The sequence below is a fragment of the Kocuria salina genome (assembly GCF_013368965.1).
GTDB classification, from domain to species: domain Bacteria; phylum Actinomycetota; class Actinomycetes; order Actinomycetales; family Micrococcaceae; genus Kocuria; species Kocuria rosea.
Genome location: NZ_SSSF01000004.1, coordinates 169,507 through 226,923, shown reverse-complemented (window position 1 = coordinate 226,923; position 57,417 = coordinate 169,507). Strand labels below are relative to the sequence as shown.

The 57,417-nt window shown below is 71.7% G+C and carries 50 protein-coding genes and 1 tRNA gene (2 of these 51 cut by a window edge); 17 read left to right on the top strand and 34 right to left on the bottom strand.

Features of this window, described 5'->3' with window-relative positions; translation table 11 throughout:
* On the bottom strand, positions 1–339 hold the 5' end (the start) of the coding sequence (uvrB, locus tag E7Z53_RS10175) for an excinuclease ABC subunit UvrB (protein WP_035923984.1). The gene continues 1,782 nt to the left of window position 1, outside the view; 339 of the gene's 2,121 nt are visible here — the first part of the coding sequence; the start codon lies at positions 337–339; the stop codon falls past the left edge of the window.
* Positions 340–529: 190 nt separating this feature from the next.
* Here uvrB and E7Z53_RS10170 point away from each other — a divergent pair, with 190 nt between their 5' ends.
* Complete coding sequence (locus E7Z53_RS10170; protein ID WP_109243966.1) at positions 530–1,384, top strand: SDR family oxidoreductase; 855 nt, start codon at positions 530–532, stop codon at positions 1,382–1,384.
* A 25-nt stretch (positions 1,385–1,409) separates the two neighbouring features.
* Here the strand turns inward: E7Z53_RS10170 and E7Z53_RS10165 are convergent, their stop codons facing one another.
* The 9 genes from E7Z53_RS10165 to E7Z53_RS10125 form a co-directional block, all read right to left on the bottom strand.
* Positions 1,410–1,682 (bottom strand): hypothetical protein, encoded by a 273-nt coding sequence (locus tag E7Z53_RS10165; RefSeq protein ID WP_017832827.1) that lies wholly within the window; start codon positions 1,680–1,682, stop codon positions 1,410–1,412.
* A 130-nt stretch (positions 1,683–1,812) separates the two neighbouring features.
* Positions 1,813–2,640, bottom strand: coding sequence for a DUF1206 domain-containing protein (locus tag E7Z53_RS10160; protein WP_035923986.1), 828 nt, complete (start codon positions 2,638–2,640; stop codon positions 1,813–1,815).
* Positions 2,641–2,762: 122 nt separating this feature from the next.
* Positions 2,763–3,764 (bottom strand): sugar phosphate isomerase/epimerase family protein, encoded by a 1,002-nt coding sequence (locus tag E7Z53_RS10155; RefSeq protein ID WP_035923987.1) that lies wholly within the window; start codon positions 3,762–3,764, stop codon positions 2,763–2,765.
* 46 nt (positions 3,765–3,810) lie between these two features.
* Entirely contained in the window at positions 3,811–4,980 is a 1,170-nt protein-coding gene (locus E7Z53_RS10150; RefSeq protein ID WP_035923988.1) for a Gfo/Idh/MocA family protein, read from the bottom strand.
* Positions 4,977–5,846, bottom strand: coding sequence for a sugar phosphate isomerase/epimerase family protein (locus tag E7Z53_RS10145; RefSeq protein ID WP_017832831.1), 870 nt, complete (start codon positions 5,844–5,846; stop codon positions 4,977–4,979). The genes E7Z53_RS10150 and E7Z53_RS10145 overlap by 4 nt, the downstream gene beginning before the upstream one ends.
* A 101-nt stretch (positions 5,847–5,947) precedes the next feature.
* Entirely contained in the window at positions 5,948–7,180 is a 1,233-nt protein-coding gene (locus tag E7Z53_RS10140) for a substrate-binding domain-containing protein (protein WP_035924109.1), read from the bottom strand.
* Positions 7,180–8,277, bottom strand: coding sequence for an ABC transporter permease (locus tag E7Z53_RS10135; RefSeq protein ID WP_017832833.1), 1,098 nt, complete (start codon positions 8,275–8,277; stop codon positions 7,180–7,182). The genes E7Z53_RS10140 and E7Z53_RS10135 overlap by 1 nt, the downstream gene beginning before the upstream one ends.
* Positions 8,274–9,281, bottom strand: a complete 1,008-nt coding sequence (locus tag E7Z53_RS10130) for an ABC transporter permease (RefSeq protein WP_017832834.1) — start codon at positions 9,279–9,281, stop codon at positions 8,274–8,276. Before E7Z53_RS10130 ends, E7Z53_RS10135 begins: the two co-directional genes overlap by 4 nt.
* A complete protein-coding gene (locus E7Z53_RS10125; protein WP_176337695.1) occupies positions 9,278–10,786 on the bottom strand; it encodes a sugar ABC transporter ATP-binding protein in 1,509 nt (502 codons plus the stop codon). The genes E7Z53_RS10130 and E7Z53_RS10125 overlap by 4 nt, the downstream gene beginning before the upstream one ends.
* A 115-nt stretch (positions 10,787–10,901) precedes the next feature.
* On the opposite strand from E7Z53_RS10125, the gene E7Z53_RS10120 reads away from it, so the two are divergent.
* On the top strand, positions 10,902–12,122 hold the full coding sequence (locus tag E7Z53_RS10120; RefSeq protein WP_176337694.1) for an ROK family transcriptional regulator: 1,221 nt from the start codon (positions 10,902–10,904) through the stop codon (positions 12,120–12,122).
* 84 nt (positions 12,123–12,206) lie between these two features.
* Here the strand turns inward: E7Z53_RS10120 and E7Z53_RS10115 are convergent, their stop codons facing one another.
* Positions 12,207–13,553, bottom strand: coding sequence for a vWA domain-containing protein (locus E7Z53_RS10115; protein ID WP_176337693.1), 1,347 nt, complete (start codon positions 13,551–13,553; stop codon positions 12,207–12,209).
* A 346-nt stretch (positions 13,554–13,899) separates the two neighbouring features.
* A complete protein-coding gene (locus E7Z53_RS10110; protein WP_141246804.1) occupies positions 13,900–14,394 on the bottom strand; it encodes a hypothetical protein in 495 nt (164 codons plus the stop codon).
* A 212-nt stretch (positions 14,395–14,606) separates the two neighbouring features.
* Here E7Z53_RS10110 and E7Z53_RS10105 point away from each other — a divergent pair, with 212 nt between their 5' ends.
* The 4 genes from E7Z53_RS10105 to E7Z53_RS10090 all read left to right on the top strand — a co-directional run bounded on the left by E7Z53_RS10105 (position 14,607) and on the right by E7Z53_RS10090 (position 16,013).
* A complete protein-coding gene (locus tag E7Z53_RS10105) occupies positions 14,607–14,888 on the top strand; it encodes a hypothetical protein (RefSeq protein WP_017832839.1) in 282 nt (93 codons plus the stop codon).
* A 49-nt stretch (positions 14,889–14,937) separates the two neighbouring features.
* Entirely contained in the window at positions 14,938–15,144 is a 207-nt protein-coding gene (locus tag E7Z53_RS10100; RefSeq protein ID WP_035923991.1) for a hypothetical protein, read from the top strand.
* Between the two features lie 135 nt (positions 15,145–15,279).
* Positions 15,280–15,702 (top strand): CBS domain-containing protein, encoded by a 423-nt coding sequence (locus tag E7Z53_RS10095; RefSeq protein WP_035923992.1) that lies wholly within the window; start codon positions 15,280–15,282, stop codon positions 15,700–15,702.
* A gap of 122 nt (positions 15,703–15,824) precedes the next feature.
* Positions 15,825–16,013: a CsbD family protein gene (locus tag E7Z53_RS10090; protein ID WP_035923993.1), complete on the top strand. Its 189-nt coding sequence runs from the start codon at positions 15,825–15,827 to the stop codon at positions 16,011–16,013.
* Positions 16,014–16,099: 86 nt separating this feature from the next.
* Here E7Z53_RS10090 and E7Z53_RS10085 read toward each other — a convergent pair whose 3' ends face one another.
* Positions 16,100–16,939, bottom strand: coding sequence for an SDR family oxidoreductase (locus tag E7Z53_RS10085; RefSeq protein WP_035923994.1), 840 nt, complete (start codon positions 16,937–16,939; stop codon positions 16,100–16,102).
* A 276-nt stretch (positions 16,940–17,215) separates the two neighbouring features.
* On the opposite strand from E7Z53_RS10085, the gene E7Z53_RS10080 reads away from it, so the two are divergent.
* Entirely contained in the window at positions 17,216–17,581 is a 366-nt protein-coding gene (locus E7Z53_RS10080) for a hypothetical protein (RefSeq protein WP_052132724.1), read from the top strand.
* 130 nt (positions 17,582–17,711) lie between these two features.
* The gene (locus tag E7Z53_RS10075) at positions 17,712–18,593 is read left to right on the top strand and encodes a manganese catalase family protein (RefSeq protein WP_035924112.1); all 882 of its coding nucleotides are present in this window, start codon (positions 17,712–17,714) and stop codon (positions 18,591–18,593) included.
* A gap of 151 nt (positions 18,594–18,744) precedes the next feature.
* Here E7Z53_RS10075 and E7Z53_RS10070 read toward each other — a convergent pair whose 3' ends face one another.
* The 3 genes from E7Z53_RS10070 to E7Z53_RS10060 form a co-directional block, all read right to left on the bottom strand.
* The gene (locus E7Z53_RS10070; RefSeq protein ID WP_369597968.1) at positions 18,745–19,659 is read right to left on the bottom strand and encodes an FRG domain-containing protein; all 915 of its coding nucleotides are present in this window, start codon (positions 19,657–19,659) and stop codon (positions 18,745–18,747) included.
* Positions 19,656–20,675: a glycosyltransferase gene (locus tag E7Z53_RS10065; RefSeq protein ID WP_255219518.1), complete on the bottom strand. Its 1,020-nt coding sequence runs from the start codon at positions 20,673–20,675 to the stop codon at positions 19,656–19,658. Before E7Z53_RS10065 ends, E7Z53_RS10070 begins: the two co-directional genes overlap by 4 nt.
* A gap of 230 nt (positions 20,676–20,905) precedes the next feature.
* Positions 20,906–21,613: a GntR family transcriptional regulator gene (locus E7Z53_RS10060; RefSeq protein ID WP_035923995.1), complete on the bottom strand. Its 708-nt coding sequence runs from the start codon at positions 21,611–21,613 to the stop codon at positions 20,906–20,908.
* A gap of 116 nt (positions 21,614–21,729) precedes the next feature.
* Between E7Z53_RS10060 and E7Z53_RS10055 the strand changes: the two genes are divergently transcribed.
* The 4 genes from E7Z53_RS10055 to E7Z53_RS10040 all read left to right on the top strand — a co-directional run bounded on the left by E7Z53_RS10055 (position 21,730) and on the right by E7Z53_RS10040 (position 27,210).
* On the top strand, positions 21,730–22,896 hold the full coding sequence (locus tag E7Z53_RS10055) for a mandelate racemase/muconate lactonizing enzyme family protein (RefSeq protein WP_136341068.1): 1,167 nt from the start codon (positions 21,730–21,732) through the stop codon (positions 22,894–22,896).
* A 273-nt stretch (positions 22,897–23,169) separates the two neighbouring features.
* Positions 23,170–24,918 (top strand): SLC13 family permease, encoded by a 1,749-nt coding sequence (locus E7Z53_RS10050; protein ID WP_217905640.1) that lies wholly within the window; start codon positions 23,170–23,172, stop codon positions 24,916–24,918.
* 214 nt (positions 24,919–25,132) lie between these two features.
* Positions 25,133–26,077, top strand: a complete 945-nt coding sequence (locus E7Z53_RS10045) for a phosphoglycerate dehydrogenase (RefSeq protein ID WP_176337692.1) — start codon at positions 25,133–25,135, stop codon at positions 26,075–26,077.
* A 53-nt stretch (positions 26,078–26,130) separates the two neighbouring features.
* Positions 26,131–27,210, top strand: a complete 1,080-nt coding sequence (locus tag E7Z53_RS10040; protein WP_017832850.1) for a tartrate dehydrogenase — start codon at positions 26,131–26,133, stop codon at positions 27,208–27,210.
* A gap of 42 nt (positions 27,211–27,252) precedes the next feature.
* Here the strand turns inward: E7Z53_RS10040 and E7Z53_RS10035 are convergent, their stop codons facing one another.
* The gene (locus E7Z53_RS10035) at positions 27,253–28,749 is read right to left on the bottom strand and encodes a sugar porter family MFS transporter (RefSeq protein ID WP_176337691.1); all 1,497 of its coding nucleotides are present in this window, start codon (positions 28,747–28,749) and stop codon (positions 27,253–27,255) included.
* Between the two features lie 224 nt (positions 28,750–28,973).
* On the bottom strand, positions 28,974–29,273 hold the full coding sequence (locus tag E7Z53_RS10030; protein ID WP_017832852.1) for a GntR family transcriptional regulator: 300 nt from the start codon (positions 29,271–29,273) through the stop codon (positions 28,974–28,976).
* A 186-nt stretch (positions 29,274–29,459) separates the two neighbouring features.
* Between E7Z53_RS10030 and E7Z53_RS10025 the strand changes: the two genes are divergently transcribed.
* The 3 genes from E7Z53_RS10025 to E7Z53_RS10015 are packed head-to-tail and all read left to right on the top strand — an operon-like array spanning position 29,460 to position 32,328.
* Positions 29,460–30,488: a Gfo/Idh/MocA family oxidoreductase gene (locus E7Z53_RS10025; protein WP_017832853.1), complete on the top strand. Its 1,029-nt coding sequence runs from the start codon at positions 29,460–29,462 to the stop codon at positions 30,486–30,488.
* Positions 30,485–31,273 carry a TIM barrel protein gene (locus E7Z53_RS10020; RefSeq protein ID WP_176337690.1) on the top strand — a complete coding sequence of 263 codons (789 nt, stop codon included), beginning with the start codon at positions 30,485–30,487 and terminating at the stop codon, positions 31,271–31,273. The genes E7Z53_RS10025 and E7Z53_RS10020 overlap by 4 nt, the downstream gene beginning before the upstream one ends.
* A complete protein-coding gene (locus E7Z53_RS10015) occupies positions 31,270–32,328 on the top strand; it encodes a LacI family DNA-binding transcriptional regulator (RefSeq protein ID WP_217905639.1) in 1,059 nt (352 codons plus the stop codon). The genes E7Z53_RS10020 and E7Z53_RS10015 overlap by 4 nt, the downstream gene beginning before the upstream one ends.
* A gap of 103 nt (positions 32,329–32,431) precedes the next feature.
* Here E7Z53_RS10015 and E7Z53_RS10010 read toward each other — a convergent pair whose 3' ends face one another.
* The 5 genes from E7Z53_RS10010 to E7Z53_RS09990 form a co-directional block, all read right to left on the bottom strand.
* Entirely contained in the window at positions 32,432–33,601 is a 1,170-nt protein-coding gene (locus E7Z53_RS10010; protein ID WP_152609221.1) for a hypothetical protein, read from the bottom strand.
* 228 nt (positions 33,602–33,829) lie between these two features.
* Positions 33,830–34,099 carry a hypothetical protein gene (locus E7Z53_RS10005; protein WP_017832857.1) on the bottom strand — a complete coding sequence of 90 codons (270 nt, stop codon included), beginning with the start codon at positions 34,097–34,099 and terminating at the stop codon, positions 33,830–33,832.
* A gap of 121 nt (positions 34,100–34,220) precedes the next feature.
* On the bottom strand, positions 34,221–35,978 hold the full coding sequence (locus E7Z53_RS10000; RefSeq protein WP_017832858.1) for a BCCT family transporter: 1,758 nt from the start codon (positions 35,976–35,978) through the stop codon (positions 34,221–34,223).
* Positions 35,979–36,115: 137 nt separating this feature from the next.
* Entirely contained in the window at positions 36,116–36,733 is a 618-nt protein-coding gene (coaE, locus tag E7Z53_RS09995) for a dephospho-CoA kinase (RefSeq protein ID WP_176337689.1), read from the bottom strand.
* Between the two features lie 44 nt (positions 36,734–36,777).
* Positions 36,778–38,499, bottom strand: coding sequence for an alpha-amylase family protein (locus E7Z53_RS09990; RefSeq protein ID WP_017832860.1), 1,722 nt, complete (start codon positions 38,497–38,499; stop codon positions 36,778–36,780).
* A gap of 90 nt (positions 38,500–38,589) precedes the next feature.
* Between E7Z53_RS09990 and E7Z53_RS09985 the strand changes: the two genes are divergently transcribed.
* Positions 38,590–39,309: an IMPACT family protein gene (locus tag E7Z53_RS09985; RefSeq protein WP_035924004.1), complete on the top strand. Its 720-nt coding sequence runs from the start codon at positions 38,590–38,592 to the stop codon at positions 39,307–39,309.
* A gap of 114 nt (positions 39,310–39,423) precedes the next feature.
* Here the strand turns inward: E7Z53_RS09985 and rpsA are convergent, their stop codons facing one another.
* The 4 genes from rpsA to E7Z53_RS09965 all read right to left on the bottom strand — a co-directional run bounded on the left by rpsA (position 39,424) and on the right by E7Z53_RS09965 (position 46,137).
* Positions 39,424–40,914, bottom strand: a complete 1,491-nt coding sequence (gene rpsA / locus E7Z53_RS09980) for a 30S ribosomal protein S1 (protein WP_035924005.1) — start codon at positions 40,912–40,914, stop codon at positions 39,424–39,426.
* Positions 40,915–41,086: 172 nt separating this feature from the next.
* Positions 41,087–42,499, bottom strand: coding sequence for a GNAT family N-acetyltransferase (locus tag E7Z53_RS09975; protein ID WP_095650999.1), 1,413 nt, complete (start codon positions 42,497–42,499; stop codon positions 41,087–41,089).
* Between the two features lie 62 nt (positions 42,500–42,561).
* Positions 42,562–45,450, bottom strand: coding sequence for a DNA polymerase I (gene polA, locus E7Z53_RS09970; protein WP_176337688.1), 2,889 nt, complete (start codon positions 45,448–45,450; stop codon positions 42,562–42,564).
* An 84-nt stretch (positions 45,451–45,534) separates the two neighbouring features.
* Positions 45,535–46,137, bottom strand: coding sequence for an ANTAR domain-containing response regulator (locus tag E7Z53_RS09965; RefSeq protein WP_031282683.1), 603 nt, complete (start codon positions 46,135–46,137; stop codon positions 45,535–45,537).
* Positions 46,138–46,364: 227 nt separating this feature from the next.
* Here E7Z53_RS09965 and E7Z53_RS09960 point away from each other — a divergent pair.
* A tRNA-Leu gene (locus tag E7Z53_RS09960) sits at positions 46,365–46,448 on the top strand.
* Positions 46,449–46,497: 49 nt separating this feature from the next.
* Here E7Z53_RS09960 and E7Z53_RS09955 read toward each other — a convergent pair.
* The 7 genes from E7Z53_RS09955 to trpB form a co-directional block, all read right to left on the bottom strand.
* Positions 46,498–46,974 carry a PaaI family thioesterase gene (locus E7Z53_RS09955; protein WP_017832866.1) on the bottom strand — a complete coding sequence of 159 codons (477 nt, stop codon included), beginning with the start codon at positions 46,972–46,974 and terminating at the stop codon, positions 46,498–46,500.
* Positions 46,971–48,449, bottom strand: coding sequence for a pyruvate kinase (pyk, locus tag E7Z53_RS09950; protein ID WP_035924007.1), 1,479 nt, complete (start codon positions 48,447–48,449; stop codon positions 46,971–46,973). Before pyk ends, E7Z53_RS09955 begins: the two co-directional genes overlap by 4 nt.
* Before the next feature lie 271 nt (positions 48,450–48,720).
* On the bottom strand, positions 48,721–50,184 hold the full coding sequence (locus tag E7Z53_RS09945) for a glutamate synthase subunit beta (RefSeq protein ID WP_031283259.1): 1,464 nt from the start codon (positions 50,182–50,184) through the stop codon (positions 48,721–48,723).
* Complete coding sequence (gene gltB, locus E7Z53_RS09940) at positions 50,177–54,847, bottom strand: glutamate synthase large subunit (RefSeq protein ID WP_176337687.1); 4,671 nt, start codon at positions 54,845–54,847, stop codon at positions 50,177–50,179. Before gltB ends, E7Z53_RS09945 begins: the two co-directional genes overlap by 8 nt.
* A 303-nt stretch (positions 54,848–55,150) precedes the next feature.
* Complete coding sequence (gene lgt / locus E7Z53_RS09935) at positions 55,151–56,041, bottom strand: prolipoprotein diacylglyceryl transferase (protein ID WP_176337686.1); 891 nt, start codon at positions 56,039–56,041, stop codon at positions 55,151–55,153.
* A 77-nt stretch (positions 56,042–56,118) separates the two neighbouring features.
* Positions 56,119–56,922 (bottom strand): tryptophan synthase subunit alpha, encoded by an 804-nt coding sequence (gene trpA, locus E7Z53_RS09930; protein WP_052132747.1) that lies wholly within the window; start codon positions 56,920–56,922, stop codon positions 56,119–56,121.
* A 47-nt stretch (positions 56,923–56,969) separates the two neighbouring features.
* Positions 56,970–57,417, bottom strand: the end of a protein-coding gene (gene trpB, locus E7Z53_RS09925; protein WP_176337685.1) for a tryptophan synthase subunit beta. The gene runs 1,679 nt beyond the window's last position; the window shows 448 of its 2,127 coding nt (coding positions 1,680–2,127); the start codon falls outside the window, past its right edge; it ends in the stop codon at positions 56,970–56,972.

The following is a 57,417-nucleotide window of genomic DNA, read 5'->3' as shown; positions in this document are numbered from 1 at the left end:
CTGCGGCACGTAGGCCTCGGGCTGGTAGTAGTCGTAGTAGGACACGAAGTACTCGACGGCGTTGTTGGGCAGCAGCTCCCGCAGCTCGTTGGCGAGCTGCGCGGCGAGCGTCTTGTTCTGCACCATGACGAGGGTGGGCCGCTGGACGCGCTCGATGAGCCACGCGGCGGTCGCGGACTTGCCGGTGCCGGTGGCTCCGAGCAGCACGACGTCCTTCTCCCCCGCCTCGATCCTCGCGGCGAGCTCCTCGATGGCCCGGGGCTGGTCGCCGGCGGGCACGTAGTCGGAGATGACCTCGAAGGGGGCGACGACACGGTTGATCTTCTGGGCGAGGCTCATGGCACCAGGCTACGCGCCGCCCCGGACACGGAGGCCGGGTTCCTCCGGAGGCGATCGGCCCCGCGGCCGCCGGGGCCGCACGCCGGAAATACGCCGCGGGCGCCGCCCGTTGCACAGGACACACCGCCGCGCCGGGCGGGTGCCGGCGGGCCCCGCCGGCAGCGGCCGGGCCACCACCGGGAGGAACACCGTGTCCATCGTCATCACCGGCGCGACCGGCCGGCTGGGCCGTCACGTCATCAGCTCCCTGCTGCGCCTGGACGTGCAGCTGCCGGACCTCGTGGCCGCCGGCCGCGACGAGGAGAAGCTCGGCGCCCTCCGGGAGCTGGGCCTGGCCACCGTCCGGGCCGACTACACCGAGCCCGCGACCCTCGACGAGGCGTTCGCGGGGGCGGACACGGTCCTGCTGATCTCCAGCAGCGAGGTGGGGATCCGCGTTCCCCAGCACCGGAACGCGGTCGACGCCGCCGTCCGGGCCGGGGTCTCCCGCCTCGTCTACACCAGCGCCCTCGGCGCCGACCGCGGGAAGCTGCTGCTCGCCGACGAGCACCTGGCCACGGAGGAGGCGATCGCCGCGTCCGGGCTCCCGTTCACGATCCTGCGCAACGGCTGGTACACCGAGAACTTCGAGCCGGCCCTGCGGCACGCGGAGACCACCGGCGTGGTCCTGGCCAGTGCCGGGGACGGCCGGGTGGCCAGCGCCACCCGCGGGGACTACGCGGAGGCGATCGCCTCGGTCCTCGCCCAGGACGGCCACGCGGGGCAGACCTACGAGCTCTCGGGGGACGTGGCGTGGAGCTTCGACGAGCTGGCCGCCGCGCTGACCGAGGTCCTGGACCGGGAGGTGACCTACCGGCGACTCACGCCCGAGCAGCACCTGGCGGAGCTGGAGCGGACCGGCGTGGACGAGAGCACCGCGCGGTTCCTGGTCGCACTGGACGCCAACATCGAGGACGGCGCCCTGGACCTCGTCACCGGGGACCTGTCGCGGCTGCTCGGCCGGCGCACCACGGGGCTCGTGGACGCGCTGCGCATGATGCGCTGACGCGCGGGGCCGCGGGCGGGAGTCGTCAGTTGCGGGACGTCCCGGCCCGGGGACCGCCGCGGGAGTCGTCGCGGTGGTAGAGGTACTCGTTGCCGTGCTCGTCCCGCTCGATCACGAAGTGCTTCTGGCACTCCTCGTACCAGGCGTGGGCCCGTTCGCTCTCCCCGGCGCCGTGGGTCTCCGGCGCCACGCGATCGGCCGCGCCGTAGATCTTGAGCGCGATCTGGTTCAACCGGTCCAGGAGGCGGTAGCCCGACGACGGCGCGTCCTCGTTGACGGTGTGCTGCTCTTCAGACATGACGTCCCCCAGGTGACCGCGGTGCGGATGGGACCATTCTATTCCTCGTGCCGCGCCCCGCGAAGGCCGGTCGGTCGGCAGCTCCGGACGCCCGGGCGGCGCGCCAGGAGGGCCCGCCGGGAGGGCGCGGTCACATCCGCTGGTACCTGGCCCGGACCACCATGAAGGCCCCGTAGCAGATGAGGCCCAGGGCCACGGCCCCGAGGATCCACGCCCCGAAGGGCTGCTCCTGGAGCGCCTTGAGCGCACCGTCCAGCCCCGAGGACTGCTCCGGGTCGCTGCGCACCGTGGCGACGACGACGAGCACCCCGAGCACGGCCAGGGCCACGCCCTTGGCCGCGTAGCCGGCCGTGCCCAGCCACATGACCGCCCTGCCGGCCGTGCCCGGCGGCAGGCGCTTCAGGTTCTCCCGGAAGGACCTCGTCACGCCCCGGTGGACGAAGAAGGCGCCGGCGACGACGAGGCCCAGCCCCACGACGATCAGCAGGACCGTGCCGGCCGGGTGCGCCATGAGCCGGGCGCTGAGCGACTGGGTGGACCCGCTGCTGTCGCTCGTGCCGCCGAGGGCGTAGGTCCCGAACACGGCGCCGATGGCGCCGTAGACGACCGCCTGGCCGCCCATCTTGACGCGGTGCTTGAGCCGGTCCCGGTCCGAGCGCTGCGTCGCGCCGAAGAAGATCTCGCTGAACAGGAAGACGGCGAGCGCCGCGCAGCCGAGGAAGCACGCCCACAGCAGGACGGTGCCGCCCGGGCTGCCGGCGAGCGCGGCGACCGCCCCCGACTGGTCCGCCGAGCCCGAGCCGCCGGTGGCCACGCGCAGCGCGATGACCCCGATCATGACGTGCAGCAGACCCGCCGCCACGTACCCGGCGCGGGCCGCGAGGACGAACCCGCGGGAGTCCGTCGCGTCGTCCGCGGCGTCGGCCGCCCTCGTGGCCTGCCGGCCGACCTCGCCCATGGTTCCTCCTGCGGTGTGGGTCTCCATCGTGCGCCTGCGGACCGCCGGTGTCCACGACGCCGTTCAGCTGACACCGGGGTACGCCCCGGACCGGGGCCCGCCGGGGTGCCGCCCCGGGCCGGCTACTGCCGGAAGGCGGCGTCGAACGAGGCGCCGGAGGGGGCGAAGTCGAAGCGCTTCAGGAAGGCCAGGGCCTCGGGGGCGCCCCGGAGGCGGTCCATGCCGGCGTCCTCCCACTCCACGGAGATCGGTCCGTCGTAGCCGATGGCGGTGAGGGCCCGGAAGCTGTCCTCCCACGGCACGTCCCCCCGTCCGGTCGAGACGAAGTCCCAGCCGCGGCGGGGGTCGCCCCAGGGCAGGTGCGAGGACAGGACGCCGTTGCGCCCACCGCCGGTCCGCATCTTCGTGTCCTTGCAGTCCACGTGGTAGATCCGGTCCGCGAAGTCGGAGATGAACGCCACCGGGTCGATCTGCTGCCACAGGAAGTGGCTGGGGTCCCAGTTCAGCCCGAAGGCCGGGCGGTGGCCGATGGCCTCCAGCGCCCGGTGCGTGGACCAGTAGTCGTAGGCGATCTCGGAGGGGTGGACCTCGTGGGCGAAGCGCACCCCGCACTCGTCGAAGACGTCCAGGATGGGGTTCCACCGGTCCGCGAAGTCCTGGTACCCGGCGTCGATCACGTCCTGGGAGACGGGCGGGAACATCGCCACGTACTGCCAGACGGAGGACCCGGTGAAGCCGACCACGGTGTCCACGCCCAGTCTCCGCGCGAGCCGTGCGGTGTGCTGCAGCTCCTCGGCGGCGCGGGTGCGCACTCCCTCGGGCGTGCCGTCGCCCCAGACCCGGGGTCCCACGATGGACTCGTGCCGGAAGTCGATCGGGTCGTCGCAGACCGCCTGGCCCTTGAGGTGGTTGGAGATGGCCCAGACCCCGAGGCCGTGGCGCTCGAGGATGTCGAGCCGGTCCTGGACGTAGGCGTCGTCGTCCCACCGCCAGGCGTCGAGGTGCTCGCCGGAGACGGCGATCTCCAGGCCGTCGTAGCCCCAGCCGGCCGCCAGCTCGGCGACCTCCTCGAGCGGGAGGTCGGCCCACTGGCCGGTGAACAGCGTGTAGGGGTGGTGTCCCATCGTCGGTCCTTCGGGTCGGGGAGAGCGGTGCTCCGCTCGTCCGGGGTCAGAGGTGGACGGTGGCGCCGGAGCGCGCCGCGCTGTCCGTCACGGCGGCGAGCACCCGCTGGACCTCCAGGCCGTCCTCGAACCCGGGGGCGGCCGGGGTCCCCGTGTCGATGGACCGCAGGAGCTCGGCGGCCTGGCTGGTGAACGTGTGGTCCCAGCCCAGGACGTGCCCGGCCGGCCACCACGCCCCCACGTAGGGGTGGGTGGCCTCGGTGACGAGGATCCGGCTGCTGCCCTGGGTGTCCGGCGGCGCGGTGGCGTCGAACAGGTGCAGCTCGTTGAGCCGCTCGAGGTCGAAGCGCAGCCCGCCCAGCGATCCGTAGACCTCGATCCCGAGGGCGTTCTTGCGGCCGGTGGCGCAGCGGGAGACCTCCAGGCCGACCACCGCCCCGGAGGCGGTGCGCAGGGTGGCCCAGGCGGCGTCGTCGACGGTCACCGGCTCGGGGCCGTCCTCCCCCGTCCGGGTGGGGACGAACGTGGTGAGCGTCCCGGAGACGGACGTGACCGGCGAGTCCAGGAGGAAGCGCACCTGGTCGACGGCGTGGGAGGCGAGGTCGCCCAGCGCCCCGGACCCGGCGGTCTCCCGGCGCAGGCGCCAGGTCATGGGCGCGTGCTCGTCGGCGAGCCAGTCCTGCAGGTAGCTGACCCGGACCTGGCGGACCCGGCCCACGCGGCCGTCCGCGATCAGCTGCCGGGCCAGCGCCAGGGCCGGCACCCGGCGGTAGTTGAAGCCCACCATGGAGTGGACGCCGCGGGTCCGGGCGGCCGCCGCGGCGGTCGCCATCCGCTCGGCCTCGGCCACCGTGTTGGCCAGCGGCTTCTCCACGAGCACGTGCTTGCCGGCCTCGAGGGCGGCCACGGCCATGTCGGCGTGCAGGTGGCCGGGCGTGCAGATGTCGACGACGTGGACGTCGTCCCGTTCCAGCACCGACCGCCAGTCGGTGCCGCTCTCCTCCCAGCCGTACCGCCGGGCGGCCTCGGCCACGTGCCCGGCGTCCCGGCCCACCAGCACCTTCTGCGCCACGCGGGGCGTGGGGTAGAAGGCGTTGACGTTGCGCCAGGCGTTGGAGTGGGCCTTGCCCATGAAGGAGTGGCCGAGCACGGCGACGCCCAGGGCGGCGCTCCCGTGGGCGGGGGGAACGGCGGGGTCGGGCACGGTGGTGGTCATGGGTGTCCTCCTGGGGACCGGGCGGCGCACGAGCGCAGGAACGCCAGTCCGTCCTCGGCGAGCTGGTCCTGGCTCTCGGCCAGGGGCCGCCAGATCGAGGCGGCGGTGGCGATGCTGGCGTTGCGGGCGGTGAAGCTCTCGATGCTGAGGGCGCCGGTGTAGCCGACGGCGTCCAGGGCGTCGAAGATGCCCGTCCAGTCCGTCTGGTCCCCGCCGGGGGCTCCCCGGTCGTTGCCGCAGACCTGGACGTGGACGAGGTGCCGGCCGGCCGCCCGGACGGCGTCGGCGGAGGAGCGCTCCTCGATGTTCAGGTGGTAGGTGTCCAGGGCCAGTCCCACGCCGTGGCCCAGCAGCGGCCCGAGGGCCTCGAGCGCCTGGGCGGTGGTGTTGAGCAGGGACGTCTCGTAGCGGTTGAGCGGTTCGATGCCGAGGACCACCCCGGCGGCCTCGGCCTCGGCGGCCAGCGGGGCGAGACGGCGCCGCAGCTGCGCGTAGGCGTCCGCGCGCTCCGCCGCGTCCATCCGCCACACCCGGCCCGTGCGGGCGTAGAAGGGCCCGCACACGGCCGGGGCGCCGATGTCGTGGGCCAGCCGGATGCAGGCGCTGAGATAGTGCTGGGTGCGGGTGATCACGGCGTCGTCCGCCAGGACGAGCTCGCGCCCGGGCGCCATGGCGCCGACGAGCAGCGGGCTGAGCCCGCCGAGGGCGTCCCGCACCGCCCCGGCCGAGAGGTCGCCGACGTTCTCCAGCGGGAGCTCGACGGCGTCGAAGCCCATGTCCGCGATCCTCGCCAGGAGCGGGGGCAGGTTCGCGTCGGTGAGGGGGGACTCCCACACCCAGGTGTTGACGGCGATCGGGCGCTGCACGGGTCTGCCTCCTCTCGGTGCGGTGGGCTGGATGGCGCCCCGCCCGCCGCCGGGGTCTCCCGGGGCCGGGCCGGTGGCGGGGCAGGGCGCGGTCGGGCGGGTCAGGGGATGACGCGGTCCCGCCAGACGTCGGGGTAGCCGGGCAGGTCCTCGCCGCCGAACTTGGCGTAGTGGCCGTCGGGCATCCCCTCGTTGTCGGCGAGGAAGTCCGCCCGCTGCTCCTCGGTGATCGGCTCCTGCGGCAGGACCCACTCGGCGGGGACGTCCTCGCCGGCGAAGATCTGCTCGAGCGCCAGCAGCGGGGTGCGCCACTGGAAGTTCGAGTACACCGGGGCGAGGCCGGTCAGGCCGGTGTCCTCCCACTTGCGCAGGTAGCTCATCTCGTCCTCGCCGGTCATCACCGGGTAGTCCGCGCCGGCGTCCTCGAACGCCTCGATGGCGGCGACGGCGCCGTCGCCGGCGTCCATCCACACGCCCTGCACGTCCCCGGTGGCGAGCTCGTCGGAGATGATCTTCTTGATCTCGGTGGGGTCGGCGCCGGTGAAGTAGTCGGTCGCCTCGATCCCGTTCTCCTCGAAGATCCGCTCGGCCGCGGCCCAGCGCTGCTCCAGGACGTCGACGCCCGGGAGGATGCGCAGGGCCACCACCTTGTCGCCCTCCTGCAGGTTGTCCACCAGGAAGTTCGCCGAGTCGATGCCCCAGGCGAAGCCGCCGATGGGGTGGATGAACGTCGTCGCGCAGTCGGTCTCCACCCCGCGGTCGAAGACCACCACCGGTTTGCCGGTCTCGCACGCGCGCTCCACGGCGGGCGTCAGGGCGGCGGTCGAGTTCGGCGAGATGATGAACCCGTCGCACTCGCCCTCGGCGATGAAGTAGTCGATGTCGGCGATCTGCGTGTTGTCGTCGTCCTGGGCGTCGCGGGTCTCCATCTCGGAGATCACCCCGGAGTCCTGGAGCACCTTCAGCTGCTCGTTCATGGTGATCCACCCGGTCTGGCGCCAGGGGTTGGAGATGGAGGCGTTGGAGAAGCACACCTTCTGCGGGCCGTCGGCGGCGAACTCCCCGGTGGCGGTCGTCTCCCCGTCGATGTACTGCGTCCAGGGCTGCTCCGGGTCCCCCTCGAAGGAGGCGGAGCGCTGGTCGAGCTGCCGGTCGTACTCCGCCTGGTCGAACCACTCGTCACCGCCCTCCGGGGCCGGCGTGGCGGCGGCCTCCGCGCCCCCCGTCTCGGCGGGCGGCGGCTCCTCCATCGACTGGTCGGTGGTGCAGGCGGTCAGTCCCAGCAGCGCTGCCGCTGCCACCACGGTGATCCTTGACTGGATGCTTCGGCGCATCATGTTCCTTCCTCGTCGGTGCCCGGGGTGGGCGGTGCTGCGATGGCACGTCTCGGCTCCTGCGCCGCCGCGGTCCGGCCGCGCCGGCGGCGCTTCCAGGTCTGGGTGCCGGCGGCGACGGCGAGGATGATGATCGCGCCCTGGACGGTGTCCCGCCAGGTCGACTGGACCCCCAGGAAGTTCAGGAGCGCGAAGAGGGTCTCGAGGGCGAAGGCGCCGGCGGCCGCGGAGAGCACCCAGCCGCGCCCGCCGCCCAGCACGACCCCGCCGAGGACCACGGCGGTGATGGCCGTGAACTCGTAGCCGCGCCCCACGGACGGGTGCACGCCGGCGTAGCCGACGAGGATGATCCCCGCCACGGTGGCGGCCAGGGAGGAGAGCATGAACGCCCGGGTGCGCACCCACCAGACCCGGGCCCCGGTCAGCGCGGCGGCCCGGGGGTTGTCGCCCACGGCGACGAGCGTGCGGCCGTAGGGCCGGCGCATGAGCCAGAGGGCGGCGAGCGCGACGACCGTCACCAGGACCACCGGGTAGGGCAGGATCCCCAGGACCGGGACGTCCTGGATGCCGCCGCGGCCGATCTGCCGGAAGCTGTCCGCGGGGTTCCCCGTCGCGGCGCCGCCCGTCCAGTAGAGCACCAGCCCGAGCAGGGCGAGCATGGTGCCGAGGGTGACGATGAAGCTCGGCACCTTCAGGAGCGTGGTGACCAGTCCGTTGACCAGGCCCACGAGCGCGCCGAGGACGAGCATCAGGACCAGGACGGGCACCGTCCGGCTGTCGTCCTGGCCGATGAGGTTGCCGGCCACGAACACCTGGGCGGTGACCACCGAACCCATGGACAGGTCGAACTCCCCGGAGACGATCACGAAGTACTGCCCGATGGCCGCGATGGCGATCGGCGCCGTGCGGCCGACGAACCGGATCAGCGAGCCCGGTTCGCCGAAGGACGGGTTGACGGCGACGGCCGCGACCAGCAGCACCAGGAGGAGCACGAAGACGGCCCCGCCGGGCGTCCGCAGCCCGCGCAGCACGCGCTCGTGCCACGGTGACCGGTTCTGCTGCAGGACCGCGGTCCGGTCCGTGACGGTGGCGCTCATGCCGTGACCTCCTGCGCGGTCCGCCCGCTCCGGTCGTCGAAGCGCGCGGGCCGGCTGACCACCCGGCGCCGGGCGTAGACGGCCACGGCTACGACGATGACGATGCCGCGGACCACGTCCTTCAGGAACGGGTTGATCTGCATCACGCTCATGATGTTGTCGATCATCGCGAAGATGAGGACCCCGCCCAGCGTCCCCACCAGCGATCCCTTGCCGCCCGCCAGGAGCGTCCCGCCCAGGACCACGGCGGCGATGGAGAGCAGGTCGTACCCGCCCTGGGACCCGATCGTGGGGCTGCCCACCCCGAGCCGCGCCGCGAGCAGCAGCCCCGCGAGACCGGCCATGACGGAGCAGATGACGTGGGCGGCCACGATCGGGGTGCCGGTCCGGATCCCGGACATCCGGGCCACCCGGATGTCCCCGCCGACCGCGTACATGTGGTGGCCCAGGCGACTGCGGGTCAGCATGAGCAGCACCGCGCCCGCGCAGGCCAGCATGATCAGCGTGGAGATGGGGACCGGGCCGATGCCCGTGGCCCCGATGAGGCGGAAGGCCACCGGGGTCTGCCCCGAGCTGCCCTTGTAGTTGGTGGCGAGGTAGCCGCTGACGACGAGCCCGGTGCCCAGCGTGGCGATGAACCCGTGGACCTTCAGCCCGGACACCACCAGGCCGTTGACCAGGCCGATGCCCGCGGAGACGACCAGGGCCAGCGCCACGCCGGGCAGGACGTTCCCGGGCTGGTTCGCCATGAGGCCGGCCGAGAGCAGGCTCGCGAGGCTGATGACGTACGGCACGGACAGGTCGAGGCTCCCCACCAGGATCACGAGCGTCTGGCCGATCGCGATGAAGCCGAGGACGCTGGTCCCGGTGAGGATCGCAGAGATGTTGCCGGCGCTGACGAAGCTGCGCCCGGTGGCGCCCACGAGCACCGTGCCGACCACGACGGTGAGCAGCACCACGAGGTAGACGATGTGGGTGGACGTGAGCCTCGAGAACGCGTTCACGGTCTCGCCCCTTCCGTGCGGGCGCCGGTGGCCAGCCGCAGCACCTGCTCCTCGGTGCTGTCCGGCGGGAGCTCACCGGCGATCCGGCCGTCGCGCAGGACCACGATCCGGCTGGACATGCCGAGGACCTCCGGCAGTTCGCTGGAGACCATGAGGATGGCCCTGCCCTCCGCGGCGAGCATGCGCATGAGGTTGTAGACGGCGATCTTGGCGCCCACGTCGATCCCTCGGGTGGGCTCGTCGAGCAGCACGACCCGCGGGTCCACGGCCAGCCACTTGGCGAGGACGACCTTCTGCTGGTTCCCGCCCGAGAGGTACTGGACCTCCTGGTCCAGGTCCCGGGCCACGACCTCCAGCGAGGAGAGGACCCCGGGGACGTCCTTGCGGGCCGCGGCGGTCCGCCGCGGGAAGACGGAGCGGATCACGCCCAGGGCGTTGTCCAGGATGGACTGGTCGAGGCTCAGCCCCTGGGACTTGCGGTCCTCCGTGATCAGGGCCACGCCCTGCCGGACGGCCTGCCGGGGCGAGGTGGCCGTGTACGGCCTGCCGTCCAGCGCCATGGACCCGCGGGTGAAGGGGTGGACGCCGAAGACGGCCTCCACCAGCTCCGTCCGCCCCGAGCCCTGGAGCCCGGCGACCCCCACGATCTCCCCGGCGCGCAGGGTCAGGTCGATGCCGTCGAGCTGGTCGTTGCCGCCGCCGTCGATCCTCAGGAGCTCCCGCCCCACCCCGGTGCCGGGCACCGCCTCCGGGAAGTAGGCGGAGATCGGGCGGCCCACCATCATCCGCACCAGGGCGGCGTCGTCCATGGCGGAGGCGGGCTCGGTGCCCACCACGCGGCCGTCCTTGAGGACGGTGATGGTGTCGCACAGGTCGAAGATCTCCTTCAGCCGGTGGGACACGTACAGGATGGCGGTGCCGCGCGCCCGGAGCCGGCGGACGATCGCGTACAGCAGGTCCACCTCAGGGCCCGCGAGGGCCGCGGTCGGCTCGTCCATGGAGATGATGCGGGCGTCGTAGCTGATGGCCTTGGCGATCTCCACGATCTGCTGCTGGGCCACGGACAGCGAGCTCACGGTCGTGGTCGGCTGGATGCTGGTGATGCCCAGGTCCTCGAGCAGCTCGCTCGTCCTCGCGTTCATGGCCCGCCGGTCCACGAGCAGGCCCCGGCGCGGCTCGCGGCCGAGGAACACGTTCTCGGCCACGGTGCGGTCGGGCAGCAGGTTGAACTCCTGGAACACCGTCGACAGCCCGGCCACGTGCGCCTGGGTGGGGTGGTGGAACTCGACGGGGGTGCCGCCGATCTGCACGGTGCCCGCGTCCCGCTCGTGCACCCCGGCGAGCACCTTCATCAGGGTGGACTTGCCGGCGCCGTTCTCGCCGACGAGCCCGTGCACCTCGCCGGCGTGCAGCCGCAGGTCCACGTCCTCGAGCACCGGCACCCCGAAGAAGGACTTCGACAGGCCGGTGACGTCCAGCACCGGGGAGCTCGTGCGCTCGTTCATGCGGTCACTGTGACACGCACCACAGACTTCTGTCGACAGTCCTGCAAAAGTTGTTCCATCACTGTGCGTTTGTGACGTGCTTGACCCCCCTAAGGGGGCGTGCTCTACTGAAAAAGTGCTGCAGAGTCCTCCGTCGGCGCCGTCGCCGCGCTCCTCGGACTCGCCCGCCCCGGGGGCGAGCGAAGTCTTCCAGCTGCTGCGCGACGGCCGCCCGAGGACCCGGGCGGAGCTCGCCCAGCTGACCGGGCTGGCCCGCTCCACCGTGGCGTCCCGCGTGGACACGCTCATGACCCTGGGACTCGTCGCACCCTACGGCGGGGCCGCCTCCACCGGGGGGCGTCCGCCCTCGCTCTTCGCCCTGAACCCGGGCGCCCGGGTGGTGGTCGGCGCGGACGTCGGGGCGACGCACGCCCGGGCCATCCTGGCGGACCTCTCCGGCCGGGAGCTCGCCGAGGAGCGCCAGGCGCTCGCGATCGGCGAGGGCCCCGAGGCGTTCCTGGGCTGGCTCGTGCGCACGGTCGCCGCGCTGCTCGAGCGCGCGGACCGCCCCGCCGCGGACCTCGCCGCCATCGGCATCGGGCTGCCCGGTCCCGTGGAGCACGAGACGGGCCGGCCGATCAACCCGCCCATCATGCCGGGGTGGGACCGCGTCGACGTCCCCGCCCTCGTGCAGGTCCACTACGACGTGCCCGTGCTGGTGGACAACGACGTCAACATCATGGCCCTGGGCGAGCGCAGCCTCTTCTGGCCCGCAACCACCGAGCTGATGTTCGTCAAGGTGGCCACGGGCATCGGCGCGGGGATCATCTCCGGCGGCGCGCTCCAGCGCGGCGCCCAGGGCACAGCGGGGGACCTCGGCCACGTCCGGGTGCCGCGCGGCGACGAGCTGCTCTGCCGCTGCGGCAACACCGGATGCCTCGAGGCGCTCGCCGGCGCTCCCGCCCTCGTGCGGACGCTCAACGAGCAGACCGCCGGCACGCTGTCCACCAGCCAGGACGTGATCGACCTCGTCCGCTCCGGGGACCCGCTGGCCGTGCAGGTGATCCGCCAGGCGGGGCGGGACATCGGGGACGTCCTGGCCACCTGCGTGAACCTCATCAACCCGTCCGTGATCGTGATCGGCGGCAGCCTCGCCCAGGCCGGGGAGCACCTGCTGGCCGGCATCCGGGAGGTCGTCTACCGGCGGTCCCTGCCCCTGGCCACGGAGCACCTGAGTGTGGCGCCCTCGGTCGCCGGCGAGCGCGCCGGCGTCATGGGGGCGGCGGTGCTGGCCATCGACCACGTCCTGTCCCCGGAGTCCATCGAGGCCGCGTGTGCGGCCCTCGGCGCAAGCTGAGCCCGTCGCCGCTCCGGGCCGCCTCCGGCGCTCTCGCCCCACGCCGTCGCGGCCGGCTCCGGCCGGACCCGTCCGCGCGGCGGGTCAGTCCTTCTGCAGGCGCTCGTAGTACTCGCTCCACTTGGCCTCACCGCGGTCGTAGACGGCCCGCCAGTCCTGCTGGTGCCGGTCGTCGGCGGCGCCCCAGTTGGCCTGGTGGGTCCGGTCGCCCCAGTCCCAGACCGTCGCGCCCCGCTCGTCGAAGAAGTCCCAGACGTCGCGGCGCACCTGTTCGTCCACGTCGGCGCCGAGCAGGTTGGCCACGCGCTTGCCTTGGTTGGCCTCCTCGTTGGCGGTCCGCTTGATGCGGTTGCCGACCTCATTGGCGAGCCGCTTGTTGGCGTTGCCCGCCTCGTTGATCTCCCGCAGCTCGGTGTTGCGCCACTCGTTCCAGGCCCGGGCCATCGCCGTGTTCTGCTCCCGCCAGTAGGTCTCGAGCTCCGCCCGGGAGCCGACGCGGGTATACTCGCCGCCCCCGGCGGCGGCGATGTCGGCCAGTGCCCGCTGGTCGGTGTCACCGGCCTGGAAGCCGATGACGTTGATCACCGGCTCGACACCGGACCCGCTCAGCCGCTCGGCAGCCGCCACGGGGTCGCCGCCGCAGGTCTCCACGCCGTCGGTCACCACGTAGACGATGCCGTCGGTCGCGTCGTCGGGAAAGTCGGCGGCGGCCTCCTCGATGGCCCGGGCCAGTGGGGTGTAGCCGGTGGGCCGCACTCCGGCGAGGACGTCCGCGAGCTCCGCGGCGTCGGCGTCACCTGAGTAGGCGACCTCGGTGGTCGTGCACGACTCCTTCTTCCCCGGCGCAGAAGTATCCCCCGCGTTCCCGTAGAGCCGCAGGCTCACCGTGCTGCCCTCCGGCAGCTCCTCGACGAACCCGGTCAGCGCCGTGCGCGCCGCGTCCATCCGCGAGCCGTCGCCGGAGTCCCCGGCCATCGAGTCACTGGCGTCCAGGACGAGCGCGAAGTGGTTCGTGCCCACGCTCCGGTCGCCCACCGGTCCGGTCACGGCGTCGGTGGGCTCCGCGCCGCGCTCCCCGGTGCCCGGGTCGAAGCGCACCACCGTCTTGACGTCCTCGGCGTAGTCGCCGTGGATCTGCGCGAGGATCGCCGCGCTCCACTCCCCGGCGGTGCGCGGATCACGCTCGCGGGCGGCGGCCAGCACCTCATCGTCGGTCCCGTCCTCGGCGTGCGGTCCGGGTTCGACGAGCAGGGACCGCTCCAGGGCGGTGAGTTCCCGCGGGGCGTCCTCGAAGGACACCGCGGCCAGCCCGTGCTCCACAGACCCCGACCCGGTCTCCGCCCTGCCGGCCGAGGACGCGGTGGTGGACGGCGTGGCGGTCTCCCCCGGTTTCCCCGCGTCCCCGACGGCGCACCCTGCCAGAAGCACCACGACGCAGACGGCTGTCAGGGATGAGCACACACTGTTCCGCACGGGGACCCTTCCACGGTCATCCAAAGTTTTCCATTGCACACTATAGGCCTCACCGGTCGGGATGCCGCGGACGAGGGACACCGTCGAACGGACGCACCCGCAGAACCGTCGAGGACGGTGGTGTCCCGCTGCGGGAGCGGGTGACCGACGGGCCGCTGCCTTCGCGTGCGGCCCCGGCATGGCCGATGGACGACGAACGCGCCGCGGGCCGGGACGGGAATCGGGGCGCTGTCCGTGCACCCGCTGCGGCGGCGGACCGGCTGCGCCCTGGCCGCATCGGAGCGGCTCGGGGTCGGTGAGCCGGTCAGCGGGTGAACTCACCGCAGGCGTGCAGCAGTGCCAGGGCTGAGGCGGTGGTGGTGTCCGTGATCCGCCCGGAGCACAGGTGCTGGAGCAGCTGCTGATCATCGGCCCACTCCACCCCGGGGATGCCGGCCGGCTCCAGTGCCTCGCCGTACTCGGCATCGGTCCGGCGCGCCACTGCGAGCAGCACGTCGATCCGCTCCTCCTTGCGCGGATCGGCGTAGAGGATCCCCAGCGGAGCGATCACCGCCGCGGACATGCCCTGCCCGAACTCCTCCTCCAGCAGCACCGCCGCCCCGGCGCGCAGTTCGTCGGGGTCGACCACCGGGCCCTGCGGGAAGATCAGCATCTGCCCGCCCGGGTCCAGTTCGGCCTGCACCAGCCCGTAGCGGGTCCGGGCGCCGGAGCCGTCGTGCACCCTCGGAATCACGACGATCGAACGCTGGGCTGGTACGGGGTGCAGCATCGCCGGTCGGTCCGGAGCGACGTCAGTCATCAAGCAGTCCTCATGTCGGGGAACGCATCGGCGCCTGCGGCCTCGGAACACGCAGGCGATGCGCACGAACAGCCTACGATCGACTGCTCAACGCAGCCCGGGAGGAGCACGTGCGGGACCTCCACAGGCTCCTCTCCCAGGTCCCAGGGTGGTTCCGCTCCGTGAGTCAGGTCACTAGGGTGGGAGGCACGGCTCGGCACAGGAGGTTCTCCATGACCACCCCGCACAACGACGACGCCCCGGACCTCGACGACGTCATCGAGCCCGAGGGCGACGCCCTGCCCGACCCCATTCACCAGGGCCACGCCGGGATGCCCGAGCATCTCGACGACGAGGCACTGGCCGCAGCCACCGAACAGGAGCGGGTGGCCGCCGGGCTGACCGACTACGCGCCCGGGCAGGTCCCACCGGCCACCGACCCGCTGCCGGAAGACGCCTCCGAAGCAGCCGACCGCGCCCAGCGGGGTCTGCTCGAGGAGGACGGGAACGCCTGACGGGCCGTCCCACCGAAGTACGCCGTCCCATCCCTGCAAGGAGATCGACATGGCCGAGCGAGGCAACACCAAGCACAGCGCGGAACTGGACGACCAGATGAAGCACGAGGTCGCCGGCGAGGTGGCCGGCATCCAACCCGACCACGTGGAGGAGCACCGCCAGACCGAGCCCTGGGTCGACGACACCGACGACCCGGAGGTGCGCTCCGCGGTGGAGGAGCGGGAACGCGCCCCTCGCCCGGACACCCAGCAGTAGCGCCCCGGGGAACGGGGCGGGAGACCCGCAACGAACACCGACCCGTCACCGCCCGGGCGCACGGGTCGTCACAGGCACACGCAACCTGAGCGCACCGGTGCTCGAGTCACTTTCCACCTCGAAGGAGGATCAGCTATGACCACGGCACGCGAGATCATGACCGGCGGCGCCGAGTGCATCGGGGAGAACGAGACCCTGGAGGAAGCCGCCCGGAAGATGAAAGACCTCGGCGTCGGCGCGCTGCCGATCTGCGGGGAGCACGACCGGCTCATGGGCATGGTCACGGACCGCGACATCGTCATCAAGTGCCTGGCGATCGGCACCGACCCCAGGGCCGTGAAGGCCGGTCAGCTGGCCGAGGGCAAACCGGTCACGATCGGCGCCGACGACAGCGTGGAGGAGGCGATCAAGACGATGAGCGAGCACCAGGTGCGGCGGCTGCCGGTGATCGACGGCCACGACCTCGTCGGGATGCTCAGCCAGGCGGACATCGCCCGGTCCATGCCCGAGGAGCGCGTCGGAGAACTCGTGGAACTCATCTCCTTCGACCAGTACTGAGGACCGGTTCCGGAAGATGCCCGACTGGGCCCGGACACTTGGACGGCCCCGAAGCGTCAGCGACGTCCCCCGACCAGGCGTCCGGGCCGAGGAGGCCCCCTGACCGGGAGAAGGGAGCACCTGTGGGACTCAGGGACAAGGCCGGTGCCGCCGCGGACAAGGCTGCCGGTGCCGCCAAGGACAAGATCGGCGCCGCCACCGACAAACCAGACCTGCAGGCCGAAGGCCAGGCACAGAACGCCGTGGGCCACGCCCGACAGAGCGGACACGACATCGAGGACACTGCCCGCGAGATCGTGGACGACGAGTGATCAGCCCCGCCCCCACCCCGGGCGGAAACCCTGTCCTTCCGCCGGGGTGAAGCGCCTCGCCGGTCTCGCGAGCGGAGGATCCGGGCTCAGAGGATGGGCTTGCCACCGGTGACGGCGACCCGCGAGCCGGAGATGTAGCTGCCGTCGTCCGAGGCCAGCAGCACGTAGACGGGCGCGAGCTCGGCGGGCTGGCCGGCGCGGCCCAGAGGGACGTCGTCGCCGAAGGCCCCCACCTTCTCCGCGGGCATGGTCGCCGGGATCAGCGGCGTCCAGATCGGGCCCGGGGCCACGCTGTTCACCCGGATGCCCTTCTCGCCCAGCATCTGCGCGAGCCCGGCGGAGAAGTTCGCGATCGCCGCCTTGGTGGCCGCGTAGGGCGCAAGCTGCGGGGACGGCTGGTCGGACTGCACCGAGGAGCTGCCGATGATCGACGACCCCGGAGGCATGTGGGGCACGGCGGCCTTGGTGAGGTGGAACATGGCGCCGATGTTGAGCCGGAACGTGTAGTCCCACTCCTCGTCGCTGATCTCGTCGAGGCTGTCGCGGCTCATCTGGTAGGCGGCATTGGAGACCAGCACGTCGATCCGGCCGAACTCCTGCACGGCCCTCTCGACGACAGCCCGGCAGTGGGCCGGGTCCGAGAGGTCTCCGCGGACCAGGACGGCGCGACGCCCGGCCTCCTCGATCCAGCGGGCGGTGTCCTGGGCGTCGTCGTCCTCCTCGAGGTAGGCGATCAGGACGTCGGCGCCCTCGCGGGCGTAGGCGATCGCAGCGGCACGGCCGATGCCGCTGTCCCCGCCGGTGATGATGGCCGCCTTGCCCGCGAGCTTGCCGGAGCCGCGGTAGCTGTGCTCGCCGCAGTCCGGGACGGGGGTCATCGCGGCCTGGACGCCGGGGACCTCCTGCTGCTGCTCTGGCTGGCTCATGGCGTGGTCCCTTCGTGGTCGAGTGGTCCGGACGGTGCACGCGCTGCTCACCGAACTCCCCCGATGATCAGCACACTGTCCACTTTAGATGCTCGCGGCCGGGTTGTCGTGCCCCGGCCCGCGGGAGCGGACGGGGAACTGCTCCAGCACGAGGGGCGCACGAGCTGACGGTACGAATTCAGCAGATCCCTGGCCCACGTGCAACGAGGCGAGTACCGTGGGGAGTGGTCCAGAAGGTGGCCATGAGACAGATTGCATGCGACGAAGGATGCTCTCATGGACCACAAGCTCTCCGTCCTCGTCCAGATCGACCTGGACGGCGCCTATGTGCGACTGATCGTCACCGGGTGTTTGACCGAGGCCAACCAGCACGTCCTGTATCCGCTGGTGCGCCGTGCCCGGTCGCTGATCCCCCCGGTGACCGTCAGTGTTGATCTCGCCGCCGCCGGCCACGTGGAGCCGAACGCCCTGGACCTGTTGCGCTGGGCGATCGACCACGACGACACCCTGCAGGGGGTCAGCCCGGTCGAACTGCTGATCCCCAACGGCCTGCCCACCCACGGGCCCACACCGCTCCCACCCCGCACCGCCCGCAGACCCCGGGGCGGGACGTCCCCGAGCGCCCGGCCTCAGCTCATCTGATGCCTCGTTCATTCAGTAAGCAAGCTTCCCTTCTGGGGGCCGGATCACTAGCGTAGAGATCAGAGCCGGGAATCACGGGCGCGGAGTGCCCGGTCACCGCCGGCCACAGCAGTCGATGACGGAGGTCAGCATGTTCTTGCACCAGCAGAAGCTCCAGTACAAGTCCACCCCGGAGGCCCCGGACGCGGTGTACGCGCGCAAGCTCCAGGAGGTGATCGGCGGGCAGTACGGGGAGATCACCGTGGCCATGCAGTACAGCTTCCAGGCCTGGAACGCCCACATCCCGGGCAAGTACCGGGATCTGCTCTTCGGCACCGCCGCCGAGGAGTTCGGCCACATCGAGATGCTCGCCACGATGGTCGCCCAGCTGCTCGAGAAGGCCCCGCTGGGCATCACCGAGGACGCCGTGCAGTCCGACCCGGCGGTGGCTGCGGTGATCGGCGGCACCGACCTGCAGCACGCGATCGTCGCCGGGGCCGGAGCCCGTCCGGTGGACTCGATGGGCAACCCCTGGTCCGGGTCCTACGTGACTGCTTCCGGGAACCTCCTGGCGGACATGACCGCCAACGTCAACGCGGAGATGCAGGGCCGCACCCAGGTCGCCCGGCTCTACCACATGACCGACGACAAGGGGATCCGGGACATGCTGTCCTTCCTGCTGGCTAGGGACACCATGCACCAGAACCAGTGGATGGCCGCGGTGAAGGAGCTCCAGGCCGACGGGCTGGAGCAGATGCCGGTGCCCTCCAACTTCCCGCAGTCCAAGGAGGCCACCGAGTTCTCCTACGACTACTACAACTTCTCCGACGGCGCGGCCGCCGCGGAGGGGTCCTGGGCCTCCGGGCCGACGCCGGACGGCAACGGGCAGTTCGGCTACCAGGACCAGCCCATGGCGGGGGTGCCGATGCCGCCTCCCACCCACCCGGACGCCCGGTTCTACGGCACCACCGAACAGCCCAACATCATGGAGAAGGCCGCCGGCAGCATCCAGGACAAGCTCAAGAAGGAATAGCCGCCGACAGGGCCCGCACCTGAGGCCCACCGGCGGACACCGTTCGCTCCCACGGAACAACGAGAAGCGGCTCCCCACCACGGGCGGGGAGCCGCTTCTCACCGGTCCGGCGACGGGACCCCACCCCAGGGCCCGGTCGAGAAGTCCACCCTCAGCCGGCCGGGGCTGAGCCCGGGAGCGGCTCCGGCACGTCGCCCATCGCCGGTGAGGCCGGCTCCGCCCAGGCGCCCTGCTCCGGGCGCGGCCCGTAGTAGCGGGTCAGCCAGCGGGACAGTCCGTCGAGGCCGGGGAAGAGGGCGCGCTCGGTCATGTTCGCCTGGTCGAGGTGGTCGCGGATCCGCCACTTCAGACCCGCCGGGATGACGACCTTCCGGCAGAGGTCGGGGTGCTCGCCCAGCCATTCGTGCAAGGACGCCGTGGCCGCGGACATGGCGGAGAACACCGCGGCCTGGTTCACGATCCGCTCGTCCAGCGACGGGGGTTCGAAGAACAGCGGCACCGCCCGCCCGTGCTGGTCCCGGAACCGGTCGAAGTCGGCCATGCTGTACGCGACCCGCCCCAGCATGTCGGTGGTGAACAGGCCCGCCGCGTGCGCGGTGATCTCCTCGCGCAGCGGTGCCGGCAGCAGATCGTGCACCGCCGAGTAGGCCACGCACCACACCGCTCCGGGGAGGTCGTAGCAGCGCGGGTCCGCGGTGGCGAAGTGCAGGGCCACGTAGGGCGAGTTCGACCGGTCCAGCAGTCTCGTGGGCAGCCCGTGGTGCTGGGCGACGGACAGCCAGTTCCAGTCGGAGTCCCCCGGGGAGGTGTCCCGGGCGGCGTACTTGCGGAAGTTCCGCAGGATGCGGGGCTCGATCTGCTCGCTCGAGGTGCCCCGGAGCCGGAAGAGACTGGTGTCCAGGTCCCGGTCGGCCACCGCGTGGCCGCGGTAGACCACGTTGATCCGCAGGCTCCCGCCCGAGGGCTGCCAGTCGTTGTGGGTCAGGGTCGCGATCAGCCCGTACAGGTCGTCCTCGGCGATCTCGACGGCCGGACCCGCACCCGCCGGCCCCGTCCCCACGCTCACCGCCGCCCCCTCACCCGTCCGGTGCCGGCGTCGACCAGCAGCCAGTCCTTGCTCGGGCCGCGCAGGCGCCGGCGCAGGGCGGCTCGGGAGTGCCCGGCGGTGCGCAGCCGGGACCCCGCGTAGGACACCCCGCCGCGCGCCCGGACGACCACGGCCGCCCACACGCACACCGACCGCTCCAGCACCCACAGCGGAACCCACAGCACCGTGCCCCCCGGGTAGACCGCTGCTCCCCCGTGCCGGCGTCGGCCGAACTCGGCCACCCCGCACACGGCCAGGGCTCCGGCCGCGCACCGCCCCGGTCGCCGCACCGCCCAGCCCAGCAGGGGCAGCAGCGACAGCTCGGCGAGCAGACGGGCGGGTTGGGCGAAGTCGTCGTAGGCCTGACGGACGCGCTGGCCGAGGAAGTGGGACACGGTGGGCGGCATCCTCCCCACCAGCACGTCCAGGGCCACGATCTCTCTCCCACCGGCCGCCCGCACGGTGCGCACGAGCTCGAGGTTCTCGAACAGGACGTAGCCGTCGTAGCCTCCCGCGTCCAGCAGGGCCGACCGGCGCACGCCCAGGGTGCCGGGCCAGTCCCCGCCCAGAGCCCGGTTGAGCAGGGTTCGTCCGGTGTCCCAGCGGGCCTGCCAGGGAAGTTGCAGATAGTAGTCCTGCGGGCGGACCACCTCGGCCTCCCCCAGCAGCCCCACGATGCGCTCCAGGGTGCCCCGGGTGTGGCGCACGTCGTCGTCGGCCACCACGATCCGTTCCTCGGCCGCCCGGCGGACACCGGTCATCACCCCCGCCACCTTGCCGTTGGCCCCCTGCCACCGATCGGGGCGCACGTGCTCGACCGTCTCCGGCAGCGCCGTGCGATGAGCTGCGAAGAGCTTCTCGGCGGAACCGTCGACGACGGTGACGGGCATCCACGTGACGACCTCGGCCAGGTAGTGGGCGAGTTCGTCCAGGCCGGTGTCGTCGGACCACTTCAGCGGCAGGACATACCGGGCATCGGCCAAGAGGCCGGACATGGGAGCGGTCCTGCGGAGGCGGCCCGGAGTCGCCTCGGCAGAGGGTTCATCGCGGCGGGCGGCCTCGGCCGGCACGAGCACGGTGTGGTCCACAGGAGCTTCCTCCATCGACAGCGGCACACTGCGGGCCAGCTGCTCGACCACACCTCACCCTAACCACAAGCATCTCCGGCAGACCAGACATCATGCTGAAAACGGCTCTCCGATCCCCACGGCCTTCCACGCCTGGATCAGCCGGCGTAGGAGCGGTACGACAGCTGGAGCGGGCCGCTCTCGCGGGCTTCCAGCGCGCCGGTGACAGAGGCCGTGAGGCTGTTGAGGATGTGAGCGCGGGCCAGGTCGGCAGCGGCAGGCCCATCTCCGGCGATCACCAGCTCAAGGAGCCGGTGGTGCTGGTTGAGGTCGATGGTGCGCGGCTCGTCGCCGGCGGGGAGCTCCAGTCCGATCCGCCGGTACCGGTCGGACTTGTCCCACAGATCGTCCAGCAGCCGGATCATCACGGTGTTGTGCGAGGCGAGGTAGATCGCCCGGTGGAACGCCCGGTGGGCGGTCACGGCGTCCTCACCCCAGGTGCGGGTGACGGGCAGGAGCTTCTCGGCCGCGGCCCGCATCACGGCGACCTCCCGGTCGGTGCGCCGGAGGGCGGCCAGCTCGGTGGCGGAGGGCTCCAGGGAGAGACGCACCTCCAGGAGCTGGCGCGCTTCGGAGGCGCTCATCGGCGCCACCCTCACGTCGCGGTGGGTGTCCACCTCCACCCAGTCCTCGCTGGCCAGCTGCCGCACCGCCTCGCGCAGGGGCGTGATGCTCATGCCCATCTCCTCGGCCAGGTCGTACTGCGACAGGCGTGACCCCGGGGCCAGATCGCCGGAGAGGATCCGGCGGCGCAGCTCGGTGTAGGCGATCGCCCCCTTGCTCGAGGAAACCTTCGTAGTGCTCATGGCCGCATCGCTCCCGGGTTCTTCTCCACAGGGGTTGTGCCCTGCATCACGCCCAGTGTAGTGTCCTGCACATCTTATAAGCGTCTTATAAGATATCTACCGTCAGGAAGAGGACCATGAGAATCGTCTCCGCCCACGTCGACACCATTCCGATCAGCTCCTCGATGCGCAACGCGTACATCGACTTCAGCAAGATGGACTGCACCGTCCTCGCGCTGGTCAGTGACGTGGTCGTCGACGGCAAGCCCCTGGTCGGCTACGGCTTCAACTCCAACGGCCGGTACAACGCCACGGGCATCCTGAAGGAGCGGATGCTCCCGCGCGTGCTCAACGCCCCGACCGAGGACCTCCTGGACGAGCACGGCGAGCTCTCCCCGGGGAAGGCCTGGGATCTGATGATGAGCAACGAGAAGCCCGGTGGCCACGGGGAGCGCTCAGTCGCCGTGGGCGTGGTGGACATGGCCCTGCACGACCTGGCCGCCAAGATCGCCGGGGTCCCGCTCTACCGCTGGATCTCCGACCACTACGGTGACGGCGACCCGGACCAGGACGTCTTCGTCTACGCCGCCGGCGGCTACTACGCCCCGGGCAAGACCCTGCAGGACCTGCAGCACGAGATGCGCGGATTCCTCGACGCCGGCTACGACGTGGTGAAGATGAAGATCGGCGGCACCGACCTGGCAGATGACCTCACCCGCATCGAGGCGGTCCTGGAGTGCCTGGGCGGTGACGGGTCCCGCCTGGCGGTGGACGTCAACGGCAGGTTCGACCTGCAGACGGCTCTGGAGTACGGCAAGGCCATCGACCAGTACGGCCTGTTCTGGTACGAGGAGGTCGGCGACCCGCTGGACTACGCCCTCAACGCGGCCCTGTCGGAGCACTACACCAACCCGATCGCCACCGGCGAGAACCTGTTCTCGGTCCACGACGCCCGCAACCTCATCCGCTACGGCGGCATGCGCCCGGACCGCGACTACATCCAGGTCGACCCCGCACTGAGCTACGGGCTGACCGAGTACCGCCGCGTGCTGGACATGCTCGCCCAGCACGGCTGGTCCTCCCGCCGGTGCATCCCCCACGGCGGTCACCAGTTCTCCCTGCACATCGCCGCGGCCCTGAAGCTGGGCGGCAACGAGTCCTACCCGGGGGAGTTCCAGCCCACCGGCGGCTTCACCGACGACGCCGTCGTCGTCAACAGCCGCGTGGCCCCCGGTGACCTCCCCGGCATCGGCCTGGAAGGCAAGGCCGAGTTCTACAAGGTCCTGAGCGCTCTGCACCACTGATCACCTCGAGATCGGCAGTTCCCGGCCTGATCCCGGAGACGGGAACTGCCGATCACGGCACCATCGCTTCACCCCATCAATGGCGCACCAACAAGTCCTCTGTGTGACTGCTGCCCAGGGGTACCGGTCCCACGACCGAGCTCGTCAGCTCTTCTCCTCCTGCAGAGCGCCCGCAACCCTCCAGTGGTTCGCGACCGATGTCGACCCATGCGACATCCGCACCGTGTTCCTGCAGTCGACCCTGCTGAGTCAACCAACCCAGAAAGTGCTGCCATGGCAACATCTGCCTTGAATTCCCTATGGGGAAATCTGTGGACCTCGCACCGAGAGACCAAGCGTCTCCTGACCTTGTCGAGAATCAGGCAGTCGGTGGGGCACACCCCGACGGCCGCCGACGAGGACAAGACCAGCCCGGCGCCGGCCCAGGACGCGACGAAGGGTCCCGGATCGCCGCAGAGCCCCGGAAACCCAGGGCCTGGCTACACGCCCGCGCGCCTCACCGGTCTGTTCCTCGGCCCGGCACTGTTCGTGGCAGCCATGCTGTTCTTCAACCCGGAAGGGCTCTCCCCGGAAGGGCAGGCGGTCCTCGCCGTCACCCTGTGGGTGGCGACCTGGTGGATCACCGAGGCGATCCCGATCCCGGTGACCTCCTTGCTGCCCGTGGTGCTCCTGCCGTTGACCGGGGCCCTGGAGGGCGACGCGGTCGTCTCCGCCTACGGCAACGACATCATCTTCTTGTTCATCGGAGGCTTCACCCTGGCGATCGCGATGGAGAAGTGGAACCTCCACCAGCGCATCGCCCTCTCGATCGTCTCGGCGATCGGCACGAGTCCGAAGCGCATCGTGCTCGGTTTCATGGTCGCCACCGCCTTCCTGTCGATGTGGGTCTCCAACACCGCCGCCACGATGATGATGATCCCCGTCGGTCTGGCCGTGGTGTACCAGGCGGCCCACACGCTGCGCGGTGGGGAGCACGCAGCCGAACTGCCGAAGTTCGAGAAGTCCATCGTCTTCGGCATCGGCTACGCGGCGACCATCGGCGGTCTCGGCACTCTCATCGGCACCCCACCGCTGGCGATTCTCGCCGCGACGACCGGGGAACTGTTCGGGGAGACCATCTCGTTCGGCCAGTGGATGATGTTCGGGGTTCCCATCGTCATTCTCCTGCTGGCCTTCACCTGGTTCTTTCTCACCAACGTCTCGTTCAAGGTGCGGTTCAAGCACCTTCCCGGCGGTGCAGAACTGATCCGCAGTGAGAAGAAGGCACTGGGCGCGATGTCGCACGAGGAGAAGGCCGTGCTCGCGGTCTTCCTGGGCGTGGCCTTCCTGTGGGTGACCCGCTCCTTCATCTGGGAGGACGTGCTCCCGGGCATCAGCGACGGCATCATCGCGATCATCGCCACCGTGGTCCTGTTCACCCTGCCCACCCGCCGTGCCGACGAGAAGCGCATCATGCAGTGGGAGGACTCGAAGAAGATCCCGTGGGGGATCCTCCTCCTCTTCGGCGGAGGCCTGGCCATCGCAGCAGGATTCGTCGAGACCGGCCTGTCGGGATGGATCGGCGAGCAGCTGCGCGCCCTCGACGGGGTCAACATCGTCCTCATCATCCTGCTCGCCACCGCCCTGGTGCTGTTCATGACCGAGATCACCTCGAACGCGGCGACCGCGACCATGATCCTGCCGGTCATGGCGGCGTTCGCGATCGCCCCGGGGCGTCCACCCCTACGCCCTGATGGTGCCCTGCGCCATGGCCGCCAACTGCGCCTTCATGCTCCCCGTGGGCACACCCCCGAACGCGATCCTGTTCGGCACCGGGAAGGTGACCATCATGGAAATGGTCAAGACCGGCTTCTGGCTCAACATCGCCGCGCTCCTGCTCATCGTCGCCGCGATGCTCTACGTCCTGCCGACCCTGTGGGGCATCGACCTGATGTCAACACCGGCGGCCTTCCAGTGACCCACCCGTCCGCCCCCGCACACGCACGGCCGCTGCGCGACGGCTGCGCAGAAAGCGCCCGGTGATGCTGTCCTCCACGACCTCGGCGCCCGGCACCCCGGGCGCCGAGGTCGCCGGGAGTCCTGCGGTGCTGGAAGAGACCCTGACCGACGGGGGTGGAGCACGGCCCGGATGGACGAGGGGATCGGGACGGCGCACTCGAGCTTCCCCGCCCGAGGGCACCGCCCCGAGAATGACCGAGACACCACTCACCACACCACACATGGAGGACACCCGATCGTGGGACGCATCCTGATCACCACCGACTACCTCGTCCCCGGCGACGACGTGGACCGGCTCCTGCGCCGGCACGGCCACGAACCCGTCTACTCCCCCTCCACCGGGGCCCGGCACCCCAGCGATCGGGTGGCGTTGTTCGACGGCGTCGACGGGGCCGTCCTGGCCAGCGAACCGGTCACCGCCGACATGCTCACCGGCGCGGACCGTCTCAAGGTCCTGGCCCGCAGCGGCGTCGGCTACGACTCCATCGACGTCGCAGCCGCCACCGCCGCCGGCATCCGGGTGTGCAACGCCCCGGGCACCAACCACCACTCCGTGGCCGAGCTGACCATCGGGCTGATCATCATGACCGCCCGCCGCCTGGCCGACGTCACCACTGCCGTCCGGGCCGGCCGATGGCCCCGCGACGCCGGCCACGAGCTCCGGGGCGCCACCCTGGGCATCATCGGCTACGGGCCCAGCGGCAGGGCCACCGCCCGGCTCGGGATCGCCCTGGGCATGACCGTGTTGGTCACCACCTCTCACCCGGACCCGGACGATTCGTCGGTGGAGTTCGCCGATCTCGACACCGTCGTCGCCACCGCGGACTACCTGTCCCTGCACACCCGGGCCGGCAAGAGCGCCCGGCGGCTCATCGACGCCCCCCGGCTGCAGGCGATGAAGCCGACCGCGGTGCTGGTCAACACCGCCCGCGGCTCCTTGGTGGACGAGAACGTCCTGGCCGCCGCCCTGCGCGACGGCAGCATCGCCGCCGCCGCCCTGGACGTGCTCGAGACCGAACCGCTCCCCCAGGACAGCCCGCTGCGGGCCCTGGAGAACGTCATCATCACCTCCCACCTCGCCGGCCAGACCGTCGAAGCACGCGCGCGCGCCGGGCTGGCCGCAGCCCAGGCCGTCATCGACGTCCTCGCCGGCCGCGAACCGGCCCACCCGGTGGACCGCTGAGCCCCACCGTCAACCCTGCAACGTCACCAGCACAGATCAAGGAACAGATCCTGATGTCGAACACCCACCGCATTGCGGTCATCCCCGGCGACGGAATCGGCACCGAGGTCGTGCCCGAAGGACTGCGCGTCCTGGACACGGTCGCCGCCGCCTTCGAGCTGAATCTCGAGTTCGAGCACTTCGACTTCGCCTCGGCGGCCTACTACTCCCAGCACGGCAAGATGCTGCCCGACGGGTGGTTCGACCAGCTCAACCAGTTCGACGCCATGTTCTTCGGGGCCGTCGGCTGGCCCGAGGTCGTCCCCGACCACGTCTCGCTGTGGGGAAGCCTCCTGCAGTTCCGCCGCCACTTCGACCAGTACGTCAGCCTGCGCCCGGTCAAGCTCCTGGCCGGGGTCCCCAGCCCGCTGGCCGGCCGTACACCCGGAGATGTCGACTTCTATGTCGTCCGCGAGAACACCGAAGGCGAGTACTCCAGCATCGGCGGGAGACTGTTCGACGGCACCGAGCGGGAAACCGTGATGCAGGAGACCGTGATGACCCGCACCGGTGTCGACCGGATCCTCAAGTACGCCTTCGACCTGGCCCGGACCCGCCCCAAGAAGCACCTGACCTCGGCGACGAAGAGCAACGGCATCTCCATCACCATGCCGTACTGGGACGAGCGCGTGGAAGCCATGGCCGCCGCCTACCCCGACATCGACGTGGACAAGTACCACATCGACATCCTCACCGCGAACTTCGTCATGCACCCCGACTGGTTCGACGTTGTCGTGGCCAGCAACCTCTTCGGCGACATCCTCTCCGACCTCGGACCGGCCTGCACCGGAACCATCGGCATCGCCCCCAGCGGCAACATCAACCCCGAACGCAAGCACCCCAGCCTCTTCGAACCCGTCCACGGCTCCGCCCCCGACATCGCCGGCAAGGGCATCGCCAACCCCGTCGGACAGATCTGGGCCGCCGCCATGATGCTGGACCACCTCGGCGAAGCCGACGCCGCCGCCGCCGTCACCACCGCCATGGAAGAGGTGCTGGCCGGCGGGCCCCAGGCCCTGACTCCCGACATGGGCGGCAGGTCCACCACCGAGGAGCTGGGCAAGGCCGTCGCAGCAGCCATCACCACGCCCTGACCCGCCCACCCCACGGCCTGCGCGCGGGTCACGCCGTGGGGCTCAGGACCGGTGGGCGTCGGCGGGCTCGGCGACCTGGTAGATCGCTCCGGTGGAGACGTCCTCCTCGAGGTCCTCCAGGGAGCGGTTGCGGGTCTCGGGGACCTGGGTGGCCACGAAGATCAGGGCGATCACGCCGATGCCGGCGAAGAGGAAGAACGTGCCGGAGATCCCGACCGCGGCAACGAGGGAGGGGAAGAACAGGGCCAGGAAACCGTTCATGGTCCAGCCGAAGAACACCGAGATGCCGATGCCCAACCCGCGCATGTGCAGCGGGAAGATCTCCGCCAGCCACACCCAGACGGCGACGTTGAGGAACGTCTGCATCGAGAGCACGAAGGCGACCACGAGGACGAGGATCACGATCGGGCGGGCCGGGTGGCCTTCGGGAAGCAGATTGCCGGCGATCCCGATCAGCAGGTGGCAGGTCGTGGTGAGGCTCAAACCGATGATGAAGGTCTTGCGCCGGTCGAGCCGGTCCATGTTGTACAGGGCGATGATGCCGCCGATCACCGCCACGACACCGAAGGCGATGTTGGCCAGCACGGCCTGCTGCGCTGTCATCCCGGACTCCTCCAGGATGCGGGTGCCGTAGTACATGACGGAGTTGATGCCGGTCAGCTGCTGGGTCATGGAGACCCCGATACCGACCAGGATGATCCGCAGCAACCACTTGTTCGTCAGGACCGCTTTCAGCCCGATCTGGTGGGCCTGGACCTCGATGGCGGCGATGCGCTCGATCTCCTGCAGCTCGGCCTTGGCCCGGTCGGCCGGGCGGACCGTCTCCAGCACCGCCAGGGCCTCGTCGTACCGGCCCTTCTCGGTGAGCCAGCGCGGGGACTCGGGCATGCGCAGCATCCCGATGAACAGACCGATCGCCGGCAGCGCGGAGACGGCGAACATGATCCGCCAGATGCCCTCCACGACGTCGCCGAGGGTGACGGCGATGATCGCGTTCATCACGAAGGCGGAGAGCTGGCCGAACACGATCGCCAGTTCGTTGCGGCCGGTGATCGATCCGCGGATCTCGTAGAGGGCGAGCTCGGCCAGGTACACCGGCACGACCGTGGAGGCTCCGCCGACGGCGAGGCCGATCAGGATCCGGCCGCAGACCAGGACCGTGTACCCGGTGAGGGAGAACGTTCCCTCCTCAGCAGGTGTGGGGGTGAGGACCACCAGGGCGGTGCCGAGGAAGAACAGCACGGCCAGCAGGATGATCGTCCTGCGCCTCCCCCAGGCGTCCGAGACCCGGCCCCAGACCAGGGCGCCGACGGCGGCGGCGAAGATGAGCGAGCTGATCACCACGCCCAGCTGGAGCAGGTTCAGCCCCAGGTCCTGGGCCATCGGCCCCTCGGCGCCGTTGGTGACACCGGTGTCGTAGCCGAACAGCAGCCCGCCCAGGCAGGCCACGACCGAGATCAGTCCGAGCCGCTTACGGTGCGGCCCCTGGGTCAACGGTGGGAGGGCGACCCGGCTGTCGCTCGGAGAATGGTGGGACATGGGAACTCCTTGGGTGATGAACTCGTGAAGCACGGTCGAACCGTGTGCGGCACCGGTCGGATGGTGGGTTGTTCGTGCGGGTGGATCGGGGATCGGCCGAGAAGGCAGGACGCCGCTGAAGGCCGGCGGGCGTGCCGGCGGAATGCACTTCGCCGCCCGGACGGGCTCGCGGCTTCTCCGGTCGGTTGCCGCACCCGACATCCGGTGCGACGGTCGCGAAACGTCTACAGCGACTGCTGCGACGTGGAGTGCGCCGGAGGGCGCGCCCACCGGTGGGGAGGGGTGACGTGCGTGCCGGATCCGGGGGTGCGTACCACCAGGCCGGCCTCGACCAGATGCTGCAGAGCGCTGCGCACGGTGACCCGGGCAATGCGCAGTCGGGACGCGAGCTCGAGCTCGTTGTCCAGCTTGGTGCCCGGCGCCAGATCCCCGCTGTGGATTACCCCTTCCAGGAGGAGGGCGAGTTGGTGGTAGAGGGGCACCGGGGAGTTCCTGTCGATCGGCAGGGACAGCGTTTCGGTCATGAAAGGTCTCCTCTTCTGGCCGGGCCTCGGCCCTTCGACGCGCTGCCGGAAACTTGTTCGGCAGAGGTGTTGGCGATCACACTAATACGTACTAGTGTTTCTGCCAAGGGTTTGTCAGGACATGTTGAGGACACCGTTCCCGGGCATCCCCTTCCGCGCTCCAACCCTGACCTGAAGGAGAATCCCGTGTCCGAGCCCCGTACCCTGAACATCGGCCTGATCGGCGCCGGCCGGATCGGTTCCAGCCATGCCGAGCTGATCACCCGCACCGTGCCCAACGCCCGACTGGTCGCGATCGCCGATCCCGTCGAGGGCGCCGCGGCACGCCTGGCGGAGGCGTTGTACGTGCCTGCGGCCTACACCGACATCGCAGAGCTGCTGGCCGACCCGGAGGTGGAGGCGGTGGTGATCACCGCACCGGCCCGGTTCCACACCGAGCTGGTGGAGCAGGTCGCCGCGGCCGGCAAGGCGATCTTCTGCGAGAAGCCGGCCGGGATGACGCTGGAGGAGATCGACCGGGTCCACCAGGCCGTCGAAACCCACGGAGTGCTGTTCCGGATCGGGTTCAACCGCCGCTTCGCCGACGGATTCCCGCAGGCCCGGGCGACCATCGAGGCCGGGCGCATCGGCTCCCCGCAGCTGCTGCGCTCGACCACCCGCGACCCGGGACTGGCGAACCCCGGCGCGGTGGCCCCGTGGACGATCTTCCTGGAGACCCTGATCCACGACTTCGACACCCTGAACTTCCTCAACCCCGCCGCCCGGGCGGTACAGGTCCACGCGGTGGCCGACGCCCTCGTGGCCCCGGACTTCAAGGACGCCGGGCTGCTGGACACCGCCGTGGTCACCATCCGCTACGACAACGGGGCGATCGCCACCGCCGAGGCCAGCTTCTCGGCCGCCTACGGCTACGACACCCGGGCGGAGGCCTTCGGCTCCGCCGGCATGGTCACCGCCGGGGACCTGGCGGCCTCGAGCATGCGCTACTACGGCCCGGAGGGCATCGCCGCCGAGACCGTCCGCGCCGACACCCAGTCGATGCGCGGCGCCTACACCGCGGAGCTGCAGGCCTTCACCGACACCGCCCTCGGACACCTCTCGCCGGGTCCGGGGGTGGAGGCGGCCCGGGACGCGCTGCGGATCGCCCTGGGGTGCGTCGAGTCCTGCCGCACCGGCGCCCCGGTGAGCCTGGACCCGGTGGGAGCCACCCGATGAGCGGCTTCACCCTGGCGGCGAGCGCGGAGATGGTCTTCGTCGACCTGCCGTTCGAGCAGCGGGTGCGCCGGCTGCACGAGGCCGGGTTCGAGGTGGAGATCTGGGACTGGACCACCAAGGACCTGCCCGCCCTGGCCGCCACCGGGGCCCGGTTCGGATCGATGACCGGCTACGTGCGCGGGGCCCTCGTGGACCCGGACGGGGCGGCGGAACTGCTGCGCACCGCAGAGGACTCGCTGGCCGCCGCCGAGGTCCTCGACTGCCCCCGGCTCAACGTCCACGGCACCGGCTTGGACCCCCAGGGGCTCCCCGTGGTGCCGCACGAGGTGGTCACCGGGGCGGACTGGCTGGCAGCGGCCCGCACGCTGGAGCGGCTGGCCGTCCTGGGCGAGCGCCACGGGCGGGTCTTCACCCTGGAGAACCTCAACCGCGCCGTCGACCACCCGGGGGTGCCTTTCGGGGCGGCCGAGGACACCCTGGCGCTGGTCGCGGCGGTGGACAGTCCGCACCTGCGGCTGAACCTGGACCTCTACCACGCCCAGATCGGGGAGGGGAACCTGGTAGAACTGTGCCGGAGGGCCCTCCCGTACGTGGGGGAGATCCAGGTGGCCGACGTCCCCGGGCGGTGCGAGCCGGGCACCGGGGAGATCCACTTCCCCCGGGTGGCCACCGCCCTGGCCGAGGCCGGATACGAAGGAGTGATTGCGATGGAGGCCTTTGCCGCCGCCGACCCCGAGCTGGCGCTGAGACGATTCCGGGACGCCTTCACCGTTCCCTGCCCGTGAGCCCGGACGCCCCGGGGCGGGAAGCCCCCGGCCACCCGTCCGGGCGCCGCGTCACCATGCGCGACGTCGCCCGGGCGGCCGGGGTCTCCCAGCCCCTGGTCTCGATCGTCTTCCGCGACGCCCCCGGCGCCAGCGAGGAGACCCGGGCCCACGTCCTGCGGGTCGCCGCCGAGCTGGGCTACCGCCGCGACGAACGTGCCCGGCTGCTGCGCCAGGGCCGCTCCCGGCTGCTGGGGGTGGCCTTCGAGCCCGTGCAGCCCTTCCACGGAGAGATCCTCGACGGCGTCCACACCGCCGCCCAGCAGCGGGGCTACGACGTCGTGCTCTCGGCCGTCACACCGCACCGGGCGGAGGACGCCGCGTTGGAGGCCCTGCTGCGCGACCGGTGCGAGGCCCTGGTCCTGCTGGGCAGCGCCCTGCCGCGGGCCCGTCTCGAGCAGATCAGTGCGACCCTGCCGGTCGTCTCCGTCACCCGGGCTTTCGACGCGGCGGCCTTCGACAGCGTGGCCACCGACGACCACCGCGGCGCGGTGCTGGCCGTGGAGCACCTCCTCGACCTGGGGCACCGGCGGATCGCCTACATCGACGCCGACCGCGAGGCCGGCGGGGCGCGGCGCCGGGCCGGCTACCAGGACACCATGGCCGCCGCGGGCCTGGTCGACGAGATGCTGATCGTGCGCGGCAGCGCCTCGGAGGCCGGCGGCGCCACCGCCATCACCGGGCTCCTGGCCCAGGACCCCGCGCCGACCGCTGTCATCGCCTTCAACGACCGCTGCGCCGTCGGGGTGATCAGCCAGGCCCGCGTCCTGGGCCGGTGCGTGCCCGAGGACCTGTCGGTGGTCGGCTTCGACGACTCCGAGCAGGCGTCCCTGCCCTACCTCGACCTCACCACCCTGGCCCAGGACCCCTGCCTGCTCGCGCACACCGCCGTGGATCTGGCGCTGCGCCGCTTGGATGCGACGGCTGAGGACACCGCGGTGACCGGCGAGCACGTGGTGCTCCCCGCCCGGCTGGTCACCCGCACCAGCACCGCACCCGTCCCCGCTGCCCCCTGAGGCGGCTCCCTCGCCACTCCGGCCCAGGACCGGGCAGGCGGCACTTGCGGGACGGGGCCCTTCCGCACCGATCAGGAACCCCGCCTGTCCCCCGATGAACGGACTACACGGGGCCCCCGACGAGGTCGTGCCGGGGCACGCTGCGCTGCACGAGCAGGTACGGGGCCCACAGCAGGGCCGCGGAGAGGACGGTCAGCCCGAAGCCGATCATCGCGGTCTGCTCGGCAGCCGGCCCCATCTCCACGCTGCCCACCAGCACCGAGAAGGAGATGACCACCAGCAGAAGCCAGCACACCAGCCCGTGGAACCAGCGCAGGCCACGGCGCAGCGGCAGGAAGAAGAGCGCGGCCGCCGGCAGGACCACGAGGAGCTCCAGCGGCCAGACGGCGGCGGGCAACCACCCGTGCTGGACGAGGTAGGGCAGCAGGAAGCCGGCGCTCAGGGCGTACATGCCGGCGAACCATGCACCGAGGATCCAGTGCCGGCCGGTGGGCCGCTGACGCGCCTCCCGCAGCGCGGGGTCCCGGCGCTCCGCCTGCTCCTGGGCCTGCGCGGCGTTCTGATGCCAGCGGTTCTCCAGCCGGATCGTGTTGTCCAGCCACCCGCCGGTGGCGGGAAAGGGGATGACCTCTTCGGTGGTCGCGAGGTGCTCGAGCTGGGCCTCGGGGCCGAGGTAGGCCTCGCCCTTCCACGAGAGCGGCCGGGCGGTGTAGCCCAGTTCCACGCCGTGCTTCCGCAGCGCTGCGATCCAGACGTCGACCGCGGGGTCCTTGTGCGAGGAGAAGGGGACGCTCGTGATCCGGCGGCTCCCGTCCTGGTCGAACAGGATGTGCAGGACGGGGGCCGTCTCGGTCAGTGTTCCGCCGCCGTTCTCGACGAGGATCGTGCGGCGCAGGATCCGGTAGGAGGCCACGACGGAGGCCACGGCCTCCCACGGGATGGCCCGGCGGACCGGTGCGTCGGCGCCGAAGGTGTTCCACTCGGTCGTCTCGATGCCGGTCTCGCGCAGGGTATAGGTCGAGCGGTGGCGGGCGTGCCAGGCTCCCCTGCGCACCAGGTCCACCGTCCTGACAAGGAGCAGGACCCCGGCCGCCACGAAGACCAGAGTGAACAGCAGCCACGGGTTCCAGAACGCGATCATCAGCCAGACGGGGACGCCGATGAAGAGCGCGACGATGGCCGCGACGAAGAACAGGCCGACCACCGCGGCGCCGCGCCAGAACAGGTCCTCCCGCTGCTCCTGCTGGACGTGGACGATTCGGCTTCCGGTCACGGCGGTCCGGGAGACGGGGTGGGGATCCGGTGTCACGACAGGTGCTCGCTCTCGGTGCAGGGGCGGGTGCGTCCCGGGCAGGGGTGTTCCGGCGCTCTCGGAGCCTATCGGGGACCAGGGCTCGGGGCGCTGACCCGACACGGCGCCGTCCCGTCGCCTCCGCCCGTCCGGAGAGCGCACGCAGAAGGGCGGGGAGCCTCCGGAGGCTCCCCGCCCTTCGCGAGAGTTCTAGTTGCGCGAGCTGCCGGTGTTCGTGCCCTCGCCGGAGTCGTCCCGGTGGTAGAGGTACTCGTTGCCGTGCTCGTCCTTCTCCACGTAGAAGTGTTCCTGGACCTCCTGGTACCAGGTCTGGGCGGCCTCGCTCATCCTCTCGCCCTCCTGCGCCTGGGCCAGCCGGTCCCCCGGCCCGTAGACGCGCATCGCGATGGCGTTGAGCCGGTCGAGGATGCGGTGCTGCTGCTCGCCGTCCCGGTTGGTGTTCTGCCTGTTCCGCGCCATGACGTCCCCCGTTGCCGACTGTGATGGTGATCACCAGTCTAGCGCCTGGGTGCCGGCACGGACCGGGCCCACCGGCGGGTGTGACGCCGGTGGGCCCGTACGGTCCCTGGTGTGCGGGCGGCTACTCGACGTCGCGGATCTGCTTGAGGGAGCCGGTGCTCGTGCGGTACTCCCGCACGTAGTCGGGCTGCTCCGGGTGCTCGATGGCCGGGGCGTTGGCCGGCTCCGAGCCGTGCACGTAGTCCGGGGCCACGACGATCTCCTCGTCCACCTCGGCGCCGGTGGAGGTGCGGCGCCGGAACTCCTCGGGCGGCAGCACCCGGCGCCACTGGCGGGTGGGCAGGACGCCCACCTCCCCGGCGTCCTCGCGCAGGGCCCGGAGCAGCGAGTAGATCATCACGTACCCGAGCACGAAGAACGGCAGGCCGATGAGGATCGCCACGTTCTGCAGGGCGGCGAGCCCGGTGGCGCCGGTGGCGGTCAGCAGGATCGCGGCGATGAGGCCGATGGCGACGACCCAGAACACGCGCTGGTGCACCGGGGACTCCTCCTCGTGGCCGCTGCCCATGGTGTCCATGACCAGGGCGGCCGAGTCGATCGAGGTGATGAAGAACAGCACCACGATGAGCACGCCCACGGCGGAGGTGACGGTGGAGAACGGGAAGTTCTCGAGGAAGACGAACATCGCGCCGGGGATGTCGCCCTCGTCGACGACGGCCTCCACGAGCCCGCCCCCGCCGTTGAGCTCGATGTCGAACACGCCCATGCCGAAGATCCCGAACCAGATGACGGAGAACAGCGTGGGGAAGGCGAGCACCCCGGAGACGAACTGGCGGATGGTACGGCCGCGGGAGATGCGGGCGATGAAGATGCCCACGAACGGGGACCACGTGATGGTCCACGCCCAGTAGAAGACGGTCCAGCCGCTCTGCCACCCGGTGTCCGCGAGCGAGTCGTTCCAGAAGGCGAGCGCCGGGAGCATCGACAGGTACGTGCCGGCGGACTCGACCATGCCCTTGAGCATCAGCACGGTGGGCCCGGAGACGAGGATGAAGACCAGCAGGGCGATCGCGATGAGGATGTTGGTGTTGGACAGCCGCTTGATGCCCCGGTCGAGGCCGAGGGCCACGGAGACCGAGGCGACGAGGCTGACGGCGGCGATGATGAGGATCTGCGACAGCGCCGACTCGGAGATGCCGAAGAGCCGTGCCAGGCCGCTGTTGATCTGCATGGTGCCGAGCCCGATCGAGACGGCCACGCCGAAGAGGGTGCCGACGATGGCCAGGATGTCGATGAGCCGCCCGACCGGCCCGTGGATGCGCTCCCCCAGCAGCGGCTGGAACATGGAGCTCACCCGCGGCGGGAGGTTGCGCTTGTACATGAAGTAGCCGAAGGCCAGTGCCGGGAGGGTGAAGATCGTCCAGGTGTGCAGCCCGAAGTGGTAGAGCGTGAAGCCCATCGCCTCGGTGGCGGCCTCCATGGAGGCCGGCTCGACGCCCTGCCGGGGCGGGTTCGCGAAGTGGTTCACCGGTTCGGCGACGGCCCAGAACATCAGGATCGTGCCGATGCCCGCGGCGAAGAGCATCGAGAACCAGGACAGGTTGGTGTGCTGGGGCCGTTCGTCGTCGGCCCCGAGCCGGACCTGACCGAAGCGGCTGACCATGAGGTAGATCAGGAACAGCAGGAAGACGGTCACACCCAGGATGTAGAACCAGCCGAGCTGTTCGATCACCCAGGTCGAGCCGTCCGCGAAGACAGCGTCCATGAACTCCGTGAACACCAGCGTCAGGACCACGAACGCGGCGATCACCAGCGCGGAGCCGAAGAAGATGGTGGGACTGGTCCGCAGTCGCAGGGAGTCGTGCAGTCTGTTCAGCATCGCCGTGCTTCCCCGGCTGCCCTCGGCCTCGGACGAGCGGACGGCCGCCGTGTCTCGGTTGTGTGCGTCGGTCGTGTGGATCGGTGGTGCGTTCTGGTTGCTACGACCCTACCGCGTGGTCGTCCTGAGGCGGAGGCTCACTCCGGGGACGGCGTGGACGCCAGGGGCGGCTCCACGTGCCACTCCCACCACGCGTCCACGCGGTCGCGCAGGCGCTGCACGGTGCCGTCGTTGACCAGCACGGTGCTGGAGACGGCTGCCCGCTCCTCGTCGGTGGCCTGGGCGGCGATCCGGGCGCGGGCGTCGGCCTCCGTCATGCCGCGGTCCTCGACCATCCGCCGCACGCGCTCCTCTGCCGGGGCCTGGACCGTGAGGACGAGGTCGAAGCGCCCGTGCTGGCCGGTCTCCACGAGCAGCGGGATGTCCTCGACCAGGACGGCGTCCTCCCCGGCCGCGGCCGCGAGCCGCTCGGCCTCCGCCCGGACGAGGGGGTGGATGATCGCGTTGAGCCGGGCGCGCGCCTCCGGGTCCGCGAACACGCGGGCGCCGAGCGCGGCCCGGTCCAGGCGGCCGTCCGGGGTCAGCACGGAGGGTCCGAACTCCTCCACGATCCCCTCGAGGCCGGGCCGGCCCGGCTCCTGCAGGGCGCGGGCGATCGCGTCGGCGTCGACCACGGTGGCCCCGAGCTCCATGAGCCGCCGGGAGACCGTGGACTTGCCCGAGGCGATCCCGCCGGTGAGTCCGATGGTCAGCATGGGACCATGCTATCGGCCGGTCCCGGCCGCGCCCCGCCGGGCGCTCAGGCCTCCCCGGCCCCGGCCACGGTGGTCATGACGTCCGGCAGCGTGCCGGGCCCGTGCGCCCGCTGCACCCGCAGCCAGCGGTACCCGTAGCCCTCCAGGGCCAGCTCGGCCGAGGAGTCGGCGTCGAGGGTGCACGTCCCGCTGCCCAGCAGGTCCAGCAGCTCGGTGCCCTCCTCCTCGTCCGGCAGCCGCAGCGGCACCGTGGTGGGCTCGGCGGAGAAGTTGTGCAGCGCCACGATGCCGGAGCCCTCCCACGAGCACCGGTGGGCGAGGACCTCCCGCCGCGGCTGGTCCAGGACCTCGGCGGGCCCCCAGGCCAGCTCGGTGCACTCGCGGTAGCGGCGGGCCAGGGTGGTGACGAAGTTCAGCAGGGAGTCCGGGTCCCGCTTGGCGTCGGCCACGTTCACGGCCGCGGGGCCGAACTCTCCCTCGACGACGGGACCGGAGAGGTCCTCGGCGCCGGCGGAGGAGAACCCCCCGTTGCGCCCGGAGGTCCACTGCATGGGCGTGCGGACGGCCATGCGGCCCTCGGCGGCGAGATTCTCGCCCATGCCGATCTCCTCGCCGTAGTACAGCACCGGGGTGCCCGGCAGGGAGAAGAGCAGCGAGTAGACCATCCGGATGCGCTGCCGGTCCCCGTCCAGCATGGGCGGCAGCCGCCGGGTGAGGCCCCGGCCGTAGATCTGCATGCGCTCCTCGGGCCCGAAGGCGGCGAAGACCTCCTCCCGCTCGGACGCGGAGAGCTGATCGAGGGTGAGCTCGTCGTGGTTGCGCACGAAGTTGGCCCACTGGGCGTCCTGCGGGATGCGGGGCCGGTTCTTCAGGGCGGTCGCCAGCGGCCCGGCGTCCCGGCGGGCCAACGAGAGGTAGAGGTTCTGCATGGCCACGAAGTCGAAGATCATGGTCAGCTCCCCCGCGTCCTCCGTGCCGAACAGCTCGAGCTGCTGCTGGTAGGGCAGATTGACCTCGCCCAGCAGGGCGGCCCGGCCGTTGCGGCGGTTGGCGAACCTGCGCAGCGAGCGCAGGAACCCGTGCGGGTCCGTGAACCCGCCCTGGTTCTCGAAGTCGTCGCCCTGCGCCAGCGTGAGCAGCTGGGGGATCCCGTCCACGCGGAAGCCGTCGAGGCCCAGGTGCAGCCAGAACCCGACGATCTTCGCGATCTCGTCCCGCACCTTGGGGTGGGAGAGGTTGAGGTCCGGCTGGTGGCGGTAGAAGCGGTGCAGGTACCAGTGCCCGGTGATCTCGTCCCGGGTCCAGATGCCGCCCTCCTGGTCGGGGAACACGGCCTTCCCGGAGGTGTCCGGCGGCTCGTCGGCCCGCCACACGTAGTAGTCGCGGTACGGGCTGTCCGTGCTCGAGCGGGCGGCCTGGAACCACGGGTGCTGGTCGGAGGTGTGGTTGACCACGAGGTCGGCGATGACCCGCAGACCGCGGTCCTGGGCGGTGCGGACGAGCTCCACGAGGTCGCCGAAGCTGCCCAGCCGCTGGTCGACGCCGTAGAAGTCGGTGATGTCGTAGCCGTCGTCCCGGTTGGGCGAAGGGTAGAACGGCATGAGCCACAGGCAGGTGACGCCGAGCTCCGCCAGGTAGTCAACCCTCTCGGCCAGCCCGGCGATGTCGCCGACGCCGTTGCCGTCCGTGTCCAGGAACCGCTCGACGTCCACGCAGTACACGACCGCCTGCTTCCACCAGAGGTCGGAGGTGTCGGCGATGCGCATGTCTGCTCCCTCGGTCGCGGCTGCTCCCCTGTCTAGCACCCCGTCCCGGTCCCGTCGAGGGCGCGCGGGGCCCGGCCTAGAGTGGGGAGCATGGACCCGGACCCCCTGCTCAGCCGCGCGACCCGGTACACGACGCTCGCCGCGGGCACGGAGGCGGTGGCCGAGCTGGAGATCAAGCGCTCCCGCTTCCTGGCGGTGCTGCGCCGGGCGTCCACGGAGGCCGAGGCCCGGGCCCTGGCCGAGGAGCTGCGGCGCGGATTCCACGACGCCCGCCACCACTGCTCGGCGTTCGTCCTGGGCCCGGACCGGGACGTGCAGCGCTCCTCCGACGACGGCGAGCCCGCGGGCACCGCGGGTCTGCCAATGCTCGAGGCCCTCGTGCTGCGGCGCACCGCCACAGACGCGGCCGGCCGGGACGTCACCGACCTCTCGGACGTGAGCGCCGTGGTGGTCCGCTGGTTCGGCGGCACCCTGCTCGGCGCCGGAGGGCTGGTCCGGGCCTACTCCGAGGCCGTGTCCCAGGCCCTCGACGGCGCGTCCCTGGTGGTCCGCCGGCGGCAGCGCCTCTACCGGCTCCCCGCCTCCCACGCGGACGCGGGCCGGATCGAGAACGAGCTGCGCGCGGCCGGGACCACGGTCCTGGACACCGCCTACGGGGCGGCCGGCGCGGAGCTGGGCCTCGCCCTGCCCGACGACGACGCGGCCGTCGCCGCGCTGCACTCCCGCGTGGCCTCGCTGACCGCCGGCGCCGGTGTCCTGCGGCCCGTCGGCACGGACTGGGTGGACACCCCCGCCGGCAGCCGGCCCTGAGCGGCGCCCGGCCGGTCCGGCGGCCCCGGGGACAGCACGACGGCCCCCGCCCTGCGAAGGGTGGGGGCCGTCGTGGTCAGCGCCGTGCGGAACGGCCTGGCGGTGCCTGTCGGATCAGGCTCCGGTCAGCTTCTCGCGCAGAGCGGCCAGGGCCTCGTCGGAGGCCAGGGTGCCGGAGTCGGCGGCCGGGGCCTCGGAGGAGTAGCTGGTCGGGGCCGGCGCGGACGAGGAGGAGGACGAGGAGGACGAGGACGAGGAGCTCGTCGTGCCGCCGGCAGCGGCCTCGGCGTCCTCGGCGATCGACTTCCGGACCTGCTCCTTGTGCGCCTCCCAGCGCGACTGGGCGTCGGCGTACTGCTGCTCCCAGGCGGCGCGCTGGGTCTCGTAGCCCTCGATCCACTCGTTGGTCTCGGGATCGAAGCCCTCGGGGTACTTGTAGTTGCCCTGGTCGTCGTACTCGGCGGCCATGCCGTACTGGGCCGGGTCGAACTCGGTGGAGTCCGGGTCCACGCCCTCGTTGGCCTGCTTGAGCGACAGCGAGATGCGGCGGCGGTCCAGGTCGATGTCGATGACCTTGACGAACAGCTCGTCGCCCACGGAGACGACCTGCTCGGCCATGTCCACGTGGCGCTGGGCCAGCTCGGAGATGTGCACCAGGCCCTCGATGCCGTCCTCGACGCGCACGAACGCGCCGAAGGGGACGAGCTTGGTGACCTTGCCCGGCACGACCTGCCCGAGGGCGTGGGTGCGGGCGAACAGCTGCCACGGGTCCTCCTGGGTCGCCTTCAGCGACAGGGAGACGCGCTCGCGGTCCATGTCGACGTCCAGGACCTCGACGGTGACCTCCTGGCCGACCTCGACGACCTCGGAGGGGTGGTCGATGTGCTTCCAGGACAGCTCGGAGACGTGCACGAGGCCGTCGACGCCGCCCAGGTCCACGAAGGCACCGAAGTTGACGATCGAGGAGACCGTGCCCGTGCGGACCTGGCCCTTCTCGAGCTTGTGCAGGAAGTTGGAGCGGACCTCGGACTGGGTTTGCTCGAGCCAGGCACGGCGGGACAGGACCACGTTGTTGCGGTTCTTGTCCAGCTCGATGATCTTCGCCTCGATCTGCTGGCCGATGTACGGCGCGAGGTCGCGCACGCGGCGCATCTCGACGAGAGAGGCGGGGAGGAAGCCGCGCAGGCCGATGTCGAGGATGAGGCCGCCCTTGACGACCTCGATGACGGTGCCGGTGACGACGCCGTCGTCCTCCTTGATCTTCTCGATGTCGCCCCAGGCGCGCTCGTACTGAGCCCGCTTCTTGGACAGGATCAGGCGGCCTTCCTTGTCCTCCTTGGTGAGGACCAGAGCCTCGACCTCATCACCCACGGTCACGACCTCGTCCGGGTCGACATCGTGCTTGATGGACAGCTCGCGGGACGGGATGACGCCCTCGGTCTTGTAGCCGATGTCGAGAAGGACCTCGTCGCGGTCGACCTTGACGACGGTGCCCTCGACGAGGTCGCCGTCGTTGAAGTACTTGATGGTCGCGTCGACAGCGGCGAGGAAGTCCTCGGCGGACCCGATGTCGTTGACGGCAACCTGCGGGGTGGTGGTGGTCATGTAGTAGGGGCTCCGATGGGGATAGTTTGTGATCAGTCGGAACGGAGATTGTCCGGCCGGACCGCGGCCGTTCCGAAGGATTGCTGGACAGGGCACGTGCAGAGCACGCACCGGGTCAGTCTACGGACGGAGGAAAAGGGGCGCAACACGCGACCCGCCGCGGCGCGCGGGCTCAGAACTGTGTGACGCCGTACGGGGCGGTCGGGGTCTCCATGAAGTCCTGCAGGTCCCGTAGCGAGTCCTCGTCCCGGGCCACGATCAGTCCCGCCTGCGCGAGGGTGCTCGCCTTCACCGCCCCGAGGTACAGGGACCCGAGCACGTCCACCCGCATCGCCACGTCGGCCCCGTCGGGCAGCTCCACCGCGGGGACCGACCGCCCGGCGTCGTCGTCGGCGGTGCGGGGCCGGTCGCCCAGCCGCTCGACCACGGGCGTGCCGCTGCTGGTGTCCAGTGCCCAGACGCCGTCGGCGTAGCCCATCGAGTCCACGAGGGAGATCACGATCCGCCCGCGGAAGGTGTACGGGCGGGCCTCCAGCGCGGCGGCGGGGTCCAGGACCCGCACCCACACCTTGTCGGACTCCGCGGTGACGCGGTACTTGGCCCGGTCCGCCATCGCCCACACCAGCGGGTCCTCCACGGGGGCGCGGCCGAAGCGGACCTGGTCCACGAGGTCCAGGGAGGTCACGAACTCCCACAGGGCGATCGACACGTCCGGGGAGGCGCCCACGAGGTCGAGCACCGTCAGGGTCAGCGGGTAGGAGGTGTTGGGCTCGAACCGGTAGGTCACGTAGCCGTCCGGGCGCATCGCGTCGTCGTAGTGCACGGCGCAGCGCACCTCGGGGTCCGCCTTCTGCGGGGTGATGGCGTACTCCCCCGTGTACTCGGGCCAGTGGTAGGCCACCCGGCTCACCGACCCGTGGGAGCTCTCGTGGAAGCGCTGGAAGAGCACGGGGGCGAGCTGGCGCACCGCCTCGCCGTCGGCCATCTCCACGCTGCCCACGGTCGGGGCCTTGAGCTGCAGGCGGGTCGTGGCGTCCACGGTGACCTCGCGGTTGAACGTGGCCGCGCCGAACCCGAACCGGCCGTAGATGGTGGCCTCGGTCGCGGTCAGCAGCGCCACGGGGTAGCCGTCCCGCCGGGCGCGGTCGAGCTCTCCCGTCATGAGCCGGCGCAGCAGCCCGCGGCGGCTGTGCGTGGGCCGCACGGTGACCTCGGAGATGAGCCGGGCCCGCAGCAGCCGGCCGCGGCCCGCGTTGAGCGAGCCCTCCCAGGAGGTGAAGGTCGCCACGGGCCGCCGGGTGGGGAGTGCCGCCTCCGGCACGGCGTGCGGGTACGCCGCCCGCAGCCGCACCCGCTCGGCGTGCATCCAGGACAGGGTGCGCTCGAGGGTCTCGTCGGTCGGCTCCGCCTGGTGGAAGCCCTGCCGGATGGCCCGCACCCACTCCACGGCGGCCGGGTTGGCCGCGACGCCGCCGGGGCCCACGCCGAACTCCGCGAAGGTGTAGTCGTGCCCGCCGGCCGAGTAGGACTCGGTCACGGTGCCGGGGGTGGACGGTGTCGTCGGAGCGTCGTGCTGGGGGTCCATGGTGGGTTCCTCGTTCGCGGTGGGGTCGGGGAGCGGGCCGGCCGGGGCGCCGGTCCGGCCGGTCAGTGGGCCGCCTCGTGCCAGGAGCGGCCCGCGCCGACGTTGACCTCCAGCGGCACGGACAGCTCGGCGGCGCCGCCCATCTCCTCGCGCAGCACCCGCTCCACGGTCTCGCGCTCCCCGCGCACGACCTCCACCACGAGCTCGTCGTGGACCTGCAGGAGCATCCGGGAGCCGAGGCCCTCGTCGGCGAAGCGCCGGTCCACCCCGAGCATCGCCTTCTTGATGATGTCGGCGGCCGAGCCCTGGATGGGGGCGTTGAGGGCGGCGCGCTCGGCCATGGAGCGCAGCTGCCGGTTGTCGCTGGAGAGGTCCGGGAGGTACCGGCGGCGGCCGTCGATCGTGGCCGTGTAGCCGTCCTCGCGGGCCTGCTCCACGACGCCGCGCAGGTAGTCGCGCACCGCCCCGAACCGGGTGAAGTAGTCGCTCATCAGGGTGCGGGCCTCGTCGACGGGGATCCGCAGCTGCTTGGAGAGCCCGAAGGAGCTCAGCCCGTAGACCAGCCCGTAGCTCATGGCCTTGACCTTGGAGCGCATGGGCGCGGTGACCTCCTCCGGGGCCACGCCGAAGATCTTCGAGCCGACGAAGCGGTGCAGGTCCTCGCCGCTGCGGAACGCCTCGATCAGCGCCTCGTCCCCGGACAGGTGCGCCATGATGCGCATCTCGATCTGGGAGTAGTCGGCGGTGAGCAGCTGCTCGTAGGCCCGCCCGTCCTCCGGGCGCCCGACCACGAACAGCCCGCGGATGCGGCGGCCCTCCTCGGTGCGCACGGGGATGTTCTGCAGGTTGGGGTTGGTGGAGGACAGCCGGCCGGTGGCGGCGACGTTCTGCATGTAGGTGGTGTGCACGCGGCCGTCCTCGGCGATGGCCTTCTGCAGGCCCTCGACGGTCTGGCGGAGCTTGTTGGCGTCCCGGTAGGCCAGCAGGCCGGCGAGGAAGCGGTGCCCCTTGGAGTCCGGGTCGGTGCGGGTGAGCAGCTCCGCCACGGCGTCGGCGTCGGTCGTGAAGCCGGACTTGATCTTCTTGGTCTTCGGCAGCCCCAGCTCCTCGAACATCACCTGCTGCAGCTGCTTGGTGGAGCCGAGGTTCACGGGCTCCGCGATCTGGGCGTGCGCCTCCTGCTGCGCCTGCTCGATCACCCGGGCGAAGTCGTCGAGCAGGACCTGCACCCCCTCGGGGTCCACGGCGATCCCGGCGAGCTCCATCCGGCCCAGCACCACGGCCAGGGGTAGCTCGAGGTCCGTGAGGAGGGCGGTCTGGTGGGTCTCGGCCAGCTTCTCCAACAGGTGCTCGGAGAGCTGGACGGTGGCGACCGCCAGCTCCGCCTCCCGCCGCAGCACCGCCGGGGCGGGCCAGGGCTCGGCGTCCAGGGCGAGCTGCTGCTGCCCCTCGGCGGCGGGGCCGTCCGCGGCGGGGGCCACCGCCAGGCCCAGCCGGTCCTCGAGCAGCGCGGGGAGCTCGTAGCTGCGCCGCGCCGGCTGCAGCAGGTAGGCCGAGAGCTGGGGGTCGTCCACGACCCCGGCCAGCGGCAGGCCGCGCACCGCGAGGGACTTCCAGACGTCCTTGAGCCCGTCCACGATCTTGGGCCGGTCCGCGTCGGCCAGCCAGCGGGCCAGTGCGGACTCGAGGCCGGAGTCGGCGGCCGCGAGGTCCAGGAACAGCGCGGACGGCTGGTGGCCGCCGCGGGCGAGGACCGCCCCGGAGAGCTCGCGGGCGCCCGGCAGCACGGGGTCGTCGTCGCGGTGCAGGGCGTGCAGCACCACGGGGCCCTCCCCGCCGGCCAGCCACTGCTCGAGGTCCTCGGCGGTGCCGGGGCGCTCGACCTCGCCCAGGCCGAGGTCGGCCGGCGGGGCCGCCTCCTCGGCGGGGCGCCCGAAGGCGTCGAAGAGCCGGTTGCGCAGGCCGTCGCCGAACTCGAGGTCGTCGAAGACCTCCCCCACCGCCTGGGCGTCGGGCACGGGCAGGCCGGCGTCGGCGAGGTCGACGTCCAGCGCGAGATTGGTGATCAGGCGGTTGAGCCGGCGGTTGCGCTCGACGTCGGCGCGGTGCTCGCGCAGCGCCTCGCCCTTCTTGCCCTTGACGCGGTCCGCGTGCGCGAGGATCGCGTCGACGCCGCCGTAGGCGAGGATCCACTTGGCCGCGAACCCCGCGCCCACGCCGGGGATCCCGGGGAGGTTGTCGGCCTGCTCCCCGGTCAGGGCCGCGAGGTCCGGGTAGTGCTGGGGCGGCACCTTGTACTTCTCCACCACGGCGGCGGCGTCCATGTGCTTGAGGTCGGACGGGGTGCGCCCGGGGTAGACCACCGTGACGTGCTCGTCGATCATCTGGAAGGCGTCCCGGTCCCCGGAGAAGACCAGCACCTCGTAGTCCTGCTCGGCGCCGCGGCGGGCGAGGGTGGCGAGGACGTCGTCGGCCTCGTGGCCCTCGGCGGTGACCACGGGCACGCCCAGGGCGTCGAGGATCCGGCGGATCTGCGGGACCTGCCCGTGGAACTCCTCGGGCGTCTCGTCCCGTCCGCCCTTGTACTCCTCGTACTCCTGGGAGCGCAGGGTGGGGCCGTCGAGGTCGAAGGAGACCACCAGGTGGGTGGGCTTCTGCTCGCGGATCAGCTTCACGAGCGTGTTCACGAAGCCGTAGACGGCCTCGGTGTGCCGGCCGTCGGAGGTCACGAAGGCGGGCCCGCCGCCGTACTCCGCGGCGCGGGACAGCGCGAAGAACGCGCGGAAGGCCAGGGAGTGGCCGTCGACCAGCAGCAGCTTCCGCTCGGGCCGGGAGACCGGGTGGGGGATCTCGACGTCGACGGGGTGGTCGGTGTCGGTCCCGACGGTCACCGTGCGGACAGCGGTCTCGGGGCTCGGGTCGGTCTGCGTGTGCTGCGTCGTTTTCTCCACGGACCCATCCTAGGGCCGGGCGGGAGCCGGGGCAGGCGGTCCGCCGGGGCCCGGCGGGTCAGCCCGCGCGGCCGGACGGCGCGCTCAGGCGACCTGGTTGATGATGGCCTCGGCGACCTCCCGCATGGACAGCCGGCGATCCATGGAGGTCTTCTGGATCCAGCGGAACGCCTCGGGCTCGGTGAGGCCCATCTTGGTGGTCAGCAGCGACTTCGCGCGCTCCACGAGCTTGCGGGTGGCGAACTGCTCCTTCATGTCCGAGACCTCGCGCTCCAGCGCGGCGATCTCCTCGGCGCGGGAGATCGCGATCTCGATCGCGGGCACGAGGTCGTCCACCGTGAACGGCTTGACCACGTAGGCCATGGCCCCCGCCTCGCGGGCCCGCTCCACGAGCTCCCGCTGGCTGAAGGCCGTCAGCAGGACCACCGGGGCGATCCGGTCCGAGGCGATCTGCTCCGCCGCGGTGATCCCGTCGAGGACGGGCATCTTCACGTCCATGAGCACGAGGTCGGGGCGGTGCTCGCGGGCGAGCTCCACGGCGCGCTGGCCGTTGTCGGCCTCCGCGACCACCTCGTAGCCCGCATCCTGGAGCATCTCCACGATGTCCAGGCGGATCAGGGTCTCGTCCTCGGCGACCACCACCCGGCGGGCCGGGCGCAGGTCGTTCTCCGCCGCCTCGCCGGACAGGTCGTCGCGGGTCTCGGGCTCCTCCGCCGGGGAGGGGTTCGGCTGCTCCGTCACGCTGACTCCTTGGCTGCTGGTGCGTCGTTGCCCGCGCCGCGCGGGCAGCGGGGCCGGCGGCGCCAGACTGCCCGGCGCCGCGCATTCCGTCCGATCAGCCCCAGCCTATAACTGTTGTAGAGTGGTCGAGCGCAGGAGCCGCCCTCCCGAGGCGGCGCGGACTGCGACCGCAGGCCCAAGTGGCGGAATTGGCAGACGCGCCGCACTCAAAATGCGGTTCCCCTGGAGTGTGGGTTCGAGTCCCACCTTGGGCACCAGCACCCCGGACCTCTCGGTCCGGGGTCTTCTCGTCCCACCCCCGTGCCGTCAGCCCGCGGCGCCCCGCTCCCGCACCAGGTTGGTGACCCGGGCGGTGGACAGCCGCCGCCCCCGCTCGTCGGTCATCACGACCTCGTGGACGGTGAGCGTGGCGCCCAGGTGCAGCGCCGTGCACGTGCCGGTGACCGTCCCGGAGGCCACGCCGCGCTGGTGCGTCGCGTTGACGTCGACACCCACCGCGTACCGCCCCGGACCGGCGTGCACGCTCGCCGCGGTCGAGGCGAGCGTCTCGGCGAGGACGCAGTGCGCCCCCCCGTGCAGGATCCCGCCCGGCTGCGTGTTCGGCTCGACCGGCATCGTGGCGACCGCCCGCCCGGGCGTGAGCTCCGTGAACCGGATGCCCATCGCCCGGGCCAGACCACCCATCCCGTGACCGGGGAAGGCGGCGTGCAGCTCCTCGGGGACCCCGTGCTCGCGCAGGTCCCGGGAGTGCTCCTCGGGGGTCATGGCCGGGGGGCTGCTCACCCTTCCCGCCACGGTCCCACGCGCTCGCGCCGCTGCCCGCTGCCCAGCAGCTCCCCGGCGTCGGCGACGTCGCCCACGCGGTGCACCTTGACGAGGTTCGTGGTGCCGGCGACCCCGGGGGGCGAGCCGGCGCAGATCACCACGAGGTCGTCCTTGCCGGCCAGGCCCTGCTCCTGCAGGTGCAGGTCGACCTGCCGGGTCATCTCGTCCGTGTGGTCGACCTTCGCGACCTGGATGGGCTGCACCCCCCACAGCAGGGACATGAGCGCCGTGACGAGGGGCTCCGGGGTGAACGCCAGGATCGGGTGGGCCGGGCGCAGCCGGGACAGCCGGCGGGCGGAGTCCCCGGACTGGGTGAACGTGCAGAGGTAGCTCACGTCGAGCTGCCGGGCGATGGTCACCGCCGCCCGCGTCACCGCACCGCCGCGGGTGCGCGGCTCCGTGCCCAGCGCCGGGACGCGCTCCAGGGCCTGGGACTCGGTGGCCTCGATGATGCGGGCCATCGTCTCGATCGTCTCGATCGGGTACTTGCCCACCGAGGTCTCCCCGGAGAGCATGACCGCGTCGGCGCCGTCGAGCACGGCGTTGGCGCAGTCGGAGGCCTCGGCCCGGGTGGGGCGCGGGCTGTCGATCATCGACTCGAGCACCTGGGTGGCGACGATCACGGGCTTGGCCCAGCGCCGGGCGAGCTCGATGGCGCGCTTCTGCACGATCGGGACCTGCTCCAGCGGCAGCTCCACGCCCAGGTCACCGCGGGCCACCATGATGCCGTCGAACGCGTCGATGATCTCGTGCAGGGCGTCCACCGCCTGCGGCTTCTCGATCTTGGCGATCACCGGCAGCCGCCGGCCCTCCTCGTCCATGATCTCGTGCACCCGCACGATGTCCTTGGCGTCGCGCACGAAGGACAGGGCGATCAGGTCCACGCCGCGGCGCAGAGCCCAGCGCAGGTCGTCCTCGTCCTTGTCGGACAGGGCCGGGACGTTCACGGCCACGCCGGGAAGGTTGATGCCCTTGTTGTTGGACACCGCCCCGCCCACGACCACCTCGGTGGTGACGGTGGTGTCGGAGACGGCGGTGGCGCGCAGGGCGACCCGGCCGTCGTCGATGAGCAGCGGGTCGCCCACGTTGACGTCGCCCGGCAGGGCCTTGTGCGTGGTGGAGCACAGGCTCGCGGTGCCCTCGACGTCCTCGACGGTGATGGAGAACACGTCGCCGGGGAGCAGCTCGTGCGGGCCGTCCGCGAAGCGGCCGAGCCGGATCTTCGGTCCCTGCAGGTCCGCGAGGATCGCGACCGTCTGCCCGGCGTCCGCCGAGGCGCGCCGCAGGTTCTCGTAGGACGCGTCGTGCACGGAGTGGTCGCCGTGGCTCATGTTGAGCCGGGCCACGTTCATGCCGGACCGGATCGCCTGGGAGAGGTTCTCGTACGAGGAGATGGCCGGGCCGATCGTGGCCACGATCTTTGCTCGTCGCATGTGTGCCGCCTTGGGTCGAGGGATGCCACCGGGGAGGACGCGCACAGCACTGCGGCCGGGGGCTCCGTCGCGCAGGACACGACGCAGCTCCCGGCCGCACTGCCTGGATGTCCGCCCTGGGGCGGGAGGTCGTTCCCAGCCTACCAACGCCGCCGCCGGTGTCGAGGCGCCCGGCCCGTCGGCCCGCCCCGGACGTGCGACGGCGCGGGCCGCCACCTCCCTCTCGGAAGGGGGCGGCCCGCGCCGCGGGACCGTGGGGCCCGGTGCCGTCCTACAGGGTGAGGTCGATGGCCCGGTCGGTCGGGGCCACGGGCTCGGGCAGACGGGTCGAGCCCATGAGGAACCGTTCGACGGCGGCCGCGCAGGCGCGGCCCTCGGCGATCGCCCAGACGACGAGGGACTGGCCGCGGCCGGCGTCGCCGCACGCGAAGACGCCGTCCACGCTGGTCATGTACCGGTCGTCCCGGGCCAGGTTGGTCCGGCCGTCCAGCTCGGCGCCGATCTGCTCGGTGATGTCCTCGGACTCGTTGCCGGTGAAGCCCAGGGCCAGGAAGACGAGGTCCGCCGGGATCACCCGCTCGGTGCCGCCCTTGGGGGCGCGCCGGCCGTCGGGCAGGTACTCGGTCTCGGCGACCTTCAGGCCGGTGAGCCTGCCGCCCTCCCCCACGAACTCCACGGTGGAGGCCATGTAGGTGCGGTCGCCGCCCTCCTCGTGGGAGGTCGAGACCTCGAAGACCTTGGGCATCATGGGCCACGGGTCGGCGTCGGAGCGGTCCGCGGCGGGCTTGCGCCCGATCGCCAGGGACGTGATCGACGCCGCGCCCTGGCGGTTGGCGGTGCCGATGCAGTCCGAGCCGGTGTCGCCGCCGCCCAGGACGATGACGTGCTTGCCCGCCGCGGAGATCTGGTCCTCGACCTCGTCGCCGGCCACCACGCGGTTGCCCTGCACCAGGTAGTCCATCGCGAAGTGGACGCCGTCCAGGTCCCGGCCCGGGATCTCGAGGTCCCGCGGCCGGGTGGCGCCGGTGGCGACCACCACGGCGTCGTAGCGGCGCTTGAGCTGGTCCCAGGTGATGTCCTTGCCGATCTCCACCCCGGGGCGGAAGCGGGTGCCCTCGGCGCGCATCACGTCGAGGCGCCGGTCGAGGACCTCCTTCTCCATCTTGAAGTCGGGGATGCCGTAGCGCAGCAGCCCGCCGATGCGGTCGTCGCGCTCGTAGACCGCCACCGTGAACCCGGCCTGGGTCAGCTGCTGGGCGACCGCGAGGCCGCCGGGCCCGGAGCCCACGACCGCCACGGTCTTGCCGACCAGGCGCTGGGGCACGTACGGCTTGACGATGCCCTCGTCGAAGCCCATCTCCCCGATCGAGTACTCGATCTGCTTGATGGTCACCGCCGGCTGGTTGATGCCGAGCACGCACGAGGACTCGCACGGGGCCGGGCAGACCCGCCCGGTGAACTCCGGGAAGTTGTTGGTGGCGTGCATGCGCTCGACCGCCTCGGCGTCGAGGCCCCGCCACACGAGGTCGTTCCACTCGGGGATCAGGTTGCCGAGGGGGCAGCCCTCGTGGCAGAAGGGGATCCCGCAGTCCATGCACCGGCCGGCCTGCTTCTGCAGGACCCCCCGGTCCTGGGCCTCCTGGACCTCCTTCCAGTCCATGATCCGGACGGGCACCGGCCGCTTGGGGCGGTCGACGCGCTCGGTCACCTTCATGAAACCGCGCGGATCAGCCACGGGTCGTCACCTCCAGGATCTTGTGCCAGGCCTCGTCGCCGTCGGGGTCCTGCCCCTGGGTCCGGGCCTCTTCGCGGATGCCCTGCACGGCGGCGTACTCCCGCGGCAGGACCTTGGTGAAACGCCCGAGCGTGGCCACGGGGTCGGCCAGGAGCCGGTCCGCGAGCTCGGAGCCCGTCTCCTCGGCGTGCTTCGTGATGAGCGCCAGCACGACTTCGGCGTCCGCCTCGTCCAGGGGCAGCAGCTGCAGCTCGCCGCCGTCGCGCGCCTGCTTGTTGACCGAGGTCTCGGCGAGGTCGATGACGTAGGCCACGCCGCCGGACATGCCGGCGCCGAAGTTGCGCCCCGTGCGGCCGAGCACCAGGGCGGTGCCGCCGGTCATGTACTCGCAGCCGTGGTCGCCGATGCCCTCGACCACCGCCGTGGCGCCCGAGTTGCGCACCAGGAACCGCTCGCCCACGGTGCCGCGCAGGAAGATCTCCCCGCTCGTGGCGCCGTAGCCGATCACGTTGCCCGCGATGACGTTCTCGGAGGCCTCGAACACCGCGTCCCGCTCGGGGCGCACGATGATCCGCCCCCCGGACAGGCCCTTGCCGCTGTAGTCGTTGGCGTCGCCCTCGAGCCGCAGGGTGATGCCCTGCGGGAGGAACGCGCCGAGGGACTGGCCGGCCTGGCCCGTGAGCGTCACGTCGATGGTGTCGTGGGCGAGGACGTCCGTGCCGAACGTCCGCGTCACCACGTGGCCGAGCATCGTGCCGACCGCGCGGTCCGTGTTGATGATGTGCTGCTGGATCCGCACGGGCTCGCGCTTCTCCAGGGCGGCCCGGGAGAGCCGGATCAGCTCGTTGTCGAAGTGCTTCTCCAGCTCGTGGTCCTGGCCGCGCATGTTGCGCACCGCCGCGCCCCGGTGCTCGAGCACCGTGGAGTGCAGGATCGGCGAGAGGTCCAGCCCGTGCGCCTTCCAGTGGTCGATGGCGTCCTTGGTCTCGAGGACCTCGGCGTGCCCGACGGCCTCCTCGATCGAGCGGAACCCGAGCTGGGCCAGGTACTCCCGGACCTCCTCGGCGATGAACTCGAAGAAGTTCACCACGTGCTCGGCCCGCCCCGTGAACCGCTTGCGCAGCTCCGGGTTCTGGGTGGCCACGCCCACCGGGCAGGTGTCCAGGTGGCACTTGCGCATCATGATGCAGCCCTCGACGATCAGCGGCGCCGTGGCGAAGCCGAACTCCTCCGCGCCGAGCAGCGCGGCGACGATCACGTCCCGGCCGGTCTTCATCTGCCCGTCCGCCTGGACGACCACGCGGTCCCGCAGCCCGTTGAGCATCAGCGTCTGCTGGGTCTCGGCGAGGCCGAGCTCCCAGGGGGCGCCGGCGTGCTTGAGGGAGTTCAGCGGGGCCGCGCCCGTGCCGCCGTCGTGCCCGGAGACGAGCACCACGTCCGCCTTGGCCTTGGTGACGCCCGAGGCCACGGTGCCGATGCCGATCTCGGAGACCAGCTTGACGTGCACCCGGGCCTGCGGGTTGGAGCGCTTGAGGTCGTAGATCAGCTGCGCCAGGTCCTCGATCGAGTAGATGTCGTGGTGCGGCGGCGGCGAGATCAGGGACACGCCCGGGGTGGAGTGGCGCGTGCGGGCGATCCACGGGTACAGCTTCTGGGCCATGAGCTGGCCGCCCTCGCCGGGCTTCGCGCCCTGGGCCATCTTGATCTGGATGTCGTCGGCGTTGGTCAGGTACAGGCTCGTGACGCCGAACCGGCCGGAGGCCACCTGCTTGATCGCCGAGCGCCGCTGCGGGTCGAGCAGCCGGTCGACGTCCTCGCCGCCCTCACCGGTGTTGGACTTCGCGCCGAGCCGGTTCATCGCGATCGCCAGGGTCTCGTGCGCCTCCTGGGAGATGGAGCCGTAGCTCATCGCCCCGGTCTGGAAGCGCTTGACGATCGAGCTGACGGGCTCGACCTCCTCGAGCGGCACCGGCTTGCGGTCCGCGGTGAAGCCGAGCAGCCCGCGCAGGGTCAGCAGCTTCTTCGTCTGGTCGTCCACGAGCTTCGTGTAGGACTTGAAGATGTCGTAGCGGCCGGTGCGGGTGGCGTGCTGCAGCCGGAAGACGGTCTGGGGGTTGAACAGGTGCGGCGGGCCGTCCCGGCGCCAGTCGTACTCGCCGCCGGTCTCGAGGTCCCGGTGGGGCTCGGTCACGCCGTCCGCCGGGTACGCCCGGCGGTGGCGGGAGGCCGTCTCCTCCGCGATCACGTCGAGGCCGATGCCGCCGATCTGGGTGTGGGTGCCGGTGAAGTAGTCGTCCACGAGCTCGCGCGACAGGCCGAGGGCCTCGAAGACCTGGGCGCCGCAGTAGGAGGAGACCGTGGAGATGCCCATCTTGGACATGATCTTCTGCACGCCCTTGCCCAGGGCCTTGATCAGGTTGTGCACCGCGTGCTCGGTGGTGATCCCGGTGAGGTCGCCCGAGCGGACCAGCTCCTCCGCGGACTCCATCGCCAGGTAGGGGTTCACCGCGGACGCGCCGTAGCCGATGAGCAGCGCCACGTGGTGGACCTCGCGCACGTCACCCGCCTCCACGACCAGCGCCACCTTGGTGCGGGTCGCGGAGCGCAGGAGGTGGTGGTGCACGGCCGAGGTGAGCAGCAGCGACGGGATCGGGGCCCACGCGCCGTTGGAGTCGCGGTCGGAGACGATCACGTACTCGACGCCGCGGGCCACCGCCGCGGAGACCTTCTCGCAGATCTCCGCGATCCGGGCGCGCAGGGACTCCGCGCCGCCGTCGGGGCGGTACAGGCCCCGCACCTTGAGGGCCGCGGGCATCCCGTCCTCGCCCTCGAGGTGCAGGAACTGGTCGAGCTGGTCGTTGTCGATGACCGGGAAGTCCACCGCGACCTGGCGGGTGCGGACCCGCTCGGTGGTCAGCAGGTTGCCGGAGGGGCCCACGGAGCCGCGCAGGCTCGTGACGAGCTCCTCGCGGATGGCGTCCAGCGGGGGGTTGGTGACCTGGGCGAAGGACTGCACGAAGTAGTCGAACAGGGTGCGGGACTTCTCGGAGAGCACGGCGATCGGGGTGTCGGTGCCCATCGCGTAGATGGGCTCGGCGCCCTTGGCCGCCATGGGCCCGACGATCATCTTCAGCTCCTCCTGCGTGTACCCGAAGGTCTTCTGGCGCAGGGTGATGGAGGAGCGCGGGTGGATCATGTGCTCGCGCTCGGGGAGGTCCGTGATGTCGACGATGTTGCTGTCGGCCCACTCCTCCCACGGGGCGGCGGAGGCGATCTGGGCCTTGATCTCGGCGTCCTCGACGATCCGGCCCTGCGCGGTGTCCACGAGGAACATCGTGCCCGGGGACACGCGGCCCTTGCGCACGATCTTGCGGTCCCCGACGTCGACGACGCCGACCTCCGAGGCGAAGACGACCAGGCCGTCGTCCGTGACCCAGAACCGGCCGGGGCGCAGCCCGTTGCGGTCCAGCAGGGACCCGACCTGCACGCCGTCGGTGAAGGCCACCGCGGCGGGCCCGTCCCACGGCTCCATGAAGGAGGCGTGGTAGCGGTAGAACGCCTTGCGGGCGGGGTCCATGGTCTCGTGGTTCTCCCAGGCCTCCGGGATCATCATCATCATGGCCTGGGTGACCGGGCGGCCGGAGAGCACGAGCAGCTCGGCGACCTCGTCCAGGGACTGCGAGTCGGAGGCGCCCTCCGAGCAGATCGGGAACAGCTCCTCGGGGTTGCGGCCCAGCAGCGGGGACTTCAGCTGCGACTGGCGGGCGCGCATCCAGTTCCGGTTGCCCTTGACGGTGTTGATCTCGCCGTTGTGCGCGAGCGTGCGCATGGGCTGGGCCAGCGGCCACGAGGGGAAGGTGTTGGTGGAGAACCGGGAGTGCACGATCGCGAGCTCGGTGGTGAACCGCTCGTCGGACAGGTCCGAGTAGAAGGGCTCGAGCTGCTGGGTGGTCAGCATGCCCTTGTAGACGATCGTGCGCGAGGACAGCGAGGGGAAGTAGACGCCGGACCGGTTCTGGGCGCGCTTGCGCAGCCGGAACGCCTTCTGGTCCAGGCGCCGCCGGGCGGCCTCGTCCTCGGGGGCCGGCGTGGTCTCGGCCACGAAGAGCTGCACGAAGTAGGGCATGACCTCCCGCGCGGACCGGCCCACCACGGACTCGGCGATCGGGACGGGCCGCCAGCCGAGGACCTGCAGCTCCTCGGAGCGCGCGAGATCCTCGAGGGCGCCCTGGATCCGCTCCGCGTTCTCCCCGCCGTGCGGGAGGAACGCGGTGCCCACGGCGTAGCCGCCCAGGGGCGGCAGCTCGAAGTCCAGCACGGCGCGGAAGAACGCGTCCGGCAGCTGGGTCAGCAGCCCGGCGCCGTCACCGGTGCCCTCGTCGCCGCCCACGGCGCCGCGGTGCTCCAGGTTGCGCAGTGCCGTCAGCGCCGCGTCGACGATCTCGTGGCTCGGGGCGCCGTTGAGGGTCGCGACCACGGCGAGGCCGCACGCGTCCTTCTCCTCGTCCGGGTGGTAGAGGCCCTGCTCCTCGGGCGCGTTGGAGAACTGCTCGAACGGGGACTCCGGCTGCTCCTGCGCGGTCTCGGCGGGATCGGCCGGACGCGGGTCCGTGCCGCCCTGGGCGGAAGTGTCACCGGGGGTGCCGGCCGGGGTAGAGGTCATGACTGACGTCTCCTCACCATGGGATGCGGTCAACAGGAGCGGCCCCCGCGGCAGAGCTCCGGTCGGGAGGTGCCGCCGGATCGTGAGCTGCCGCCGACGTCCTCGAGCAGTGGTCGAAGAGGTGCCGGGCGGCGGAAGGGCCCCGTTCCAGGAATGTCCGACGATGGACGATCGTGGCGTGCACCGGAGCGGTGGACGTGGTTCACCCGTCCGCCCGTCAGGCGCTGGAAAAATCTAGCACTCAGATGTTACAGCTCTGAAAACTCTCCGGCCAGGAGCCCCGGTGCGGCCCCCGGTGCGGTATCAGGCGCGCGAGGGCTCCACCGCGGCGCCGCGGGCCCTGCGGCGGCGGAGCACCGCCGCCGCGAAGAGGGCCAGCCCGAGCAGCACGAGCCCCAGGGCGGTCCACACGTGCACGCGCAGGCCCAGCACCATGAGGGACGGGTCGATCCGCAGGAACAGCTCGATGAGCATCCGGCCCAGGCCGTAGTGGACCAGGTAGAGCGCGAAGAGGCGGCCGCCGTCCAGGCGGAACCGCCGGTCCAGGGCCAGCAGGAGCACCACGCCGAGCAGGTTCCACAGGGACTCGTAGAGGAACGTGGGGTGGAAGAGCGTGTCGGCCGGCAGCCCGGCCGGGAAGTTCGGGCTGCCGGGGTCGATCTCGAGGCCCCACGGCAGGGTGGTGGGCCGGCCGAAGAGCTCCTGGTTGAACCAGTTGCCCCAGCGCCCGATCGCCTGCGCGAGGAGCAGGCCGGGTGCCGCGGCGTCGGCGAAGACGGCCAGGGAGACGTTGTTGCGGCGGCACACCCACCACGCGGCCGCCGCGCCGAAGGCCACGGCCCCCATGATCCCGAGACCGCCCTCCCAGATCCGCAGCGCGTCGACGGGGTCGGCGCCCGGGCCGAAGTAGCCGGCCGGGTCGGTGATGAGCACGTGGTAGACGCGGGCGCCCACGATCCCGGCGGGAACGGCCCACATCACGATGTCCCACACGATCTCCGGGTCCAGCCCCCGGGCCGCCCAGCGGCGCGTGGTCAGCCACAGCGCCGCCGCGATGCCCGCGAGGATGCACAGCGCGTAGGCGTGCACGGTCAGCGGGCCGAGCGAGAAGCCGGACCAGTCCGGGGAGGGGATGCCCTGCCGGAGCGGGGCGCTCATCAGGGCGGGCACGGGGGGAACGGCGCTCAGCAGCATGCGGTGGGGCCTCGGCTCGTGGGGTCGTCGGGACGGGCGGCCCCGCCCGGAGGAGGGCGGGGCGCCACGTCACGCTATCAGGCGCGCCCGGCCAGTTCCCGGGCCAGCGCGCCCACGGCCTCGGGGCCGCCGTCGGCCAGCGCCTGCACGAGGGCGGTGCCCACGATGACGCCGTCCGCGTAGGCCCCGATCTCCTCGACGTGCTCCCGGCGGGAGACGCCCAGGCCCACGCACACGTGCTGGGCCCCGGCGGCGCGGGTGTCCGCCACGAGCTTCTCGGCGACGTCGGAGACGGCGTCCCGGGCGCCGGTGACGCCCATCACGGAGACCGCGTAGACGAAGCCGCTCGCGGCCTTGACCACCAGGTCGAGCCGCTCCCGCGAGGAGGAGGGCGCCACCAGGAAGATCCGGTCCAGGCCGTGGGCCTGGGACGCGGCGAACCACTCCCGGGCCTCGTCGGGGATCAGGTCGGGGGTGATCATCCCCGCTCCCCCGGCCTCGGCGAGCCGGCGGGCGAACGTGTCGACGCCCATCTGCAGGACGGGGTTCCAGTAGGTCATCACCACGGGCACCGCGTCGGTGCGCTCGGCCACGGCACGGACCACGCGGAACACGTCGGCCACCCGGAAGCCGTTGGCGAGGGCCGTGGTGGTCGCGTGCTGGATCACCGGCCCGTCCATGACGGGGTCCGAGTACGGGATGCCGATCTCGATGACGTCGGCGCCGTTGGTGCCCAGGGCCACGGCCGCCTCGATGGACTCGTCGACGGTCGGGAAGCCGGCGGGGAGGTAGCCGACGAGGGCCGGCCGGCCCTGGTCCCGGCACTCGGCGATGCGCGCGGCGAGCCGCGAGCCGGGGTCGGCGCTCAGGCCCGGCGGCAGGAGGCGGGAGGCGAGGTCCGCCCCGGGGGTCTCGTGTCGGGTGGTGCTCACAGTCGCTCGCCCTTCTCGCCGAGCTCGGCCTCGGCGCTGTCGTCCGGGAGCATCCCGAACCATTCCGCGGCGGTCGCCACGTCCTTGTCGCCCCGCCCGGAGAGGGAGACCACGATGATCTTCTCCGCGGCCGCCTCCGGCCCGAGCTCCTCCACCCAGCGCCGACCGATCTTCAGCGCGCCGGCCAGGGCGTGGGAGGTCTCGATGGCGGGGATGATGCCCTCGGTGCGGCACAGGAGCCGGAAGGACTCCATCGCCTCCACGTCGGTGATCGCCTCGTAGCGCGCCCGCCCGATGTCGTGCAGATAGGAGTGCTCGGGGCCCACGGCCGGGTAGTCCAGGCCCGCGGAGATCGAGTGGGACTCGAGCGTCTGCCCGTCCTCGTCCTGCATGAGGTAGGTCCGGGCGCCGTGCAGCACCCCGGGGCGGCCCAGCGAGATCGTG

Coding starts and splice junctions, on each gene's coding strand:
- E7Z53_RS10165 (WP_017832827.1), bottom strand. CDS start 1,682: ATGTCTGAAGAGCAGCACACCGTCAACGAGGACGCGCCGTCGTCGGGC.
- E7Z53_RS10160 (WP_035923986.1), bottom strand. CDS start 2,640: ATGGGCGAGGTCGGCCGGCAGGCCACGAGGGCGGCCGACGCCGCGGAC.
- E7Z53_RS10155 (WP_035923987.1), bottom strand. CDS start 3,764: ATGGGACACCACCCCTACACGCTGTTCACCGGCCAGTGGGCCGACCTC.
- E7Z53_RS10150 (WP_035923988.1), bottom strand. CDS start 4,980: ATGACCACCACCGTGCCCGACCCCGCCGTTCCCCCCGCCCACGGGAGC.
- E7Z53_RS10140 (WP_035924109.1), bottom strand. CDS start 7,180: ATGCGCCGAAGCATCCAGTCAAGGATCACCGTGGTGGCAGCGGCAGCG.
- E7Z53_RS10135 (WP_017832833.1), bottom strand. CDS start 8,277: ATGAGCGCCACCGTCACGGACCGGACCGCGGTCCTGCAGCAGAACCGG.
- E7Z53_RS10125 (WP_176337695.1), bottom strand. CDS start 10,786: ATGAACGAGCGCACGAGCTCCCCGGTGCTGGACGTCACCGGCCTGTCG.
- E7Z53_RS10110 (WP_141246804.1), bottom strand. CDS start 14,394: ATGACTGACGTCGCTCCGGACCGACCGGCGATGCTGCACCCCGTACCA.
- E7Z53_RS10105 (WP_017832839.1), top strand. CDS start 14,607: ATGACCACCCCGCACAACGACGACGCCCCGGACCTCGACGACGTCATC.
- E7Z53_RS10100 (WP_035923991.1), top strand. CDS start 14,938: ATGGCCGAGCGAGGCAACACCAAGCACAGCGCGGAACTGGACGACCAG.
- E7Z53_RS10095 (WP_035923992.1), top strand. CDS start 15,280: ATGACCACGGCACGCGAGATCATGACCGGCGGCGCCGAGTGCATCGGG.
- E7Z53_RS10085 (WP_035923994.1), bottom strand. CDS start 16,939: ATGAGCCAGCCAGAGCAGCAGCAGGAGGTCCCCGGCGTCCAGGCCGCG.
- E7Z53_RS10080 (WP_052132724.1), top strand. CDS start 17,216: ATGGACCACAAGCTCTCCGTCCTCGTCCAGATCGACCTGGACGGCGCC.
- E7Z53_RS10075 (WP_035924112.1), top strand. CDS start 17,712: ATGTTCTTGCACCAGCAGAAGCTCCAGTACAAGTCCACCCCGGAGGCC.
- E7Z53_RS10065 (WP_255219518.1), bottom strand. CDS start 20,675: ATGTCCGGCCTCTTGGCCGATGCCCGGTATGTCCTGCCGCTGAAGTGG.
- E7Z53_RS10060 (WP_035923995.1), bottom strand. CDS start 21,613: ATGAGCACTACGAAGGTTTCCTCGAGCAAGGGGGCGATCGCCTACACC.
- E7Z53_RS10055 (WP_136341068.1), top strand. CDS start 21,730: ATGAGAATCGTCTCCGCCCACGTCGACACCATTCCGATCAGCTCCTCG.
- E7Z53_RS10050 (WP_217905640.1), top strand. CDS start 23,170: ATGGCAACATCTGCCTTGAATTCCCTATGGGGAAATCTGTGGACCTCG.
- E7Z53_RS10040 (WP_017832850.1), top strand. CDS start 26,131: ATGTCGAACACCCACCGCATTGCGGTCATCCCCGGCGACGGAATCGGC.
- E7Z53_RS10035 (WP_176337691.1), bottom strand. CDS start 28,749: ATGTCCCACCATTCTCCGAGCGACAGCCGGGTCGCCCTCCCACCGTTG.
- E7Z53_RS10030 (WP_017832852.1), bottom strand. CDS start 29,273: ATGACCGAAACGCTGTCCCTGCCGATCGACAGGAACTCCCCGGTGCCC.
- E7Z53_RS10020 (WP_176337690.1), top strand. CDS start 30,485: ATGAGCGGCTTCACCCTGGCGGCGAGCGCGGAGATGGTCTTCGTCGAC.
- E7Z53_RS10005 (WP_017832857.1), bottom strand. CDS start 34,099: ATGGCGCGGAACAGGCAGAACACCAACCGGGACGGCGAGCAGCAGCAC.
- E7Z53_RS10000 (WP_017832858.1), bottom strand. CDS start 35,978: ATGCTGAACAGACTGCACGACTCCCTGCGACTGCGGACCAGTCCCACC.
- coaE (WP_176337689.1), bottom strand. CDS start 36,733: ATGCTGACCATCGGACTCACCGGCGGGATCGCCTCGGGCAAGTCCACG.
- E7Z53_RS09990 (WP_017832860.1), bottom strand. CDS start 38,499: ATGCGCATCGCCGACACCTCCGACCTCTGGTGGAAGCAGGCGGTCGTG.
- E7Z53_RS09985 (WP_035924004.1), top strand. CDS start 38,590: ATGGACCCGGACCCCCTGCTCAGCCGCGCGACCCGGTACACGACGCTC.
- rpsA (WP_035924005.1), bottom strand. CDS start 40,914: ATGACCACCACCACCCCGCAGGTTGCCGTCAACGACATCGGGTCCGCC.
- E7Z53_RS09975 (WP_095650999.1), bottom strand. CDS start 42,499: ATGGACCCCCAGCACGACGCTCCGACGACACCGTCCACCCCCGGCACC.
- pyk (WP_035924007.1), bottom strand. CDS start 48,449: ATGCGACGAGCAAAGATCGTGGCCACGATCGGCCCGGCCATCTCCTCG.
- gltB (WP_176337687.1), bottom strand. CDS start 54,847: ATGACCTCTACCCCGGCCGGCACCCCCGGTGACACTTCCGCCCAGGGC.
- lgt (WP_176337686.1), bottom strand. CDS start 56,041: ATGCTGCTGAGCGCCGTTCCCCCCGTGCCCGCCCTGATGAGCGCCCCG.